General features: G+C 56.9%; 48 protein-coding genes, 1 rRNA gene and 1 other annotated feature (1 of these 50 cut by a window edge). Of the genes, 19 read left to right on the top strand and 30 right to left on the bottom strand.

What is annotated here, in order from left to right; genetic code table 11:
- Together MKZ79_RS13440 and gmhB are read right to left on the bottom strand one after the other, a co-directional pair.
- A 16S ribosomal RNA gene (locus tag MKZ79_RS13440) occupies positions 1-62 on the bottom strand; the annotation flags it as partial.
- Positions 63-468: 406 nt separating this feature from the next.
- Positions 469-1,029: a D-glycero-beta-D-manno-heptose 1,7-bisphosphate 7-phosphatase gene (gene gmhB / locus MKZ79_RS13435; protein ID WP_336142857.1), complete on the bottom strand. Its 561-nt coding sequence runs from the start codon at positions 1,027-1,029 to the stop codon at positions 469-471.
- Between the two features lie 174 nt (positions 1,030-1,203).
- On the opposite strand from gmhB, the gene metN reads away from it, so the two are divergent.
- The 6 genes from metN to proS all read left to right on the top strand — a co-directional run bounded on the left by metN (position 1,204) and on the right by proS (position 6,808).
- The gene (metN, locus tag MKZ79_RS13430) at positions 1,204-2,235 is read left to right on the top strand and encodes a methionine ABC transporter ATP-binding protein MetN (protein WP_336142855.1); all 1,032 of its coding nucleotides are present in this window, start codon (positions 1,204-1,206) and stop codon (positions 2,233-2,235) included.
- Positions 2,228-2,881: a methionine ABC transporter permease MetI gene (locus MKZ79_RS13425; RefSeq protein ID WP_336142854.1), complete on the top strand. Its 654-nt coding sequence runs from the start codon at positions 2,228-2,230 to the stop codon at positions 2,879-2,881. Before metN ends, MKZ79_RS13425 begins: the two co-directional genes overlap by 8 nt.
- 30 nt (positions 2,882-2,911) lie before the next feature.
- A complete protein-coding gene (locus MKZ79_RS13420; RefSeq protein ID WP_336142853.1) occupies positions 2,912-3,727 on the top strand; it encodes a MetQ/NlpA family lipoprotein in 816 nt (271 codons plus the stop codon).
- Between the two features lie 150 nt (positions 3,728-3,877).
- The gene (gene rcsF / locus MKZ79_RS13415; RefSeq protein ID WP_336142852.1) at positions 3,878-4,282 is read left to right on the top strand and encodes an Rcs stress response system protein RcsF; all 405 of its coding nucleotides are present in this window, start codon (positions 3,878-3,880) and stop codon (positions 4,280-4,282) included.
- Positions 4,279-4,983: a tRNA (N6-threonylcarbamoyladenosine(37)-N6)-methyltransferase TrmO gene (gene tsaA / locus MKZ79_RS13410; protein WP_336142851.1), complete on the top strand. Its 705-nt coding sequence runs from the start codon at positions 4,279-4,281 to the stop codon at positions 4,981-4,983. Before rcsF ends, tsaA begins: the two co-directional genes overlap by 4 nt.
- A gap of 106 nt (positions 4,984-5,089) precedes the next feature.
- On the top strand, positions 5,090-6,808 hold the full coding sequence (proS, locus tag MKZ79_RS13405) for a proline--tRNA ligase (protein WP_336142850.1): 1,719 nt from the start codon (positions 5,090-5,092) through the stop codon (positions 6,806-6,808).
- A 30-nt stretch (positions 6,809-6,838) separates the two neighbouring features.
- Here the strand turns inward: proS and MKZ79_RS13400 are convergent, their stop codons facing one another.
- From MKZ79_RS13400 to MKZ79_RS13390, 3 genes are read right to left on the bottom strand one after another with little or no spacing between them, the layout of a single operon-like run.
- On the bottom strand, positions 6,839-7,243 hold the full coding sequence (locus MKZ79_RS13400) for a copper resistance protein NlpE N-terminal domain-containing protein (RefSeq protein WP_336142849.1): 405 nt from the start codon (positions 7,241-7,243) through the stop codon (positions 6,839-6,841).
- Positions 7,244-7,265: 22 nt separating this feature from the next.
- Positions 7,266-7,688 carry an alternative ribosome rescue aminoacyl-tRNA hydrolase ArfB gene (arfB, locus tag MKZ79_RS13395; RefSeq protein WP_336142848.1) on the bottom strand — a complete coding sequence of 141 codons (423 nt, stop codon included), beginning with the start codon at positions 7,686-7,688 and terminating at the stop codon, positions 7,266-7,268.
- Positions 7,685-8,236, bottom strand: a complete 552-nt coding sequence (locus MKZ79_RS13390) for a YaeQ family protein (RefSeq protein WP_336142846.1) — start codon at positions 8,234-8,236, stop codon at positions 7,685-7,687. Before MKZ79_RS13390 ends, arfB begins: the two co-directional genes overlap by 4 nt.
- Before the next feature lie 128 nt (positions 8,237-8,364).
- Here MKZ79_RS13390 and MKZ79_RS13385 point away from each other — a divergent pair, with 128 nt between their 5' ends.
- The gene (locus tag MKZ79_RS13385) at positions 8,365-8,562 is read left to right on the top strand and encodes a YaeP family protein (RefSeq protein ID WP_336142877.1); all 198 of its coding nucleotides are present in this window, start codon (positions 8,365-8,367) and stop codon (positions 8,560-8,562) included.
- Positions 8,549-8,809 (top strand): Rho-binding antiterminator, encoded by a 261-nt coding sequence (rof, locus tag MKZ79_RS13380; RefSeq protein ID WP_336142844.1) that lies wholly within the window; start codon positions 8,549-8,551, stop codon positions 8,807-8,809. The genes MKZ79_RS13385 and rof overlap by 14 nt, the downstream gene beginning before the upstream one ends.
- 36 nt (positions 8,810-8,845) lie before the next feature.
- Here rof and MKZ79_RS13375 read toward each other — a convergent pair whose 3' ends face one another.
- From MKZ79_RS13375 to ribF, 10 genes are all read right to left on the bottom strand, one after another.
- Entirely contained in the window at positions 8,846-9,154 is a 309-nt protein-coding gene (locus tag MKZ79_RS13375; protein ID WP_336142842.1) for a c-type cytochrome, read from the bottom strand.
- Positions 9,151-10,452: a tRNA lysidine(34) synthetase TilS gene (gene tilS / locus MKZ79_RS13370; protein ID WP_336142840.1), complete on the bottom strand. Its 1,302-nt coding sequence runs from the start codon at positions 10,450-10,452 to the stop codon at positions 9,151-9,153. Before tilS ends, MKZ79_RS13375 begins: the two co-directional genes overlap by 4 nt.
- 49 nt (positions 10,453-10,501) lie before the next feature.
- On the bottom strand, positions 10,502-10,888 hold the full coding sequence (locus MKZ79_RS13365) for a VOC family protein (protein WP_336142839.1): 387 nt from the start codon (positions 10,886-10,888) through the stop codon (positions 10,502-10,504).
- A 103-nt stretch (positions 10,889-10,991) separates the two neighbouring features.
- The gene (locus MKZ79_RS13360) at positions 10,992-13,130 is read right to left on the bottom strand and encodes a lysine decarboxylase LdcC (RefSeq protein WP_336142837.1); all 2,139 of its coding nucleotides are present in this window, start codon (positions 13,128-13,130) and stop codon (positions 10,992-10,994) included.
- Positions 13,131-13,211: 81 nt separating this feature from the next.
- Complete coding sequence (locus MKZ79_RS13355; RefSeq protein ID WP_336142835.1) at positions 13,212-13,397, bottom strand: YegP family protein; 186 nt, start codon at positions 13,395-13,397, stop codon at positions 13,212-13,214.
- Between the two features lie 222 nt (positions 13,398-13,619).
- Positions 13,620-14,573, bottom strand: coding sequence for a 4-hydroxy-3-methylbut-2-enyl diphosphate reductase (gene ispH / locus MKZ79_RS13350; protein WP_336142834.1), 954 nt, complete (start codon positions 14,571-14,573; stop codon positions 13,620-13,622).
- Complete coding sequence (fkpB, locus tag MKZ79_RS13345; RefSeq protein WP_336142833.1) at positions 14,554-15,024, bottom strand: FKBP-type peptidyl-prolyl cis-trans isomerase; 471 nt, start codon at positions 15,022-15,024, stop codon at positions 14,554-14,556. Before fkpB ends, ispH begins: the two co-directional genes overlap by 20 nt.
- Positions 15,017-15,523, bottom strand: a complete 507-nt coding sequence (gene lspA / locus MKZ79_RS13340; RefSeq protein WP_336142832.1) for a signal peptidase II — start codon at positions 15,521-15,523, stop codon at positions 15,017-15,019. Before lspA ends, fkpB begins: the two co-directional genes overlap by 8 nt.
- Positions 15,523-18,339: an isoleucine--tRNA ligase gene (gene ileS / locus MKZ79_RS13335; RefSeq protein WP_336142830.1), complete on the bottom strand. Its 2,817-nt coding sequence runs from the start codon at positions 18,337-18,339 to the stop codon at positions 15,523-15,525. The genes lspA and ileS overlap by 1 nt, the downstream gene beginning before the upstream one ends.
- 30 nt (positions 18,340-18,369) lie before the next feature.
- The gene (gene ribF / locus MKZ79_RS13330; RefSeq protein WP_336142828.1) at positions 18,370-19,308 is read right to left on the bottom strand and encodes a bifunctional riboflavin kinase/FAD synthetase; all 939 of its coding nucleotides are present in this window, start codon (positions 19,306-19,308) and stop codon (positions 18,370-18,372) included.
- 306 nt (positions 19,309-19,614) lie between these two features.
- On the opposite strand from ribF, the gene rpsT reads away from it, so the two are divergent.
- On the top strand, positions 19,615-19,878 hold the full coding sequence (rpsT, locus tag MKZ79_RS13325) for a 30S ribosomal protein S20 (RefSeq protein WP_016190910.1): 264 nt from the start codon (positions 19,615-19,617) through the stop codon (positions 19,876-19,878).
- Between the two features lie 121 nt (positions 19,879-19,999).
- On the opposite strand, the gene nhaA is transcribed toward rpsT, so the two are convergent.
- Positions 20,000-21,160, bottom strand: coding sequence for a Na+/H+ antiporter NhaA (gene nhaA, locus MKZ79_RS13320; protein ID WP_336142825.1), 1,161 nt, complete (start codon positions 21,158-21,160; stop codon positions 20,000-20,002).
- A 210-nt stretch (positions 21,161-21,370) separates the two neighbouring features.
- Here nhaA and MKZ79_RS13315 point away from each other — a divergent pair, with 210 nt between their 5' ends.
- Positions 21,371-22,276, top strand: a complete 906-nt coding sequence (locus tag MKZ79_RS13315; protein ID WP_336142824.1) for an Rpn family recombination-promoting nuclease/putative transposase — start codon at positions 21,371-21,373, stop codon at positions 22,274-22,276.
- Positions 22,277-22,346: 70 nt separating this feature from the next.
- On the opposite strand, the gene dnaJ is transcribed toward MKZ79_RS13315, so the two are convergent.
- Positions 22,347-23,483, bottom strand: coding sequence for a molecular chaperone DnaJ (gene dnaJ, locus MKZ79_RS13310; protein WP_336142822.1), 1,137 nt, complete (start codon positions 23,481-23,483; stop codon positions 22,347-22,349).
- A gap of 105 nt (positions 23,484-23,588) precedes the next feature.
- Complete coding sequence (gene dnaK, locus MKZ79_RS13305; protein WP_336142820.1) at positions 23,589-25,502, bottom strand: molecular chaperone DnaK; 1,914 nt, start codon at positions 25,500-25,502, stop codon at positions 23,589-23,591.
- Between the two features lie 305 nt (positions 25,503-25,807).
- On the opposite strand from dnaK, the gene satP reads away from it, so the two are divergent.
- Positions 25,808-26,377, top strand: a complete 570-nt coding sequence (satP, locus tag MKZ79_RS13300; protein WP_336142818.1) for an acetate uptake transporter — start codon at positions 25,808-25,810, stop codon at positions 26,375-26,377.
- Between the two features lie 23 nt (positions 26,378-26,400).
- Here the strand turns inward: satP and MKZ79_RS13295 are convergent, their stop codons facing one another.
- The 3 genes from MKZ79_RS13295 to tal all read right to left on the bottom strand — a co-directional run bounded on the left by MKZ79_RS13295 (position 26,401) and on the right by tal (position 29,475).
- Positions 26,401-27,702, bottom strand: coding sequence for an MFS transporter (locus MKZ79_RS13295; RefSeq protein ID WP_336142816.1), 1,302 nt, complete (start codon positions 27,700-27,702; stop codon positions 26,401-26,403).
- A 105-nt stretch (positions 27,703-27,807) separates the two neighbouring features.
- Positions 27,808-28,395, bottom strand: a complete 588-nt coding sequence (gene mog, locus MKZ79_RS13290; protein WP_336142814.1) for a molybdopterin adenylyltransferase — start codon at positions 28,393-28,395, stop codon at positions 27,808-27,810.
- Positions 28,396-28,521: 126 nt separating this feature from the next.
- Positions 28,522-29,475 (bottom strand): transaldolase, encoded by a 954-nt coding sequence (gene tal / locus MKZ79_RS13285; protein WP_336142811.1) that lies wholly within the window; start codon positions 29,473-29,475, stop codon positions 28,522-28,524.
- A gap of 239 nt (positions 29,476-29,714) precedes the next feature.
- Here tal and yaaA point away from each other — a divergent pair, with 239 nt between their 5' ends.
- The 3 genes from yaaA (at position 29,715) to MKZ79_RS13270 (ending at position 33,274) form a co-directional block, all read left to right on the top strand.
- Complete coding sequence (gene yaaA, locus MKZ79_RS13280; protein ID WP_336142808.1) at positions 29,715-30,491, top strand: peroxide stress protein YaaA; 777 nt, start codon at positions 29,715-29,717, stop codon at positions 30,489-30,491.
- Positions 30,492-30,620: 129 nt separating this feature from the next.
- Complete coding sequence (locus MKZ79_RS13275) at positions 30,621-31,619, top strand: type III secretion system chaperone (protein WP_336142806.1); 999 nt, start codon at positions 30,621-30,623, stop codon at positions 31,617-31,619.
- On the top strand, positions 31,616-33,274 hold the full coding sequence (locus tag MKZ79_RS13270) for a hypothetical protein (RefSeq protein ID WP_336142805.1): 1,659 nt from the start codon (positions 31,616-31,618) through the stop codon (positions 33,272-33,274). The genes MKZ79_RS13275 and MKZ79_RS13270 overlap by 4 nt, the downstream gene beginning before the upstream one ends.
- Before the next feature lie 55 nt (positions 33,275-33,329).
- Here the strand turns inward: MKZ79_RS13270 and thrC are convergent, their stop codons facing one another.
- The 5 genes from thrC to MKZ79_RS13245 all read right to left on the bottom strand — a co-directional run bounded on the left by thrC (position 33,330) and on the right by MKZ79_RS13245 (position 39,051).
- A complete protein-coding gene (gene thrC, locus MKZ79_RS13265) occupies positions 33,330-34,616 on the bottom strand; it encodes a threonine synthase (protein WP_336142802.1) in 1,287 nt (428 codons plus the stop codon).
- 3 nt (positions 34,617-34,619) lie between these two features.
- Positions 34,620-35,549, bottom strand: coding sequence for a homoserine kinase (gene thrB, locus MKZ79_RS13260; protein WP_336142799.1), 930 nt, complete (start codon positions 35,547-35,549; stop codon positions 34,620-34,622).
- Positions 35,550-35,551: 2 nt separating this feature from the next.
- The gene (thrA, locus tag MKZ79_RS13255; protein WP_336142794.1) at positions 35,552-38,011 is read right to left on the bottom strand and encodes a bifunctional aspartate kinase/homoserine dehydrogenase I; all 2,460 of its coding nucleotides are present in this window, start codon (positions 38,009-38,011) and stop codon (positions 35,552-35,554) included.
- Positions 38,012-38,033: 22 nt separating this feature from the next.
- Positions 38,034-38,157, bottom strand: a sequence feature (Thr leader region).
- Positions 38,090-38,164 carry a thr operon leader peptide gene (gene thrL / locus MKZ79_RS13250; protein WP_336142876.1) on the bottom strand — a complete coding sequence of 25 codons (75 nt, stop codon included), beginning with the start codon at positions 38,162-38,164 and terminating at the stop codon, positions 38,090-38,092. It overlaps the preceding feature by 68 nt.
- 188 nt (positions 38,165-38,352) lie before the next feature.
- Positions 38,353-39,051 (bottom strand): tRNA/rRNA methyltransferase, encoded by a 699-nt coding sequence (locus MKZ79_RS13245; RefSeq protein WP_336142792.1) that lies wholly within the window; start codon positions 39,049-39,051, stop codon positions 38,353-38,355.
- A 608-nt stretch (positions 39,052-39,659) separates the two neighbouring features.
- On the opposite strand from MKZ79_RS13245, the gene arcA reads away from it, so the two are divergent.
- Positions 39,660-40,376: a two-component system response regulator ArcA gene (gene arcA / locus MKZ79_RS13240; protein WP_336142790.1), complete on the top strand. Its 717-nt coding sequence runs from the start codon at positions 39,660-39,662 to the stop codon at positions 40,374-40,376.
- A gap of 48 nt (positions 40,377-40,424) precedes the next feature.
- Here the strand turns inward: arcA and creA are convergent, their stop codons facing one another.
- A complete protein-coding gene (gene creA / locus MKZ79_RS13235; protein ID WP_336142788.1) occupies positions 40,425-40,898 on the bottom strand; it encodes a protein CreA in 474 nt (157 codons plus the stop codon).
- A 174-nt stretch (positions 40,899-41,072) separates the two neighbouring features.
- Here creA and robA point away from each other — a divergent pair, with 174 nt between their 5' ends.
- Positions 41,073-41,951: an MDR efflux pump AcrAB transcriptional activator RobA gene (robA, locus tag MKZ79_RS13230; protein WP_336142787.1), complete on the top strand. Its 879-nt coding sequence runs from the start codon at positions 41,073-41,075 to the stop codon at positions 41,949-41,951.
- 7 nt (positions 41,952-41,958) lie between these two features.
- Here the strand turns inward: robA and gpmB are convergent, their stop codons facing one another.
- Positions 41,959-42,606, bottom strand: a complete 648-nt coding sequence (gpmB, locus tag MKZ79_RS13225; protein ID WP_336142786.1) for a 2,3-diphosphoglycerate-dependent phosphoglycerate mutase GpmB — start codon at positions 42,604-42,606, stop codon at positions 41,959-41,961.
- 51 nt (positions 42,607-42,657) lie between these two features.
- On the opposite strand from gpmB, the gene yjjX reads away from it, so the two are divergent.
- A complete protein-coding gene (gene yjjX / locus MKZ79_RS13220) occupies positions 42,658-43,200 on the top strand; it encodes an inosine/xanthosine triphosphatase (RefSeq protein ID WP_336142785.1) in 543 nt (180 codons plus the stop codon).
- On the opposite strand, the gene trpR is transcribed toward yjjX, so the two are convergent.
- Both trpR and sltY read right to left on the bottom strand, forming a co-directional pair.
- Complete coding sequence (trpR, locus tag MKZ79_RS13215) at positions 43,186-43,515, bottom strand: trp operon repressor (RefSeq protein ID WP_336142784.1); 330 nt, start codon at positions 43,513-43,515, stop codon at positions 43,186-43,188. The genes yjjX and trpR overlap by 15 nt on opposite strands.
- Positions 43,516-43,568: 53 nt before the next feature.
- Complete coding sequence (gene sltY, locus MKZ79_RS13210; protein ID WP_336142875.1) at positions 43,569-45,491, bottom strand: murein transglycosylase; 1,923 nt, start codon at positions 45,489-45,491, stop codon at positions 43,569-43,571.
- 338 nt (positions 45,492-45,829) lie between these two features.
- On the opposite strand from sltY, the gene MKZ79_RS13205 reads away from it, so the two are divergent.
- Together MKZ79_RS13205 and MKZ79_RS13200 are read left to right on the top strand one after the other, a co-directional pair.
- Positions 45,830-48,493: an HAD-IC family P-type ATPase gene (locus tag MKZ79_RS13205; protein WP_336142782.1), complete on the top strand. Its 2,664-nt coding sequence runs from the start codon at positions 45,830-45,832 to the stop codon at positions 48,491-48,493.
- Between the two features lie 501 nt (positions 48,494-48,994).
- A protein-coding gene (locus MKZ79_RS13200) for a non-ribosomal peptide synthetase (protein ID WP_336142780.1) crosses the window boundary here: on the top strand, positions 48,995-51,369 show its 5' portion. The gene runs 1,558 nt beyond the window's last position; the window shows 2,375 of its 3,933 coding nt (coding positions 1-2,375); its start codon is at positions 48,995-48,997; its stop codon lies off the right edge, out of view.

Here is a 51,369-nt window from a genome sequence, read left to right as displayed (position 1 = left end):
ACTTGCATGTGTTAGGCCTGCCGCCAGCGTTCAATCTGAGCCATGATCAAACTCTTCAATTAAAAGCTTGATTTGCTACCACTCGTGTAGCGATGCTCAAGGAAAACGTCGTAATGAATTTATTACGTGTTCACTCTTAAGACTTGATATTTTTTTGCGTCCGGAGACGCTGATATCAATCCTGCGAGTGCCCACACAGATTGTCTGATAAATTGTTAAAGAGCGGTGCGGTAAGCGCCGTAGCGTCTTACTGCGAGGTGGCGTATCTTACGCTTTCCTCCTTCAGAGTCAACCTCTTTTTCAGAAGTTTTTCTCCGGCGGTTCAGCTTCCTGAACCTCTCAACCCGGCGGCCTGTAAGCCGTTGTTCCGTGTCGATGGAGGCGCATTATAGGGACGCGCCGCGGGAAGGCAAGCATAAAAACAAACTTTTTTATCGTTCGCTCTATTTTTGCTCGCAACGCTGCTTTTTAGCGCTTTTTGATACGGGAAGGCAGGTCAGCCAGGCTATCAATCACCCAATCTGCTGCATTTTCGCTCTCTTCAGTAACCGGCTTGCCGCTACGTACCAGCACCTTTATACCAACGCCTGCCGCTTTACCTGCCAGCATGTCATCAATCTTGTCGCCTACCATATAAGAAGCGGCCATATCGATGTTCAACTCCTTTTGCGCAGAGAGCAGCATGCCCGGTTGCGGCTTACGGCATTCGCACTGCTGTCGATACTCTTCCACCGCGCCTTCCGGATGATGCGGACAATAATAGATGCCATCCAGATCTACTTCGCGATCGGCCAGCGACCAGTCCATCCATTCTGTCAGCTGCATAAAGGTATCTTCGGTAAAGATACCGCGCGCAATGCCCGACTGGTTGGTAACCATAACCAGCGCAAAACCCATTTTCTTCAGTTCACGCATCGCTTCAATAGCGCCGTCGATAAACTGGAAGTTGTCGATCTCATGAACGTAGCCATGATCGACATTCATGGTGCCGTCACGGTCGAGAAATACTGCGGGGACTTTGTTCGTCACGTAGAAACTCCTGCTACTAATGTTAAGACAGAGTATCGCATGTTTACGGGGTGAGCGAGAATGCTCCTTAAGCGTGCATTGGATTGATTCAGACGTCTGGATGCCTTACCATCCACTCGCAGCTCGCTGCGATAATGCAGACGACTATTCGCCACGGCTAACTTAGATAATAAAATGATAAAACTTCAAAATATCAGCAAAGTGTTCCGACAGGGCACTCGCACTATCACCGCGCTGACCGATGTCAGCCTGGAAGTGCCTGCCGGACAAATTTACGGCGTCATCGGCTCGTCCGGCGCCGGGAAAAGTACGCTTATCCGCTGCGTAAATTTGCTTGAGCGCCCCACTTCCGGCACCGTTTTGGTCGATAACCAGGATCTAACCGCCTTTTCAGAAAGCCAGCTAACCCAGGCCCGTCGTCAAATCGGCATGATTTTTCAGCATTTTAATCTGTTGAATTCACGTACCGTCGCGGGCAACGTGGCGCTGCCGCTGGAGCTGGGCAAACTTTCCCGTAACGAAATCAACTCGCGGGTTAGCGAGCTGCTGGAGCTGGTAGGGCTTGCAGACAAGCACGACGCCTGGCCGGCCAATCTCTCCGGCGGCCAGAAGCAGCGCGTGGCTATTGCCCGCGCGCTGGCGACCAATCCAAAAGTGCTGCTGTGCGATGAAGCCACCAGCGCGCTGGATCCGGCGACAACCAGAGCGATTCTGGAGCTGTTAAAGGATATCAATCGTCGGCTGGGGATCACCATTCTGCTGATTACCCATGAGATGGACGTAGTGAAACGCATCTGCGATCGCGTAGCGGTAATCAGCAATGGGCAATTGATTGAGCAGGATACGGTGAGCGAGGTCTTCTCTCATCCCAAAACGCCGCTGGCGCAACAGTTTATTCAGTCCACGCTGCATCTGGATATACCGGAAGATTATGCGGCGCGTCTGTCGGCCACGGCGAAAGCGGACAGCGTACCTTTATTGCGTCTGGAATTTACCGGCAAATCCGTTGACGCGCCGCTGCTTTCGGAAGCGGCTCGTCGCTTTAACGTCAATAACAACATTATCAGCGCGCAGATGGATTACGCCGGCGGCGTGAAGTTCGGCATTATGCTGGCGGAGATGCACGGCGCGGCGGCCGACACGCAGACGGCGATCGCTTTTCTGCAGGAACACCACGTAAAGGTAGAGGTATTGGGTTATGTCTGAGGCGATGATTCTGCTGCTCTGCCGCGGCGTATGGGAAACGCTGGTGATGACCTTTGTTTCCGGTTTCTTTGGTTTCGTACTTGGGCTGCCGCTGGGCGTGCTGCTTTATGTTACGCGTCCGGGCCAGATTATTGAGCATCGCGGGCTCTATCGCTTCCTGTCGGCAATAGTAAATATTTTCCGCGCGATCCCTTTTATTATTCTGCTGGTATGGATGATTCCTTTTACCCGGATGATTGTCGGCACCTCAATTGGTTTGCAAGCGGCGATCGTGCCTCTGACTATCGGCGCCGCGCCCTTTATCGCGCGTATGGTGGAAAACACGCTGCTGGAGCTGCCGCACGGTCTGATCGAGGCTTCGCGCGCAATGGGCGCCACGCCATTGCAAATCGTCAAGAAAGTGCTGCTGCCGGAAGCGCTTCCCGGTTTGATTAACGCGGCAACCATTACGCTTATTACCCTGGTGGGCTACTCTGCTATGGGTGGCGCGGTTGGTGCAGGCGGTCTGGGGCAGATTGGCATTCAGTATGGCTATATTGGCTATAACGCCACGGTGATGAATACCGTGCTGGTGCTGTTGGTGGTTTTGGTTTATTTGATTCAGTTCTGTGGCGACCGCATCGTTCGTGCTGTCACCCACAAGTAAATAACGTTTCTTACAGATTAAGGAAAGGATATGTCTTTTAATTTTAAAACGATTGCCGCTGTGGGTGCGCTGATTGGTACGCTGGCGCTGGCAGGATGCGATCAGAAAGCGAAAGATCCAAATCATATTAAAGTCGGCGTTATCGTCGGTGCAGAGCAGCAGGTCGCTGAAGTAGCGAAAAAGGTCGCCAAAGACAAATATGGCCTCGACGTCGAGCTGGTGACCTTCAACGACTACGTATTGCCGAACGAAGCGTTGAGCAAAGGCGATATCGACGTTAACGCTTTCCAGCACAAACCTTATCTGGATCAGCAGATCAAAGACCGCAACTATAAGCTGGTGCCGGTTGGTAACACTTTTGTCTATCCTATCGCTGGCTATTCGAAAAAGATCAAGTCGCTGGATGAGCTGCAAAACGGCGCGCAGGTTGCTATCCCGAACGATCCAACCAACCTGGGTCGCTCGCTGCTGCTGCTGCAGAAAGTGGGTCTGATCAAGCTGAAAGAGGGCGTTGGGCTGCTGCCAACCGTTTTGGACGTGGTAGAGAACCCAAAAAATATCAAGTTGGTTGAGCTGGAAGCGCCGCAGCTGCCGCGCTCGCTGGACGATCAGCAGATTGCGCTGGCCGTGATCAACACCACCTACGCCAGCCAGATCAACCTGACGCCGGCCAAAGACGGCATCTTCGTTGAGGATAAAGATTCACCTTACGTCAATATCATTGTGTCCCGCGAAGATAATAAAGATGCGGAAAACGTGAAGAAATTCGTGCAGGCTTACCAGTCTGACGAAGTGGAACAGGCCGCCGACAAGATTTTCAACGGCGGCGCGGTGAAAGGCTGGTAATCTCTCCTCAGTACCGGCTGATACTGTCGGTATCGGGTCATTACCTTAACAAAGCGGGCTATAGCCCGCTTTGTTCATTTATGCGTGCTTGTTATTTGCCGCCGGGCTTGCTTCAATAACGCCTCTTTTGCCGACAATGAGGATGTTCCCATGCGTGTTGTACCGCTCTGTTTGTTAGCTCTTTCGCTGACAGGGTGTTCGTTGCTGCATAAGCCTTATAAGCCTGTAGAGCCTTTTAAGCAGCCAGCGCAAGCTGAGCCAGTCAGGAGCACACCCGCGCCGCGTCCCGCACCGGTAAAACTTTACAGCGACGCCAGCGATCTGGTCAGCAAGCCTTTCCGCGATCTGGGCGAAGTCTATGGCGAAGAGTGTCAGAGCGACAGACAAAGCTCGCCGCCCACTATCGCCACCGCCCGTAAAAAGATGCAGCTTCGCGCTTCCGCCATGAAAGCCAACGCGGTGCTGCTGCATAAATGCGAAATCGTCACAAATTCTCAGGGCTGCTATCGTCAGGCAGTTTGCCAGGGCTCTGCCCTGAAAGTCAGCGGCCAATGAGTGTTACCTTTCAGCCGATCGGCACCATCCATTCCCCGTGGAAGGAGAAGTTCGCCGTACCGCGCCAGCCCGGCCTGATTCAGGACGGCGGCGGCGAGCTGCGGCTGCTGCCGCCCTATAATCAGCCGGAAGCGGTGCGCGGGCTGGAAGCGTTCAGCCATTTATGGCTACTGTTTGTTTTTCATCAGACCATGGAAGGCGGCTGGCGGCCGACCGTTCGCCCTCCCCGGCTCGGCGGCAACGCGCGCATGGGCGTTTTCGCTACCCGCTCCACCTTCCGTCCTAATCCCATCGGCATGTCGCTGGTTGAGCTAAAAAATATCCGCACGGAAAAAGGCGAAGTCGTGCTGGAGCTGGGCAGCCTGGATCTGGTTGACGGCACGCCGGTGGTAGATATCAAACCCTATCTGCCTTTTGCCGAGTCGATTCCATCGGCACGAGCGGGCTTTGCCCAGCAAGCACCGGAAGCCTCTATGCCGGTCGCTTTCTCGCCGCAGGCCGTGCAGCAGATTGCCCAATACATTGATCGCTATCCGCATCTGGAACGCTTTATCACCGAAGTGCTGGCACAGGATCCGCGTCCAGCCTACCGCAAAGGCGAAGAGCCCGAGCGGGAGTACGCCGCCTGGCTGCTGGATTTCAACGTTCGCTGGCTTGTGAATGCCTCGGGCACGCTGGTGACCGCCGTAGAGCGTCGTTAATTTATCTTCTGTCTCTTTTGAGTCTCCGATCACGCTGGTACACTAGCCGCCAGCAATTTTTTAGCCTGGCTTAATGTCGCTTTCTGCTTAACTGGAACCGTAACTCATGCGTACTACTCAATATCTGCTCTCCACTCAGAAGGAGACGCCTGCCGACGCTGAAGTGATCAGCCATCAGCTGATGCTGCGCGCCGGGATGATCCGCAAGCTGGCTTCCGGCCTCTATACCTGGCTGCCGACCGGTCTGCGCGTTCTGAAAAAAGTCGAAAACATCGTGCGTGAAGAGATGAACAACGCCGGCGCTATCGAGATCTCTATGCCGGTGGTGCAGCCAGCCGATCTGTGGCAGGAGAGCGGACGCTGGGAGCAGTACGGGCCTGAGCTGCTGCGCCTGGTCGATCGTGGCGACCGTCCTTTCGTGCTTGGCCCAACGCACGAGGAAGTGATCACCGATCTCATCCGCAACGAGCTGAGCTCTTACAAGCAGCTGCCGCTGAATCTGTTCCAGATCCAGACTAAATTCCGCGATGAGGTGCGTCCTCGCTTTGGCGTGATGCGCTCGCGCGAGTTCATCATGAAAGACGCCTACTCGTTCCATACCACTCAGGAATCGCTGCAGGCGACTTACGACGACATGTACCGCGCCTACAGCCAGTGTTTCACGCGCATGGGGCTGGATTTCCGCGCGGTGCAGGCCGATACCGGCTCCATCGGCGGCAGCGCTTCGCATGAGTTCCAGGTACTGGCTGAAAGCGGCGAAGACGATATCGTCTTCTCTACGGAATCGGACTACGCGGCCAATATCGAGCTGGCCGAAGCCGTCGCGCCGGCCGGCAGCCGCGCGGACGCCACTCAGCCGATGGTGGAAATTGATACGCCGAACGCCAAAACCATCGCGGCGCTGGTTGAGCAGCACAAGCTGCCGATTGAGAAAACCGTGAAGACGCTGCTGGTGAAAGCCACTAAAGAGAGCGGTCATGGCCTGGTGGCGCTGATGGTGCGCGGCGATCATGAACTGAACGAAATCAAAGCGGAAAAGGTCGATATCGTCGCCACGCCGCTAACTTTCGCCAGCGAAGAGGATATCCGTGCGGCGCTGGGCGCTGGCCCGGGCTCGCTTGGCCCGGTCGGTCTGACGCTGCCAATCGTGGTCGATCGCACGGTGGCGATGATGAGTGACTTCTGCGCTGGCGCCAACAAAGACGGCAAGCATCTGACCGGCATCAACTGGCAGCGCGATCTGCCGCTGCCTCGCGTGGCCGATCTGCGTAACGTAGTGGAAGGCGACGCCAGCCCGGACGGTAAAGGCACGCTGCTGATTAAGCGCGGCATCGAAGTGGGCCATATTTTCCAGCTCGGCACCAAATATTCCGAAGCGATGAAAGCCTCCGTACAGGGCGAAGATGGTCGTAATCAGGTGCTGACTATGGGCTGCTACGGCATCGGCATTACCCGTATCGTGGCTGCCGCTATCGAGCAGAACCACGACGAGCGCGGCATTATCTGGCCAGCGGCGCTGGCGCCGTTCCAGGTCGCTATCCTGCCGATGAACATGCACAAATCTTTCCGCGTCAAGGAACTGGCTGAAGAGCTCTATAACCAGCTGCGGGCTAAAGGCGTCGACGTAATTCTGGACGATCGCAAAGAGCGTCCGGGCGTCATGTTTGCCGACATGGAACTGATTGGCGTACCGCACACCGTCGTGATCGGCGACCGCAATCTCGACAGCGAAGAGGTGGAGTACAAATCCCGCCGCGCAGGCGAGAAGCAGATGATCAAAACCAGCGAAATTCTGGATTTCCTGCTGGCTGAAATCAACGGCTGATAATCAGGCGGCGGGCCAGCTCCCGCCGCTTCAGCTTCCCGCCTCGATCGGCTGCAGCCGATAGTTCAGCGTTGTCGAAATCGCTTCGCCGCTGGCATCCGTCATCTCCAGCCCGCTGTCGCGCGGACGAAAATAGCGTTTCTCGCCCTTATCCGAAATCAGCACCAGCTTCTCCGCCGTGCGCGTCCAGTTTCCCTGCTGGCTTAAGCTAGCGCCGCCCGGCGTCAGATAGCGTTCCTGCAGGCTGTAGCGGCCGCCCTGCTGTAGCGCGAGCGTCACTTCTATACCTTCGCAATCGGCGCAGGGAATGACGCCCTGATATTGCTGCATTTTCTTTTCACGCGGCTGCACGGTGGCCGCCGCATCGTAATTTTGACAGCCCATCAGCGGGCCGAAAAACAGCGAAGCCATCAGTACGATCAGGATCTTTTTCATTTTCCCTCCTTCTGGCAGATAGTCAGTCAGATACGCGCCGCATTTTGCCGCGCAGCGATTTGGTAGCGGCTTTCCGCGCTTTCCCTTCCAGCCGCCGCTTTTTCGACGCCAGCGTGGGTCGCCCAAGCCGCCGGGCTTTCTCTACGACCGTCAGCTCCTGAATCAGGTTTTCCAGCCTTTTCAGCGCCGCTTCCCGGTTCATCTCCTGGCTGCGGTACTCCTGCGCCTTGATAATGACCACGCCTTCCGACGTAATCAGGTGATGGCTGGCCGACAGCAGGCGCTCTTTATAAAAGTCAGGCAGGCTGGAGGCGCGGATATCAAAGCGCAGATGGATCGCCGTCGAACTTTTATTGACGTTCTGACCGCCGTTGCCCTGCGCGCGAATAGCGGTTAATTCCAGCTCGCTGTCTGCAATAACGGCGTTACGCGACAGCACGATCATACCGGTTTACCTTTGACCACCCAGTCCACAAAGCGCAGTTCCAGATGATGCTGCTCGTTTGAGAGCCAGATGATGCCGTCCTGAATCGTTGCCTGCAGGGTCATCGAGCGCGAGGCCAGCTGTGTGAGCGCTTTCAGCTGTTCGTCATCCAGGAAACGCACCGTCAGGTTCTCCTGCTGTAGCTTAGTCTGGTTCTGCTGCCGCCAGATCTGCGCGGCGCGAGCGTTATAAGTATACAAGTATACTTGCGCTGCGCGACTGCACGCTTTTTTTAACCGTCGCTCGTCCGGCAAGCCCAGCTCAATCCAGACGTCAATGCCGTTGTGATCGTTCATCAGCCAGATTTCCGGCTCGTCTTCGGCGCTTAAGCCTCGGGTGAAGGTCAACCGCTCGTGCGCGTTGACCAGCCAGGCCAGTAGGCGCAGCATCAATCGCTCTTCCGTTTCAGAAGGATGTCGGGCCAGCGTCAGCACGCTGTCCAGAAAAACGTTTTTATCCATATCGGCCACGTTGACAGTGGCTTTATAGATGGTCGCTTTAAGTGCCATGGGATTCCTTATAATTGTCGCCGGGCATTGTAACCCGCGCCGCCAGCAAATCACGCTTCGCCTGGCTGATTTCCCGTGAAACCCTGTGTTATAGTCGCCGGGTCGCCAAAGAAACTCTTGAGGTGCATGTGCATTATTGTGAATTAGTTCGTCGTAAATACGCCGAGATCGGCAGCGGCGATCTGGGATACGTGCCGGACGCGATAGGTTGCGTTTTAAAAGCACTGAATGAGGTAGCCGCCAATCCTGAGCTACACTCTTCAATCAGGGAACAGGCAGCTTTTGCTGCTGCTAACTTACTGGTGAGCGATTATGTTGACGAATGATTACCGACCGATCAACTGCGATGATTACGACAATCTGGAACTTGCCTGCCAGAAGCAACTGACGCTGGCGCTGACGCTGAAAGACGGCGAACAGCTAAAGGCAAAGGCAACAGATATGCTGCTACGCAAAAAAGTAGAGTACCTGGTCGTCGATCTCTCAGGCGAGATCCGCGAGCTGCGTCTGGATCATATTGCCAGCTTCAGCCATCCGGAGCTGGGCACCGTCGTAGTCAGCGAGTCTGATTAACTTCCATCCGGGCGGAAGCGTTTCCGCCCTTCGTTATCAGGGTTGCAAACCCGCGTAGTAAGCCGCTAAATCCGCCATATCTTCCTCGCTCAGTCCTGCGACAAAAGCCTTCATGACTTCCGCCTGACCACCGCTGCGCTCGCCCTTTTTATAGGCCTGTAGCGCGTGCGCCAGATAGTCGGCGTTCTGCCCCGCCAGATTAGGATAAAGCGCCACGGAGGCTTTGCCCGCCGTGCCATGACAGCCCTGACAGCTGGCGGCTTTCTGCTGTCCTGCCTGAGCATCGGCCCCCAGCGCGGGTAAACTGGTCGCCAGCAGCAGCGCCAGCACGATTATTTTTTTCATTGCTCATCCTGTTGCCAGCAAATTCGCCAGCCGGGTTGTTTTTCAGGCTCGCCTTCACGGGTAACGAAGACGCCCACAGCGGCAATCAATTGGCTGCCATAAAACAGCAGCGGCGTGCGTTCACGCAGCCACGGCGGTATGCCAAGTTCCTGCCAGATTTTTTTCAGCGGCCGACTGCCCGCGCGTCCGACGATATGAACTCTTCCCTGCGCCTGAAAGCGCACGCTGACTGCTTCATCGGCCCGCGGCGCGCGCACCTCTACGCCTGTGTTGCCCCGAATCAGTTTGCCCATTTTTGCCGGCAGCATCAGTTCTTCCACGCCTTCAGGCCAGACGATAATCTGCTCGCGAACCGAATCGATACGCGCCAGCCAGTAAAGCCTGTCGCGAAACCGTCTTACCTCAAAGTCGCCCAGCCGCAGGCGCGGCTCCGCATCTTCGCGACTGCACGCCACTTCCTGCCAGATACGCGCCAGCGCGTCGCGTGAAGGCATCAACCCCTGATGCTGCGCTATCCAGCGACGCAGCAACGCCGCGCGACGGCTTTCGCTCATCGTCATCAGCGGCGCAATCGCCAGCGCGCCCTGTCCGTCAACAAGCGAAGCGAGCGACTCCGCCAGCAGTTCGTCCAGCAACTGCTCCTGTTCACCGCAAAGCGCCGCGCTGCGCGCCGCTGCTCGTGCAAAATGAGGCCAGCGCGCGTTCAGTTCAGGAAGGATAACCTGGCGAAGGAAGTTACGGTCGTAGCGCGTATCCTGGTTGCTGTCGTCCTCTGTCCAGCTCAGTTGATGCTCCGTAGCCCACAGCTCCAGCTGCGCGCGCGTTTGCGAGAGCAGAGGCCTTAAATGCAAATGCTCGCCAAACTTCGCCTCTGCTGGCATAGCGGCCAGGCCAGCCGGGCCGCTGCCTCTTTTCAGCGCCAGCAGCACCGTTTCGCACTGGTCGTCCAGATGCTGCGCGGTCAGCAGGACTTCACCAGGCTGAATAGCGCGGCGGAAGGCCCGATAGCGCGCCTCACGAGCCGCCGCTTCGATGCCTTTTTCCCGTCCATCGACCTGCACTTTGACGATCGTCAGCTCCACCTGCCACCGAGCGCATTGCTGCCGACACTGCTCCGCCCAGCTATCCGCCAGCGGATTGAGGCCGTGATGAATATGGATAGCGCGTAGCGAGAGATCCTGCTGGTGACGCAGGCAGACCAGCTGATGCAGCAGCACGCTGGAATCCAGCCCGCCGCTGTAGGCCACCAGCAGCTGCCGCTGCCCGGCAAGGCGTTCCTGAAGTTCGGACAGTGACATGCAAATCCCTGAAGCAAATAGGCCCGGCCAAAAGCGGCCAGGCGCTATTTTACGCCTGGTAAAGCTCCAGCGGCAAACCATCCGGATCTTTAAAGAAGGTATAACGCTTGTCGGTCAGCGGATCGACGCGGATCGCTTCGCAAACCACCCCTTTCTCTTCCAGCTGCCGTTTCGCCGCCTCGATATCCTCTACGCTAAACGCCAGATGGCGCAGGCCGCAGGCTTCTGGCCCGTTTGGCCGCGTGGGCGGCGAAGGAAAAGAGAAAAGTTCGATAGCGTAGTCGCCGTTCAATGCGAGATCGCCCTTCCACGAATCACGCGCCTCCCGGTAGACTTCGCCCATCAGGGTAAAGCCCAGCACGTCGCAGTAAAACGCTTTGCTGATTTCGTAATGGCTGGCGATGATGGCGATATGATGAATCTGCCTGATAAACATGCTTTCTCCTTAAAATGGCTTCCGGCTACCTTACGCAGACCGGAAGCGCGCGACAATGGCACAATTCTGGAAGCGGGCCTGCTAATGTCGTCAGCCGGCGTCGCTACGCCTTTAGCACGCGAACCAGATATTGCCCTTCGTCGGTCAGAGTGGCGCCGTGAATATCCGTTTCAAAGCCGGGATAGTGGCGGCCAATGGTGCAGAGCATCAGCAGGAAGTCGAGCACCGCGCGGCTCTCTTCGGTGATCATCTCGCCCGGCATCACTACCGGCACGCCTGGCGGATAAGGCAGGATCATATTGGCCGAGACTCGTCCCACCAGCTTACTGATATCGACCGTTTCCACATTGCCTTTCACCTGCTGCTGGAACATCTGGTGCGGCGTCAGCTTCATCTCTGGCAGCGTGTCGAAGGCCTGCAGCATCAGTCGGGGCAAATCGTGATCGCGGATCAGCGTATGGATGCCCTTCGCCAGCGTCTGGATGCGCATATTGCGGTAGAACTCCGGCGCCTGTGCATAGAGATCCGGCAGCATGTTTCTGACACGCAGATTGAGATCGTAAGCGCGCTTAAACTCGGTCAGGCCACGCAGCACGCTCATCGCTTTGGTTTTATCAATACCGATGCTGAACAGGAACAGCAGATTGTAAGGCCCGGTTTTCTCCACCACTACGCCGCGCTCGTCGAGGTATTTCGCCACCAGCGCCGCCGGAATGCCTTCGTCCGCCATTTCGCCCTGCTCGCTCATGCCCGGCGTCAGAATGGTGACTTTGATCGGATCGAGATACATATGGTCGGCATCGGCGTCGTTGAAACCGTGCCACTCTTCTTCGCCTGGCTGGATCGGCCAGCAGCGCGGTTCGTCCACGCCTTCGGGCTGCCAGATATCAAAAAACCAGCCTTCCGACTCTTCCCGCAGCCGTTGGACTTCACGACGGAAATGCAGCGCACGCTCCACGGAACGGTTGATCAGCCGCTTGCCTGGGTTGCCACGCAGCATCGCCGCCGCCGTTTCAATCGATGCCACGATGGGATAATTCGGCGAAGTGGTGGTGTGCATCATATAGGCTTCGTTAAAGGTCTGCTCATCGTACTCGCCTTTAATATGGATCAGCGAAGCCTGAGAAAAGGCGGCCAGCAGTTTGTGCGTGGACTGCGTTTCGTAGATCACCTTGCCCGGCGTGCGGTCGCCGCTCATCCCGCTTAACCCACGGTAAATAGGATGAAAATTGGTGTAGGGCACCCAGGCGGAGTCAAAGTGAATCGACGGCACGTCCAGCGTCTCTTTGATGTATTGCGTGTTATAGAGCAGCCCGTCATAGGTGGAATTGGTAATCACCGCATGCACCGGCCAGCTGGCGCGCTCGGTCTGCCCGACCTTTTGCGCAATGCTGTCGCGGGTAAATTCGCGTTTAGGGATGCCGCCCAGAATACCCAGCGCGTTGCGCGTCGGCTTCAGCCAGATCGGAATGATATCGCTCATCATCAGTAAGTGAGTGAGCGATTTATGGCAGTTGCGGTCAATCAGCACCGTGCTGCCCGATGGCGCGGCGTACATGCCGACGATTTTATTCGAGGTCGAGGTGCCGTTGGTCACCATGTAGCTTTGTTCCGCGCCGAAGGTTCGCGCGATATACTCTTCCGCTTCCAGATGCGGGCCGGTATGGTCGAGCAGCGAACCCAGCTCCGTCACCGAAATCGAGACGTCCGCTTTCAGCGCGTTGCCGCCGAAGAAATCGTAAAACAGGCTGCCGACCGGGCTTTTCTGAAACGCCGTTCCCGCCATATGGCCTGGCGTACAGAAGGTGTATTTCCCCTCTTTAACGTAGGTGAACAGCGCTTTGGTCAGCGGCGGCGTAATGGTATCGATATATTCATCGGTATACTGGCGAATACGCTGGCCAATCTCTTCCGACGCGCCCAGGCCATATTCGAAAAACCAGATCGCCATACGCATCTGATTCACGCTGACGTCCATCGTGGAGTGCGTATTGATAAAAGCGTACAGCGGCAGATATTCATTCAGCTGATTGATATCGCTGCAGAGATCGAACCCGTATTCGTCCCAGTCAAAGATCACGCCGCAGATGCGTGGATTATGTTCAATCAGCTTCAGCAGGTCGCCGGCGTCTTTAGGATAGATGGGTTGAAAGCCCTGAGCGGTTAGTGCGCCAGCCAGCTCGCGGATGGGTTCATCCTTATAGAACGCGTGGTGCGGTCCCATGATCGCGATAATATTCAATGCAGACTCCTTAGTATTACGGCAAGGAGTAAGCATAGCGAAGTTGAACGGCGGAGACAGAAAAATCGCCTCCGCCGCGCTTCAGCTTTTATCGCGGACATCCTCGGATGGCGCGTTAACGCGTACGGAGTTAATCCCGTTCAGCGCGCCCTGCTTGCTGGCGTACATTTCGCTAGTGGCGATAATTTCATGATTGTTGGCGACCAGCACAAAATACCAGGGCTGATCCGTCTGCTTGTGTGATTTGCGTATTTCGTAATGACCCATCTTTTCCTCCTGATTGTTTTTCTGTTCCTGTCCCTATAAAAGACGGCTTTGCCTGCGGGAGCAAGATAAAACATTAGAAAAGTTGATCTGTTTGGCTTTTTTTAACCAGCAGATTAAGAAAAAAGAGCGCTGCTACGCGCTGAAGATGGGCAATAAAAAACCCGAAGCGAAAACGGAACTAATGTTTTCCTTCGGGTTTCAGTATCTCATTGTGGCGTGGCGCTAATCGACCTGCTTTACTTCCACACGCAGCTCTTTCGGCACTTCGAACACGATATTCTCTTCGCGGCCGATCAGCTCGATAGCGGCTTCGCCGCCCAGCTCGCGCAGCCGCTGGATCACCTGCTGCACCAGAATATCCGGCGCGGAAGCGCCCGCCGTCACGCCAACGCAGCTAACGCCCTTAATCCACTCTTCCTGAATATCGTCCGCCGAATCGATCAGCCGCGCCAGCTTGCCCGCGCGCTGCGCCAGTTCAGCCAGACGATTGGAGTTGGAGGAGTTGCGCGAGCCGACCACCAGCACCACATCCGCGTCTTTCGCCAGCGTACGCACCGCTTCCTGACGATTGGTGGTGGCATAGCAAATATCGTCTTTACGCGGCCCGATGATTTTAGGAAAGCGGTCGCGCAGCGCGTCGATAATATCGGAAGTATCATCGACGGAAAGCGTGGTCTGCGTCATAAAGCAGAGGTTTTCTTCGTTTTTCACCTGCAGCTTATAGACGTCCGCCGGCGACTCCACCAGATACATGCCGCCAGCCGTATTGCTGTACTGCCCCATTGTGCCTTCAACTTCCGGATGGCCAGCATGGCCAATCAGAATCGCTTCGGTTCCTTTGCGGCTGGCACGGGCGACTTCCATATGCACTTTGGTCACCAGCGGACAGGTGGCATCAAACAGCATGGTCAGGTTGCGCGCTTTGGCTTCTGCCCGCACCGCCTGAGAAACGCCATGCGCGGAGAAAATCAGAATCGAGTCGTCCGGCACTTCGCTAATCTCTTCGATAAAGATAGCGCCACGCTCCCGCAGGCTGTTGACGACATAGCGGTTATGCACCACTTCATGACGCACGTAGATAGGCGCGCCATACATCTCCAGCGCGCGCTCTACGATGCTGATGGCGCGATCGACGCCGGCGCAGAAGCCGCGAGGATTAGCCAGCAGGATTTGCATTGGTCGCCTCCAGTACCGGATTGATTTCCAGTACTTCTACATCAAAGTGAATAGTTTGCCCGGCCAGCGGATGGTTGAAATCCACGGTAATGGAATCGCCGGAAATTTCGCGGATCACGCCCGGCATTTCGTTGCCGTCCATGCCGCTGAACAGCATGATGGCCCCGATTTCCGGCTCGCCCGACTCGCGGAAATCGCGGCGGGAGAAGTACTGGATAAGATCCGGACTGGCCTGGCCGAACGCCGCATCCGGCCCCAGCGAGAAGGCTTTCTTGTCGCCAGGCGCAAGGCCCAGCAGCTGCTCCTCCAGCTCGGCGGAGAGGCTGCCGTCGCCCAGGCTGAATAGCGCGGGCTTGCCGTTTTCGCGCGTGGATTCCGCCGTAGAGCCGTCGGCAAGTTTTAAGGTGAAATGCACCAGCACTGCGCTGTCGCGCTGTACAGAATCAGTCATGCTCTGCCCTTTTCGCTTTGCTGGCGGGCGTCAGAAACCCTTCCAGCACAATCAGCGCGGCACCGATACAGATGCCGCAGTCTGCGATGTTAAACGTGGCGAAATGCCAGTCGCCCACGTAGAAGTCGATGAAATCGACCACAAAGCCGTGGTAAGCGCGATCGAACAGATTGCCCAGCGCGCCGCCGATAATCAACGCGTAGGCGATGTTATTGAGCTTTTTGCTGGCCTCGGTGCGATACATCATCACCAGCAGCGCGATGGCGATAGCCACCGCGATGGCGGCGAAGAACCAGCGCTGCCAGCCGCCTTTGTCCGCCAGGAAGCTGAACGCCGCGCCGTAGTTGTGCGCATAGAAAAAGTTAAAGAACGGCATCACCGGCATCGACTCGTGCAGCATCAGCGTGTCCATAATCCACTGCTTGCTGCCAAAGTCGATGGCGATTACCACCAGCACCAGCCATAGCCAGCGCAGCCCGGTTGAGAGAATCGGCTTCATCAGGCGAACTTACGCTGTTCGCCAGCGCCGCTGACGTTAGTGACGCAGCGGCCGCAGATTTCCGGATGCTCCGCGCTTTGCCCGATATCGGTCGCGTAATGCCAGCAGCGCGGGCACTTCTCGCCTTCCGCTTTGTGCAGCGCAATCTTCAGACCTTTCACCAGCTCGCTCTGCTGCGCTTCTTCGGTCGCCAGCGCATAGTCCGCTACCTGCGCGCCGGAAGTCAGCAGCACAAAGCGCAGCTCGTCGCCCAGGCTGGTAAGCTTTTGCGCCAGCGCCGCATCGGCGTACAGCGTGACGGTTGCTTCCAGCGAGCCGCCCAAACGCTTATCGGCGCGCGCCTGCTCGATGGTTTTGTTGACTTCGCCGCGCACCTTCAGCAGCTCGGCCCAGAAAGCGTCGTTCATCGGCTCGCTTTCCGCCAGATCGAACAGCCCGTCGAACCACTCTTCGGTGAAGACGTATTTTGCACGCTCGCCCGGCAGCTCATTCCAGATCTCATCCGCGGTAAAGGACATGATCGGCGCCATCCAGCGCACCAGCGCTTCAGCGATATAGTAAAGCGCGGTCTGGCAGCTGCGGCGCGCCACGCCGTCGGCCTTGGCGGTGTACTGACGATCTTTGATGATATCCAGATAGAAAGAGCCCATCTCGATCGAACAGAACTGCATCAGACGCTGCACCACTTCGTGGAAGTCGTAGCTGTCGTAGGAAGCGATAATATCGTCCTGCGCCGCTTTAGCACGGCCTACCGCCCAGCGATCCAGCACCACCATTTCTTCCGGGCTGACCATATCCGTTTCCGGGTTAAAGCCGTTCAGGTTAGCCAGCAGGAAGCGCGCGGTGTTGCGGATACGACGATAGGCGTCCGCAGAACGCTTCAGGATCTCGTCCGATACCGCCATTTCGCCGGAATAGTCGGTAGACGCCACCCACAGGCGCAGAATGTCGCCGCCCAGCTTGTTCATGACGTCCTGCGGCGACACGGTGTTACCGATCGACTTGGACATTTTGCGGCCCTGACCGTCCACGGTGAAGCCGTGCGTCAGTACCTGACGATAAGGCGCTTTGCCTTTCATCGCCGTAGAAATCATCAGCGAGGACATAAACCAGCCGCGATGCTGATCGGAGCCTTCCAGATACATATCTGGCGTGTGGCCTTCAAATTCCGGACGCGCGTCCACCACCGAATAGCTGGTGGAGCCTGAATCGAACCAGACATCCAGCGTATCCGGCACCTTGACGTAGTTTTCCGCGTCGTCGCCCATCAGATCGAACGCGTCGAGATCCCACCAGGCCTGAATGCCGTCCTGCTCGACGCGCTGCGCCACTTTCTCCATCAGCACCAGCGTATCCGGATGCAGCTGTTCAGTTTCTTTATGCACAAACAGCGCCATCGGTACGCCCCAGGTACGCTGACGCGAGATGCACCAGTCGGGACGGTTGGCGACCATAGACTCGATACGCGCTTGGCCCCAGTCCGGGATCCACTGCCCGCCTTTAATCTCTTTCAGCGACTGCTCGCGCAGGCCTTTCTGATCCATGCTGATAAACCACTGCGGCGTGGCGCGGAAGATGATCGGCGTTTTATGGCGCCAGCAGTGCGGATAGCTGTGCAGCAGTTTCTCAACATGCAGCAGCGCGCCCTTTTCACGCAGCAGTTCAACGATCATATCGTTGGCTTTAAAGACGTTTACGCCGTCCAGCGTCGGATAAGTACCCGGCAGGTAGCGACCGTCCGGGCCGACCGGGTTAGCCGCTTCGATGCCGTATTTCTGGCCGATAACGTAGTCGTCCGGGCCGTGACCCGGTGCGGTATGTACGGCGCCGGTACCCGCTTCCAGCGTCACGTGCTCGCCCAGAACCACAGGCGAAGTGATATCGAGGAAAGGATGCTGGAAAGGCTGCAGCTCCAGCGTCGCGCCTTTAGCTTCGCCCAGCACCTGCCATTCGCTGATACCAGCGCGCTTCATTACGCTTTCCACCAGATCTTTCGCCAGAATCAGCGCACGGCCTTCAATCTGTACCAGCTGGTAATCGAAATCAGGGTGCAGAGAGATAGCGCGGTTGGCCGGCATCGTCCACGGCGTGGTGGTCCAGATCACCAGCGAGATTGGGCCCTCAACCTTATCGGCGCCGAATTTAGCGCGCACGTCGTCGGCATCGATGGCATTGAACATCACATCGATAGACGGCGAGGTTTTGTCGTAATACTCGACCTCCGCTTCCGCCAGCGCGGAGCGGCAGTCCAGACACCAGTGCACCGGCTTGGCGCCTTTGTGCAAATGGCCGTTGCCGATGATTTTGCCGAGCGCGCGAATGATATTGGCTTCGGTCTGGAAGTTCATCGTCAGGTAAGGATGATCCCAGTCACCGAGCACGCCCAGACGGATAAAGTCTTTTTTCTGGCCTTCAACCTGCTCGGCGGCGTAGTTACGGCACGCTTCGCGAAATTCCGCCGCCGTGACTTTTTCGCCCGGCTTGCCGATCATCTGCTCGACTTTATGCTCGATTGGCAGACCGTGACAGTCCCAGCCCGGCACATAAGGCGCATCGAAACCCGCCAGGCCTTTGGACTTAACGATAATGTCTTTCAGAATCTTATTAACTGAGTGACCAATATGAATGCTGCCGTTCGCATAAGGAGGGCCGTCATGCAGGATAAAGGTTTTTTTCCCTTTTTTGGCTTCGCGGATGATGCCGTACAGATTGTCATCATACCAGCGCTGCAGCATTCCCGGTTCGCGTTTGGCCAGATCGCCACGCATCGGGAACCCCGTTTCCGGCAAATTCAGGGTAGATTTATAGTCACTCATCAGATTCTCGATTCCGTATTTCGCTTCTGTTTAAACCGGTGCGCTCAGTCCGAAAAAGTTTCGGGCGGCCACCACGTCTCTGGCAATTTGCTCTTTGAGCGCGTCAAGCGAGGCAAAACGCTGCTCGTTTCGTATTTTTTCACACAGCACCACTTCTATATGGCGCCCATACAGGTCAATTGCAATGTCCAGCAGATGGACTTCCAGCTGCTGGCGTATGCCCGCCACCGTGGGGCGAGTGCCGATATTAGCGACGCCGGGCAAAGGTTTGTCACCGAGGCCATGCACCTCGACGGCGTAGACGCCTTTCACCGGCGAAACGTAGCGCCTTAACGGCAGATTAGCCGTGGGAAAGCCGATGGTGCGGCCCAGCGCGTCGCCGTGCACCACGCGACCGGATAGGCTGAAGGGATGTCCCAGAAGCGCGTTCGCCAGCGGTAAATCGTCCGCCGCCAGCGCCTGGCGCACCGCCGTACTGCTGATGCGCCTGCCGTCGTCGCAAAAGGTTTGGGTGCTGATAACGTCAAAACCGTAGTCATGGCCCGCTTTCTGTAATAACAGGAAATCCCCTTCGCGACCAGCGCCAAAGCGGAAATCGTCGCCGACCGCCAGAAAGCGCACGTCGAGTTTGTCGACCAGCAGATCGGCGACGAAGCTGTGCGCGGACTGCGCGGCAAAACGCCGGTCGAAGCGCAGGCAGAGTACGGCATCCACGCCCGCTTTCTGCAGATAGCGCAGCTTCTCGCGCAGCCGCGTCAGCCGTGCGGGCGCCTTATCGGCGGCAAACAGCTCCAGCGGCTGCGGTTCAAACAGCATGACCACTACCGGCAGCTTGCGCTTGCGCCCCTCTTCACGCAGTCGGGCCAGCAGCGCCTGATGGCCGCGATGCACGCCATCGAAATTACCAATGGTCAGTACGCAGCCGCGATGCTGCTCCCGGAGGTTATGTATGCCGCGGATAAACTTCATGGCTGGCTCAGGTTCGTGGAAATCGGCGGATTATACCAACTACCACCAGGAAGGTTAACCCGCGAATGTGCCTTTACCGCTTTAATGCCGGCTTTTTCTGTCGCCGCTGACAGGCGATACCATTTTTATTGTGAATAAGCTGTATTCATCGCCGTGAAGCTGGTAGAATCTTGCGCCATCGAAACGTAACCAGGTGTCGTTGTTTCAGCGGCGCTTATTTGCACAAATCCATTGACAACCACGGGCTAAAGAGGCATATTCCTCGGCCTTTGAATTGTCCTCATAGAACTATTTGGGAGTTGGACCTTGGCTAATATCAAATCAGCTAAGAAACGCGCCGTAACGTCTGAGAAGCGTCGTAAGCACAACGCTAGCCGTCGTTCAATGATGCGTACTTTTATCAAGAAAGTATACGCGGCTATCGCTACTGGCGATAAAGCAGCTGCGCAGAATGCATTTAATGAAATGCAGCCAATCGTGGATCGTCAGGCAGCTAAAGGCCTGATCCACAAAAACAAAGCGGCACGTCATAAAGCAAACCTGACTGCTCAGATCAACAAACTGGCTTAATCGCCCGTCTGTTTATCAGCTTTGATAAAAAAACCTGCTCAGGCAGGTTTTTTTATGCCCGCTATCCGGCCCGGTTTACTGGCCAGAGGCGCGGCGACAGGCAACCTGCCGCCGCCGACCGTTAGCGTAATTTAATACGCAGCAGCGTATAGCCCACCACTGCAGAAACAATCGAACCGGTCAGAATACCCAGCTTCGCCAGCGTCACCATCTCTTCGTGCTTCGCGTCGAAAGCCAGCGAGGCGATAAAAATCGACATGGTAAAGCCGATACCGCACAGCACGCCAATAGCTGAAATATCCCGCATACGGGTGCTTTCCGGCAGCGCGGCGATGCGCAGCTTTACGGCCAGCCAGCAGATTAGGGTGATGCCTAACGGTTTACCGATAAACAGCCCCAGAATGATGCCCAGCGGCACGGCGGAAAAAAGTCCGTCGAGCGAAACGCCGCTCAGCGAGACGCCTGCGTTGGCAAAAGCGAACAAAGGCAGGATTAGCCAGCTCACCCAGGGCGACAGGCCGTGCGCCAGATGAATAGCCGGAGAGTGGCCGTTCTGCTTCTCAAGAGGCACAAAGAAGCCGACGATCACGCCCGCCAGCGTAGCGTGCACGCCGGACTTCAGTACGGCAACCCAGAGCACCAGGCCAACCAGCATATAAATGGAGATATTGCGTACGCCCAGCCGGTTCAGCAGCGCCAGCACCACAATCGCGCCTGCCGCCACGCCAAGCGAGGCCAGCGAGAGATCCTGCGTATAAAAGAAGGCGATAATCAGAATGGCGCCCAGATCGTCTATTACCGCCAGCGCCATCAGAAACATTTTCAGTGCCGGCGGCACGCGACTGCCGAGCAGCGCCAGAATCCCTAAGGCAAAAGCGATATCCGTCGCGGTCGGAATCGCCCAGCCGTGAATGGCCAGAGAGTCGTTATGGTTCAGCAAAGCGTAAATGGCGCCGGGCGCGATCATCCCGCCGACGGCCGCTATCAGCGGAAACATAGCGCGTTCGCGCGTGGCCAGCGAGCCCGACACCAGTTCGTGCTTAACCTCCAGCCCAATCATTAAAAAGAACAGCGCCATCAGCGCGTCATTGATCCACAGCAGCAGATCTTTGCTGATATCCAGCGCGCCGAAACGAAATTCGACCGGCGTGGCCAGAAGAGACTGGTAGGTTTGTTGAGTAGTGGCGTTGTTAGCCAGGAACATGGCGATCGCAGCGGCGACGATCAGAACCATGCCGCCTGTTGCTTCATTATTTAGTAGTCGCTTAAGCGCTGATTTCATCGGAGTCTTTCCTGATACAGAGATGATTGTGCGGCCTGACAGCATACGCGCTTACGGCGGCGAGAAAAACGCTTAAGGGCCGTTTATCGGGCAAAAAGCCGTCGCCGGACAATTCTTTACGAGACGCGCCGCATAGCGGCAATGTCGATCCTGCCCGTCGGCAATTCTGTGGCAGAGTAGCGAAATAATTTCTCGCTTCAGGAAAGGACGATGAAAGCGATTTCTCCTGTACCTCACGATGGACTGTTTAAAACCTTTTTGACCGATCCCGATACCGCGCGGGATTTCCTGACTTTTCATCTACCCGCGCCGCTGCTGCAAATTTGCGATCTCTCTACGCTCCGGCTTGAATCGGGCAGCTTTATTGAGGAAAATTTACGCACCTATTTCGCCGATGTGCTTTATTCGCTGCGTACGAACAGGGGTACCGGCTATATCTATACGCTGATTGAACACCAGAGCAGCGCGGACAAACATATGGCATTTCGCCTGATGCGCTATGCTGTCGCAGCCATGCAGCAGCATCTTGAAGCTGGACATGAGACACTGCCGCTGGTTATCCCAATGTTATTTTGTCACGGACGCGCCAGCCCGTGGCCCTATACCACCGACTGGACGGCATTGTTCACCGATCCTGAGCTTGCACGGCAGCTTTACACCAGCAGTTTTCCCCTGGTCGATACGGGCACGCTGAACGATAGCGACATTATGCAACACCGGAAAATGGCGATGCTGGAACTGCTGCTGAAGCACGCTCAAACCCGTGACCTGGTGGAAATGAGTGAAAAACTGGTAGCCTTATTGCTTGAGGGTTACACTACGGGCGAGCAGTTAGTAACCCTGATGAACTGGATGGTGCAAACCGGCTCAACGATTCATCCGGAGCAGCTTCTGCAGAAGCTTGCCAGCCGCTCATCGCCACAGGAGGATGTGTTAATGACTATTGCCGAATATCTGGAACAAAAAGGTCTGGAGAAAGGACGCATACAAGGCGAACGCGAAGCTACGCTGAAAATCGCTCACGCCATGCTGCAAAACGGCATCGAGCAGGATACGGTGATAAAAATGACCGGCCTCTCAGACCATGAACTTGCCGGGCTACAGCAGGCCAACTGACCCGATCGCGGTCGCTCTTCGCCTTTAATGCAAAAAGGCAGCTTCTCAGCTGCCTTTTTAGTGACTCGCGCTAGCGGGTCAGATCGTCGAAAAACTTCTTCACGCCGTCGAAAAAGCTTTTCGAACGTGGGCTGTTCTTCTCGCCGCCGGCGCCGCCGAAGCTCTCCTCCAGCTCGCGCAGCAGGCTTTTCTGCTTCTCGTTCAGGCTGACCGGCGTTTCCACCACTACGCGACACAGCAGGTCGCCCTGAGCGCCACCGCGTACGGACTTCACGCCTTTACCGCGCATACGGAACAGCTTGCCGGTCTGCGTCTCCGCAGGCACCTTCAGCTTGACGCGGCCGTCCAGCGTTGGCACTTCAATCTCGCCGCCCAGCGCCGCCATCGCAAAGTTAATTGGCACTTCGCAATAGAGGTTGTTCTCTTCACGTTCGAAGATAGGGTGTTTGCGCACCTGCACCTGAACGTACAGATCGCCCGACGACGCGCCGTGCTCGCCCGCTTCTCCTTCGCCGGAAAGACGAATGCGATCGCCGGTATCCACGCCAGCCGGGATTTTCACCGACAGCGTTTTAGAGCGCTCTACGCGGCCATGTCCGTGACAGGCGTTGCAGGGATCTTTAATGATGGAACCGCGACCGTGACAGGTCGGACACGCCTGCTGCACGGTGAAAAAGCCCTGACGCATCTGAACCTGGCCCTGACCATGACAGGTCGGACAGGTTTGCGGCTGCGTTCCCGCCTTCGCGCCGCTGCCGTGGCAGACGTCGCACTCTTCCAGCGTAGGGATGCGGATCTCTTTGGACACGCCGCGGACGGCTTCTTCAAGCGTCAGCTCCATGTTGTAGCGCAAATCGGCGCCGCGTGCGGCACGCTGCTGACGGCGTCCTCCGCCGAAGATATCGCCGAACACGTCGCCAAAGATATCGCTGAAGTCTGCGCCGCCGCCGCCAAAACCGCCGCCGCCGCCCATGCCGCCCTGTTCGAAGGCCGCGTGACCATACTGATCGTAAGCCGCGCGTTTCTGCGCGTCGGTCAGAATTTCATAGGCTTCCTTGACCTCTTTAAATTTGGCTTCTGATTCTTTATCGCCCGGATTACGATCGGGGTGATGCTTCATCGCCAGGCGTTTATAAGCCTTTTTGATTTCGCGCTCGTCCGCCGATCGCGAAACGCCCAAAATCTCGTAGTAGTCTTGCTTCGCCATTATGGTGATCCTGCCCTCAACATGCGTGAACGGGCGTGGAGAAAACTCCGACGCCCGTAGGTTTCACTGGGGGCCTTTCGGCCCACCGTGCCCGCTCAAGGGCGATTATTTTTTGTCTTTAACTTCTTCGAACTCGGCGTCGACCACGTCGTCGTCTTTCTTCGCGGAAGCGTCGGCCGCGTCAGCTGCGCCGCCAGCGGCCTGCTGCTGCTGAGCGAACTCCATCAGCTTGCTGGAAACTTCCATCAGCGCCTGCATCTTCGCTTCGATTTCCGCTTTGTCCTCGCCTTTCAGCGCGGTGTTCAAATCGGTCAGAGCCGCTTCGATCGGCGCTTTGTCGTCCGCAGGCAGCTTGTCGCCCGCTTCGTCCAGCTGCTTACGCGTGCTGTGCGACAGATGGTCAGCCTGGTTACGGATCTGCACCAGCTCTTCGAACTTACGGTCGGCTTCGGCGTTAGCTTCCGCATCGCGCACCATTTTTTCGATTTCATCGTCGTTCAAGCCGGAAGAAGCCTTGATGGTGATTTTCTGCTCTTTACCGCTGTTTTTGTCTTTAGCGGAAACGTGCAGAATACCATCGGCGTCAATATCGAAAGTAACTTCGATCTGCGGCATACCGCGCGGTGCCGGCTGAATGCCGTCCAGGTTGAACTGGCCCAGCGATTTGTTATCCGCCGCGCGTTTACGCTCACCCTGCACCACGTGAATGGTTACCGCGGACTGGTTATCTTCCGCCGTAGAGAACACCTGGCTGTGCTTGGTTGGAATAGTGGTGTTCTTCGCAATCAGCGAAGTCATCACGCCGCCCATGGTTTCGATACCCAGCGACAGTGGAGTCACGTCCAGCAGCAGAACGTCTTTCACGTCACCCGCCAGCACGCCGCCCTGTACCGCTGCGCCTACCGCTACCGCTTCATCCGGGTTCACGTCTTTACGCGGCTCTTTGCCAAAGAACTCGGCTACTTTCGCCTGCACCATTGGCATACGAGTCTGACCGCCGACCAGGATCACGTCGTTGATGTCGGACACGGACAGGCCAGCATCCTGCAGAGCAACTTTCAGCGGCTCGATAGAACGGCTTACCAGATCTTCTACCAGCGATTCCAGCTTCGCACGGGTCACCTTGATGTTCAGGTGTTTAGGGCCAGTAGCGTCAGCAGTGATATACGGCAGATTCACGTCGGTCTGCTGCGCGGAAGAAAGTTCGATTTTCGCTTTCTCTGCGGCTTCTTTCAGACGCTGCATCGCCAGCGGATCGTTGTGCAGATCGATGCCCTGATCTTTCTTAAACTCCGCGACCAGATAGTTGATCATACGGCTGTCGAAGTCTTCGCCGCCCAGGTGAGTATCACCGTTGGTAGCCAGTACTTCGAAGGTTTTTTCGCCGTCGACTTCGTCGATTTCGATAATAGAGATATCGAAAGTACCGCCGCCCAGGTCATAAACCGCGATAGTGCGGTTGCCCTGGCCTTTATCCATACCGTAAGCCAGCGCCGCTGCGGTAGGTTCGTTGATAATACGTTTTACGTCCAGACCCGCGATGCGGCCAGCGTCTTTGGTCGCCTGACGCTGCGCGTCGTTAAAGTAGGCCGGTACGGTGATAACCGCTTCGGTTACCGGCTCGCCCAGGTAATCTTCCGCCGTCTTTTTCATTTTTTTCAGCACTTCGGCAGAAACCTGCGGCGGCGCCATCTTCTGGCCTTTCACGTCCAGCCATGCGTCGCCATTGTCGGCGCCGATGATCTGGTAAGGCATAATTTTGATGTCGCGCTGCACTTCTTCGTCCTGGAAGCGACGGCCAATCAGGCGCTTGATCGCAAACAGGGTATTCTGTGGGTTGGTAACCGCCTGGCGTTTAGCAGGCTGACCAACCAGGGTTTCACCATCCTGGGTATAAGCGATGATGGATGGCGTGGTGCGATCGCCTTCCGCATTCTCCAGTACACGCGCTTTGCCGCCATCCATAATGGCGACACAAGAGTTGGTTGTACCTAAGTCAATACCGATAATCTTGCCCATCTAAACGTCTCCCACTTAAATTCATTTCAAATCAGGTTATGCACACTTAATGCGGGCGGTTTTTGCCGTTTCAACTCCCGGCGCCGCGCTTTTTTTTCGCTACACAGCCTTGGATGCCAAATAAGATGGGGCCTGCGCGCCCGTCATCAAGGGGCGAGTTGAAAAAAATTTCGTTTTTATCCTTCTTCAGATCAATGTGCGCCTTTCGTGCGCTCATTATGATGCCGCGCGCTTTACCGCAAAGCGGCGGTTCGCCGCCCTGCTCGCGCAACACTATTTTAATTTTTCGTTATCGCAGAGGACTTATGCATAACAATAAACTGGCAAATCCGGGCCCGCTGGGCCTGATGGGGTTTGGGATGACCACCATACTGCTGAACCTGCACAACGCAGGCTTTTTCCCGCTGACCTCGGTAGTGATCAGCATGGGCATTTTTTTCGGCGGTCTGGCGCAAATTCTGGCGGGCATGTTGGAATATAAAAAAGGGAACACCTTCGGACTAACCGCTTTTACCGCCTATGGCTGTTTCTGGCTGAGCCTGGTCGGCATCCTGCTGCTGCCGAAGCTGGGGCTTGCAGCGCCGACCGATGCGGTGCTGCTGGGCGTCTGGCTGGCGTTGTGGGGCATTTTTACGCTATTTATGTTCTTCGGCACGCTGAAGGCCAACCGTGCGCTACAGTTCGTCTTCGCCAGCCTGACGCTGCTGTTCGCGTTGCTGGCGATCGGTAATATCACGGGCAGCGCGGCCGTGCTGACCGTTGCCGGCTTCGAAGGCATCCTATGCGGCGCCAGCGCTATCTATCTGGCGATGGCGGAAGTGATTAACGAGCAGCTGGGCCGTCAGGCGCTGCCGACGGGCGTGATCAAAGCCTGAGCATCAAGCCCCGCAACCGGGGCTTAGCGCGCGCTGACCTGCGTTAACAGCGGTCGTTTGCCGCCGCACAGCCAGCCGCCGAGTACGCATCCCATCAAAGCCAGGCTCAACACGTAACACAGCGGCGCCATTGGCGTCAGCTTCATCATAAAAGTCACCGAAATCGGCGTCAGGCCGCCGAAGATAGCGTAGGCGACGTTGTAGGAAAAAGAGATACCGGTGAAACGCACCTCTGCCGGAAAAGCTTTGACCATAATACAGGGCGTGACGCCGACTACGCCCACGCAAAGGCCCGCCAGCGCGTAGCTGGCATACAGATACTGGGGCGCGGCCGCAGCGGCGTAAAAAAAGCAGGTACAGCCAACCGCCAGCAACAGGCTTCCCGCAACCAGCGTTCTGCCCACGCCAAAACGATCCGCTGCTGTTCCCGCCATAACGCAGCCAATTAACAGCATCACCGTTGCCAGACTATTCGCCTGCAGGGTTTGCGCCGCCGGCAATCCATAAGTTTTTTGCAGCAGCGCGGGCGCCATCAGGATCACCACCACAATACAGGCGGAAAGCAGCCAGGTAAGCAACATGGCAACCGCCACGCTCCGACGATGCGCCGTGACGATAGTTTTCAGCGGCAGTTCCTGCGCCAGCGCCTTGCGTGCCTGCATTTCTCTAAAGACCGGCGTTTCATGCAGCCAGCGACGCAGCCAGAGCGCAATCAGACCAAAGACGCCGCCGAGGAAGAAGGGAATACGCCAGCCAAACTGCGCGATGCTCTGCGCTGAAAGCGTGGTAGTGATTAAAGTGGCGACCAGCGAGCCTAACAAAATACCTGCCGTCAGTCCGGCGGTCAGCGTGCCGCAGGCGAAGCCGATACGCTTTTCCGGCACGTGTTCAGCCACGAAAACCCATGCTCCCGGCACTTCGCCGCCAATAGCAGCGCCCTGTAGAATGCGCAGCAGCAGCAGCAGAATCGGCGCCGCTACGCCAAGCGAGGCGTAAGTTGGCAGCAGTCCCATCGCCAGTGTCGGCAGCGCCATCAGCAAAATACTCAGGCTGAACATTTTCTTACGCCCTTTGCTGTCGCCGAAGTGCGCCATGATAATGCCGCCGAGCGGGCGCGCGAGGTAGCCTGCCGCAAAGATAGCGAAGGTCTGCGCCTGGCGTAGCCAGTCAGGAATATCCGCCGGAAAGAAAAGTTCGCCGATTACCGCGGCGAAAAAAACAAAAATAATAAAATCATAGAACTCCAGCGCGCCGCCCAGCGCGGCCAGAGAAAGCGTTTTATAATCCTGCCGGTTTAACCGGCGAGCGTGGTTGTTATGCATCATCGTCGCGCAGCCAGAGGTTAATGAAAGTGTAAAGTCAGCCTGACTATACCGTTCATTTTCCGCTACACCAGCGGCGCTGAGTTTTATGCCTGAATTGGGCGATCTTTAGCTGTTTGTTTCGCGTCTGGCGCTTTTCGGGCGAAATGCTGCTACTACCTTCTCATGGGTTTCCACCCAGGGGCCATCCAGTAGTTGAATGCAGTAAGGCACGCTGGCGAAAATGCCGTGCACCTGGGTTTTGCCTTCGCTGTCTTTCAGGCCTTCCAGCGTCTCTTTAATCGATTTCGGCTGTCCCGGCAGATTAATGATCAATGACTGTTTGCGGATTACGCCGACCTGGCGCGAAAGAATAGCGGTCGGCACAAAGTTGAGGCTGATTTGCCGCATCTGCTCGCCAAAGCCCGGCATTTCACGATCGGCGACGGCCAGCGTCGCATCCGGCGTGACGTCACGACGCGCCGGGCCGGTTCCGCCCGTGGTCAGCACCAGATGACAGAACATTTCGTCCACCAGCTCGCAGATCGCATGTTCAATCATCGGCTGCTCGTCGGGCACCAGTCGTTTTTCCACGGTAAAAGGGGTTGCCAGCGCTTGAGAGAGCCAGGCTTCCAGCGCCGGCAATCCCTCGTCCTGATAAATGCCGTTGGCGGCGCGATCGGAAACGGAGATCAGTCCTATGCGTAAAGTATTCATTGTGTCGTCACTGTGATGCCGGCCGCCGTGAGTGCGGACGCGGTTTTAAAAGGGGAATGGAGGAAGGATAAACATTGCCGCGCTTGATGTACAGAACGCGGCCGGCGAACCGGCCGCGCGAGGAAGTTACAGCAGTTCAGCCAGCATTTTATCCAGCTTGGCCTGATCCAGCGCGAAGTTGCGGATGCCCTGCGCCAGCTTGTCGACCGCCATCGGGTCCTGGTTGTGCTCCCACAGGAACTCGGCTTCGGTCATTTTGGCCGGACGCGCTTTGACTTCGCCGGTGTAAGAGAGCTTACGCTCCAGCGTGCCTTCGCTTTCCGCCAGCTCTTTCAGCAGCGCCGGAGAAATGGTCAGACGGTCGCAGCCGGCCAGCTCGATGATCTCGCCAACGTTACGGAAGCTGGCGCCCATCACCACGGTTTCGTAACCGTGCTGCTTGTAGTACTGGTAAATTTCGGAAACGGAAATCACGCCCGGATCTTCATGCGCCGCGTACTCTTTTTTGTCGGTATTGGCTTTGTACCAGTCCAGAATACGGCCAACGAACGGCGAAATCAGGTAAACGCCCGCTTCGGCGCAGGCGCGAGCCTGGGCGAAGGAGAACAGCAGCGTCAGGTTACAGTTGATGCCTTCTTTTTCCAGCTGCTCGGCGGCGCGAATGCCCTGCCAGGTAGAGGCCAGCTTGATCAGGATGCGATCGTTGCTGATGCCGGCGTCGTTATAGAGTTTGATCAGCGCGCGCGCTTTATTGATGCTGCCTTCGGTATCGTAAGAGAGACGCGCATCCACTTCTGTAGAGATACGGCCAGGCACCAGCTTCAGGATCTCCAGACCGATCTTCACGTTCAGCATATCGGCCGCGTACTGGATCTGCTCTTCTTTCTTGCTGCTCTGCTCGCGCGCCCACGTCACAGCTTCGTCGATCAGCTTGCGGTATTCCGGGATGCCGGCGGCATTGAGGATCAGCGAAGGGTTGGTGGTGGCGTCTTGCGGCTGGTACAGCTTCATCGCTGCGATGTCGCCGGTATCGGCAACAACGGTGGTGAGCTGGCGCAGGGAAGTCAGTTTATCCGTCATGATTGTCATTCTCTCAGAAGAGTTATCGGGTTCTTGAAACTGTCTGTCACGGATAATATCACGCGAGACCGCCCATGCAAGGTAAGCTTGCGGCAAGGCCACTGAGTGCTAAATCGTGCCGATTTTTAGCAATTTCGTCCCGCTCAATAGCAGCGATTTGTCGAATCGATACGCTTTTTTGCTACACTGCCCGCGCTTCTTTTTTGCCTTCCGACGGCTCTTTACACAAGGACTCTGCGATGTTGATGGTGATCTCCCCGGCCAAAACGCTGGATTTTACAAGCCCGCTGGCGACCACCAGCTTTACGCAACCTGCGCTGCTGGATGATGCCCAAAAGCTGATAGCGGTAGCGCGCGATTTAACACCGGCGCAAATTGCTTCGCTGATGGACATTAGCGACAAGCTGGCCGATTTAAACGCCGGCCGTTTCCAGAACTGGCAAACGCCTTTTACGCCGGACAACGCACGCCAGGCGATGCTGGCTTTTAAGGGCGACGTCTATACCGGGCTGGCGGCGGAAACGCTAAAGGAAGAGGATTTCGCTTTTGCCCAGCGCCATCTGCGTATGCTTTCCGGCCTTTACGGCCTGCTGCGCCCGCTGGATTTGATGCAGCCCTACCGGCTTGAGATGGGCACGAAGCTATCGAATCCCGCCGGAAAAGATCTCTACGCCTTCTGGGGCGATAAGTTGACCGAAGCGCTGAATGCGGCACTGGCCGAACAGGATGATGACGTGCTGATCAATCTCGCTTCCGACGAATACTTTAAAGCGGTAAAGCCTGCAAAATTGCAGGGCCGCGTCGTCAAGCCGGTATTCCTGGACGAGAAAAACGGCAAATTTAAAATCATCAGCTTCTATGCCAAAAAAGCCCGCGGTTTGATGAGCCGTTACATTATTGAAAACCGCCTGACGCAGCCGGAACAGCTGAAAGCTTTCACGGTCGACGGCTACTTTTTCGCTGCCGATGAAAGCAGCGAACGCGAACTGGTGTTTAAACGTCGCGAAATCGCTTAATGCTCTCAGGCGGCCTTTTTCAGACCGCCTGCCCTCTTCTGCCATAGCATTTTGTTATACCTTCCCCGATGACAGAACCATGACAGCTTCCGCACCACCAAGGCTTAAATACTTAGCCGCGAGGTGGATATGGATCGGCAAGCGCTTCTCAAAAACGTGGCGGAACGGGCCTGGCAGGCCTCGCATCCGTCAGTGGAACCTTCTGCAGTTTCTTCCCTGCAAAATCCGCTGCCGGCCGTCTCGCACGCCTGGCTAAAGGCGGCGGCCGCGCAGTTTGGCGTGGATGAACAGACGCAGCGGCAGTTTGCCCAAACGGGCTTATTACAGCTCGATGCGCTGCATGTGGTGATGATCTGCCAGAGTGAGGCGCCCGTGCCGCTATGGCTGGCCGTCGGCTATTTGCGCACGCCAGCGGAGATTTATCCTGAAAGCTGGCAGCAGGTGCTGCTGCGCGCCAACGGCGTCGCTATGGCGATGAACGGCATCAGCCTCTCGCTGGACGAATCGGGCGCAACGCTGCTGAGCAGACGTCTGGCAGTCGATACGGTTGATGATGCCGTAGCGCTGGCTGAAATACTCAACGATCTCGACGCGCTGGCCGCCAGCCTGATCGATCTGCTGTTTTCTCTGGGCCAGCAAGATGCGGCGCAGGAAGAGAATGTAATACCCGCGCTGCCGGGCTGGATAACGGGCTGGCAGCGGCAAACGGCAATGGCAGTCGACGCGCTGGCGGAACAGGCGCTGGCCTCAGAATGGCACTATCCGCTGGTGCGGCAGGCGATTGAGTCGCTGCGGCTGCCCGCGACGCAATACGATCTGAACGGCTGCTTCTGTTCGCTGCGCTTTCCCGAGCGTGATATTGCTCTTACTGCCGACGGCGACCAGCGTCATCTTTTTCTCTCTACGCCGCTGGCATTGAGCAAAGAGTCGGCCCGCCAGATTCTGCTCGCTAACGGCGACTTAAAGACGCTGACCAACTGCTCGCTGGGTCTATACGATGAGCAGGTCAGTTTGCTCTCGCGCTGGGACACTCTGGCGCTGGACGGCAATGATTTGGCGGAATGGCTGGCGACCCTGATGACGCTGACGATGGCTTTCAGCGATGATAACCAGAGAGGCAACTTATGAACGATTCCATCCAGCGCGCGCCCGTTCTTCAGCCAATGACCGTACAAAATAGCCGGGGCGATATTGAAAGCGGCCCGATGCCCGACGCGAATCCGGGGCGCGCGGCCAGGGCCAGCCGCAACGCAGGACAGTTTTTATCCGACCTCGCCGGCGGCGCGAAGCAAGGGATGAAAACAGCTTCCGGCGGCCTGCAAAGCGCCGGCAACCTTGCCTGGGACGGCCTGAAAACCGGCGGCAGCTATACCGCCGATAAAATGACGGTGGTTGGCAAAGCGGGCTGGCAGGGCACGAAATATGTCGGCAATAAGAGCTGGCAAGGCGCTAAAGTGGCGGGCAAAGCGGGCTGGGAAGAAACCAAACACTCCGCCGTCACCCTGGGCAAGTTCGCCTCCGCGCCGCTGCAAAACAAAGCCTGGGGCGCGCTGGGCGGCCACGCGCTGCAGCAGATGGTCACCTGCGGACTGCCGACGCTGATGCGCGAAGAAGCTTTTATCGAAGCCTACAATATGATGCTGCCCCATCTGGCAGAGAAACATCCTGCCGCCGCCGTAGGCCTGCAGGTGGCGGTTTCGCTGGCCAATATCGCCGCCCACAGCCGCATCAGGGAACCCAGACTCGCCCGCGATCCGCAGAACAATGCCGTCGCCGTGCGCGGCCAGTTCGGACTGAGCCCGGATCAGGCCGCCGTAATGCAGCGCGATAAGCCGCAGCAGTGGCAAAGCATGGTGGATAAACATCAGCGGGATTCGCAACGCGTAACCGGCCAGCAGGTAGCGGCGGAGCTAATGAATATCGGCATGTCGGTCGCTGGCGCGCTGACCGGCAACTCAGGCCTGACGGCTCGGGTTCTCAGCACCCAGCTGCGCAACGTGCTTTACGCCGTGACTCGCGAGTCTCTGCAGGCTACCGGCAGCATGGTGGCGTCGCGCGACGGCAAGCCCAGCCACGGCGTCAGCGATGACCATATGCGCACCAACGGCGCCTGGTACACGCTGAACACGCTGGCGATGGGGATGCTGCAGGACGGCCTGATTCAAAAAGCGCTGCCGCAGGGCTATAGCGTTTCCGGGCCGGAAATCCGCGATGCGGCGGGACAGCGGCTGAGCGGCAAAGAGCTGCACCAGATGGGCGCGCTGGTTTCCGCTATTCGTGCCGCCTGCAACACCGTCATTGAAACCGGCGACGCGTTTCTCGGCAAGCACTATGACGCCAAACGCGCAGGCGACTCGCAAAAATTCTCGCCTTCCCTGCCGATGAAGGATTATGGCCGTTTGCTGGACCACTCCATCGCCCGCCTGAGCTGGAACAATATCGCTAACGCCAGCACGCTGGCGGCGCAACAGGTACTGAATGCGGCGACCAAAGGCAATATTTCGCCGCTGCTCTCCAGCCTGTTTAACAATGGCGGCACTGCGGCCGCTTTCGGCCTGACTTATAAAATGGTGAACCAGATCTATCAGGCGCACAGCAAAGTACGAGGCGCCGTAGCCGCTGCGGAAAACGGGCCAGCGAATATCACCGCAGCCGGGCAACCCAATCCGGCAGCGGACGTGCGGGGACAGCAAACCCTTAGCGCGCCGCCGCAAAGCCAGCAGCCTTCCGGTTCATCAGCAGCAGGAAATTCAGGCCAGCAGCCAGCCAGCGGAACGGTTTGAGGGCAATCAGCAAAGCGCTATGAAAACGGCCCTTAAAGAATAAGGGCCGGAAGCGTTATTTATAGAGCAGGAAGTCGCGCAGTTCGGCGAAGTCGGCAGCCATCTTGTGCGACAGCAGCGGCAGCTCCGCCCGATCCGCCAGCTCTTTCGGCAGCGGCAGCGGCTGGCCCAATATCTCCTCCACGCTCTCTTTGAACTTGGCCGGATGCGCCGTGCCCAGGAACAGCCCGAACTCGCCTTCCTGCAGCTGATCGCGCAGCAGACGGTAAGCGATGGCGGCGTGCGGCTCGGAGATATAGCCCAGGTCGGCCAGCTCGCGCATAGTGGCGCGGGTAGTCTCGTCATCCACCGCGCCGTAGCCCAGATCGGTCAGGCGCCAGGTTTTGCGGCGGAACAGCTCTTCCACGCGCGGCCAGTTATTCGGCTGGCTGACGTCCATCGCGTTGGACAGCGTCGAGACGGTTGCGGCAGGCAGCCACTCGCCGGCCTTCAGGAAGCGCGGCACGGTGTCGTTGGCGTTGGTGGCGGCGATAAAGCGCTTCACTGGCAGGCCCAGCGATTTCGCCAGCAGGCCCGCAGTCAGATCGCCGAAATTGCCGCTGGGCACGGAAACCACCAGCTGATTACGCTTCTCCTGCGGCAGCTGCGCTACAGCCTCGAAGTAGTAGCAAATCTGCGCCAGCAGACGGCTGATATTAATCGAGTTCGCCGAGTTCAGGCCGATCGCTTTCTTCAACGGCTCGTCGTCGAACGCCTGTTTGACCAGCGACTGACAGGTGTCGAAATCGCCATCGATAGCGATGGTCTGAATGTTGCCGCCCAGCGTACAGAAGAGTTTTTCCTGCAGCGGGCTGATTTTGCCTTGTGGATAGAGGATCACCACGCGCACGTTATCCATGCCGTAAAAGGCGTGGGCCACAGCCGCGCCGGTATCGCCGGAGGTGGCGGTCAGAATGGTGATCTTTTCATCCGCGCCGCTGACGTAAGAGAGCATCTGCGCCATAAAACGGCCGCCGAAGTCTTTAAACGCCAGCGTTGGGCCATGAAACAGCTCCAGCGCGGAAATATTGTCAGTCACCTTCGCTACCGGCGCCGGGAACGCAAAAGCGTTTTTCACGCGCTCGTGCAGATGGTGCGCGTCGATTTCATCGCCGATAAAAGCGGAAAGAATTTTGCTGCTGCGGCTGACGAAATCCATCTCCAGCATGGCGTCGATATCGGTCAGTTCAAACTCCGGCAGCTCCAGCGGAAAAAAGAGTCCCTGCTGTTTGCCCAGGCCCTGCTTAACCGCCTGTGAAAAGCTGACCTGTTCGTTGTGATCTTTCAGATTATAAAGTTTCATGCGTTATCCCAGTTTACGTGCGCCAGCCGTGTCTAAGCGGCAAATATGGACGAAGCCTTCTTCGTTTTGCAGGTAGTGCTGGCGGAGCCAGTCCGCCATGCGCTGCGCCGTGTCGGCCTGATTGCAGACGGCGAACAGCGTCGGGCCGGAGCCGGAAATGCCGCAGGCCAGCGCGCCGATATCCTGGGCGGCCTGGCGGGCATTGGCGAAGCCCGGTAATAGTTTCGTGCGGTAAGGTTCCGCCACCACGTCGCGCATCAGCTTCGCCGCCAGTTCCGGCTGCTGAGTATGGCAGGCGTGAATAAAGCCGCCCAGATAGCGACCATGTCTGATGATATCTTCCTTGCGATACTGCGCGGGCAGGATCGCTCTCGCTTCGGCGGTAGACACCTTGATGCCCGGATAAGCCATTACCCACAGCCAGTCGTCAAAATTTGGCACCGGCTGGCTGATAATGCCGTTCTCCTCCAGCATCAGCTGCAGGCCGCCGAGAAAACAGGGCGCGACGTTATCGAAGTGAACGCTGCCGGACACGCGGCCTTCCAGCTCGCCCATCAGCGTCAGCAGTTCGTTGTCGTTTAACGGCCTGTCGCAATACTCATTCATCGCCATCAGGCCGGCGACCACCGAGCAGGCGCTCGATCCCAGGCCAGAGCCGATCGGCATATTTTTTTCCAGCGTTATCGCGACCGGTACGCGTTCGCCAATCGCCTCGCAAAAGCGATCCCAGCACTGCCAGACGATATTTTCCTGCGGGTTCGCCGGCAGCTTGCTGACAAAACGCCCTTCATTGCGCAGGCTGAATTCGCTGGCCGCTTCCACCGTTACGCAGTCGCCCAGCAGCGTGCCGTCAACCGGCGATACCGCCGCGCCCAGCACATCAAAACCCACGCTAACGTTGCCGATTGAGGCGGGCGCATAGATCTTAACCATGTTTAAACTCCCAACTTCCATGACAAAGTGCGTAACAGATCGGCGAACACGCCTGCGGCGGTCACATCGTTGCCGGCGCCGTAGCCGCGCAGCACCAGCGGAATCGGCTGATAGTAGCGGCTGTAAAACGCCAGGGCGTTCTCGCCGTTTTTCACTTTATACAGCGGATCGTTGCCGTCAACGGCATCAATCTTCACGCGGCAGCGGCCGCCCTCTTCGATTGCGCCGACAAAGCGCAAGACTTTGCCCTCTTCGGCCGCCTGAGCGACGCGGGCGGCAAAGTGCTCGTCCAGCTCAGGCAGACGCTGCATAAAGGTTTCCACATCCAGCGCGTTAAAGGCTTCCGGCAGCACCGCTTCGATTTCTATATCGCTCAGCTCCAGCTGGTAGCCCGCTTCACGCGCCAGGATCAGCAGTTTGCGCGCCACATCCATGCCGGAAAGATCGTCGCGCGGATCCGGTTCGGTAAAGCCCAGCTCGCGCGCTGTGCGGGTCGCTTCCGACAGCGAAACGCCTTCATCCAGCTTGCCGAAAATAAACGACAGCGAGCCGGAAAGAATGCCGGAAAAACGCAGCAGCTCGTCGCCCGCGTTCAGCAGATTCTGCAGATTTTCAATAACCGGCAGGCCAGCGCCGACGTTGGTATCGTACAGGAACTTGCGACGCGATTTCGCCGCCGCCGCGCGCATCTGCTGGTAATAGTGCCAGGAAGAGGTATTGGCCTTTTTATTCGGCGTCACCACATGGAAGCCATCCGCCAGAAAATCGGCATACTGGTCGGCCACGGCCTGGCTGGAGGTACAGTCGACAATCACCGGGTTAAGCAGATGATACTCTTTCACCAGCCGGTTCAGGCGCGCCAGGTTGAAAGGTTCTTTCGCTTCCTGCAGCGCGGCCTGCCAGTTGTCCAGCGGAATGCCGTGAACGTTGGTCAACAGCGCTCTGGAGTTGGCGATACCGCAGACGCGCAGATCGATATGTTTTTTCTTCAGCCAGGCCTGCTGGCGGGAAAGCTGATCGATCAGCGCCGCTCCGACGCCGCCGACGCCAATGACGAAAACTTCGATAACCTGATCGGTGGCGAACAGCATCTGATGCACCACACGCACGCCGGTAGTGGCGTCATCATTGTGCACCACTACTGAAATAGAGCGCTCGGAAGAGCCCTGGGCGATAGCGACAATATTGATATTGGCTCGCGCCAGCGCCGAGAAAAACTTCGCGGAAATGCCGCGCAGCGTGCGCATACCGTCGCCGACAACCGAGATCACCGCCAGGTTCTCCATCACGTCCAGCGGCTCCAGCAAACCATCCTTCAGCTCCAGGAAAAACGCCTCTTCCAGCACGCGCCGCGCGCGCAGCTGATCGCTCTGCGGCACGCAGAAGCTGATACTGTATTCGGAAGAAGATTGCGTAATCAACACTACAGAGATGCCGCTGCGGGACATGGCTGCAAACACTCGCGCCGCCATGCCGACCATGCCTTTCATGCCTGGCCCGGAGACGTTGAACATCGCCATATTGTTCAGGTTGGTGATGCCTTTGACCGGATTGTCCTCGTCGGTGCTGTCACCGCCGATCAGCGTGCCGGGCGCCTGGGGATTGGCGGTGTTTTTGATAAGACACGGAATCTGAAACTGGGCGATTGGCGTAATGGTGCGCGGATGCAGCACCTTGGCGCCAAAGTAGGAAAGCTCCATCGCCTCCTGATAGGACATGGTTTTCAGCAGGCGCGCATCAGGCACCTGGCGCGGGTCGCAGGTATAAACGCCGTCAACGTCGGTCCATATCTCACAGCAGTCGGCGCGCAGACAGGCGGCCAGCACGGCAGCGGAATAGTCGGAGCCGTTGCGGCCCAGCACCACCAGCTCGCCCTTGTCGTTTCCGGCGGTAAAGCCCGCCATCAGGATCATATTTTCCGCCGGGATCTGGCCTGCAGCGATACGGCGAGTGGATTCAGGAATATCTACGGTGGACTCAAGATAGTGGCCGACGGCCAGCAGCTTCTCAACAGGATCGATTACGCTGACGCCGTAGCCGCGAGCCTGCAGCAGCCCTTCCATAATGGCGATCGACAGTTTCTCGCCCCGGCAAATAATGGCGGCGTTAACGCTGTCCGGACACTGCCCGAGCAGGCTGATACCGTGCAGCACCTGCTTTAGCTGGGCGAATTCGGCATCGACTACGGCTTTCAGGCGAGCATGGTCGAAATTCAGCTCCGCCGCCGCCAGGCCTTTCAGCAGCGCGTCGAAAATCGCTTCGGCGTCCAGCAGGTTGGCCTGGGCATCCTGCCCGCTGATGGTTTTTTCAATCATCGCCACCAGATGGTTGGTGATTTTCGCTGGCGCGGACAATACGGTAGCGACCTGTCCCTGCTTAGCATTGCTCTCCAGAATATCCGCCACGCGCAAAAACCTTTCCGCGTTGGCGACTGAGGTTCCACCGAATTTCAGCACTCGCATAATCATCTCCTGAATTTTTGCCGAAAAAAAAGCCCGCACTGTTTAAGGTGCGGGCTTTTTTTATTTTTCCTGTATGCGTCAGCCCGCACCGTTACCTGTGGTAATGGTGATGGTGGTAATAATGATTGTTGTCATCAGGCTGTGAGTACGCATTTTAGATTTTACTGTCTGTCTTGAATTTGTCCGCTTCCAGAAGTAAAGCAAACCTCCAACTAAGTCAATTTTTTTATCCGCAGGCAGAAAAACGCTGACAAAACACCCGCCAGGGTTTTGCGCTGAAAACAGATCTTAATGAGGGCGAAACCGCGATACCATCAGCATGTTTCACTGTCTGCAGAAAATTACTCAGGCTTTTTATCTATAAGTTTTTTTTCTATGTCGTGCAGCAGGCGATGCAGCATAGCGGTATCGCGCTGTTGCAGCAGGCCCAGTCGCTGATCCAGCCAGTCGACCAGCTTATGGTCATCGCCGACCGCCAGATGCTCGATCAGCAGATCGACCCGCTGCCGCAACGCGTGAAGCTGCCGTCCGTCGGCAGCATCGGCCTGCGCGGCAGAAACCTGACGCAGAGCCGAAAGCTGATAACAGTAAACCATTACCGCCTGGCCCAGGTTGAGCGAGGGATAGTCCGCCGCCATCGGGATCCCGGTCAGCAGATCGGCCAGCTCCAGTTCATCGTTGGTCAGGCCGGTATCCTCGCGGCCAAATATCAGCGCCGCGCTGCCGATCCACTGCTGCTTTTCCGCCAGCTGGCTTTCCACCTGCTGCGGCGTCGCGTAGTAGCGAAATTTCGCCCGGCTGCGCGCGGTGGTGGCGACACTGAAATCAATATCCGCCAGCGCGGCGGCCAGCGATGGCCAGTGCGTGGCTTTCTCCAGGATATCGTTGGCGCCATGAGCGACACGCCGCGCTGCGGGATCCTGATGCGCCTGGCTATTGACGATGCGCAATTCATCAAACCCCATGGTTTTCATCGCGCGGGCTGCCGCCCCGACATTCTCGGGGCGCGCAGGTGAAACAAGTATCAGAGAAAAACGCATGCCGGCCTTCTTAAGTTCATTTTGGACATATTTTAACAATAACTAAGAGATAGGGTGGACGTGAAAGGTTCACCATGCTTTTAACAAATCAACAACATAATTACAGCCGGTCTGACCAGCTATAATCGAAAGTCAGCAGACTTTTATGCAAATTTTACTGATAAAAACATTTATCTACAGATAAACTCATTTACTTCAGTGAATTAAGAAATGTTAAAAATTAGCTATACTCTTTTATCACAAAGCGTGAATTTTTTTCGTCTGAAAGCGTACTTTGTGCGCTAAACCTCCCTTCTGTGAGGCATTTTTCAACCGCACCTCAACGTGCTACAATTGGTTTGATATAAGTCAATTAAGCTTTATTTATTGGCTGTTGGCCGTGGCTTGTGCTGTTATGTTGCTGTTAATGAGGTTAGGATATACGCCATTTTTGACCTTGCCGAGACAGGGACTATGCCCTTTTTACCTGGGATGTTCCGGTCCATGAATGGCTTGTGAACATATTCCGTACAGCCCGCGCAAAGCGTTAGTTAACGCTTGCGTATTACCTGAACAGGGTAACCGCTGTATGCCCATATCGTTTTTTGGCAATTTTAGGTAGCGAACACATGCAGACCCCGCACATACTTATCGTTGAAGACGAATTAGTTACTCGTAATACTCTCAAAAGTATTTTTGAGGCCGAAGGCTACATGGTTTATGAAGCTACGGACGGTGCAGAAATGCATCAGGTTTTGACCGAGAACGACGTCAACCTGGTCATCATGGACATTAACCTTCCCGGCAAAAACGGCCTGTTGCTGGCACGCGAGTTACGCGAACAGGCCAATGTAGCGCTCATGTTCCTGACCGGCAGGGACAACGAGGTCGATAAAATCCTCGGTCTGGAAATCGGCGCCGACGACTATATCACCAAGCCTTTCAATCCGCGCGAGCTGACTATCCGTGCCCGCAACCTGCTGTCGCGTACCATGAACCTGGCGCCGCACAGCGAAGAGCGTAAGCTGGTTGAGAGCTATCGCTTCAACGGCTGGGAGCTGGATATCAACAGCCGTTCCCTGATCAGCCCGCAGGGCGAGCAGTACAAGCTGCCGCGCAGCGAGTTCCGCGCCATGCTGCACTTCTGCGAAAATCCGGGCAAGATTCAAACCCGCGCCGATCTGCTGAAGAAAATGACCGGCCGCGAGCTGAAGCCGCATGACCGTACCGTTGACGTCACTATCCGCCGTATTCGTAAGCATTTCGAGTCTACGCCGGATACGCCGGAAATCATCGCCACCATTCACGGCGAAGGTTACCGTTTCTGCGGCGACCTGCAGGAATAACCGGTGTCGCGCTAAAGGGCCGTTTCACACGGCCCTGGTCTTGTTCTCTTAGCGGCTCCACGGCATGATGGGCACGGCGCTCAGCGCGTTTTTGGGCGACCCCTCTACGACTTTGTCGGAATAGCTGAGATAGATAAGCGCGTTACGTTTGCGGTCGTAAAAACGTACCACCTGCAGCTTTTTAAAGACCAGTGATGTGCGTTTACGAAAAACCACTTCACCTTCCGCTTTTCCCTGGGCGATCTTCTCGCTGAGCGTTATCGGCCCAACCTGCTGGCAGGAGATGGCGGCGTCTGAAGTATCTTCCGCCAGGCCTAAACCGCCTTTGATTCCGCCCGTTTTCGCACGGCTGAGGTAGCAGGTCACGTTCTGAACGTCGGGATCGTCAAACGCTTCCACCACGATTTTATGATCGGGTCCGAACACTTTAAACGTGGTATCGACAGAACCGACCACTTCAGCGCGTGCGATAAAAGGCGCGAAAATCACAGCAGTGACTATTAACAATTTTCTCATTGTCATAACGTTACCATTGCATAGAAAATAGATGACATTGTAAGTTAACCCGTTTAGCTTATTTGCGCTGGCGGATCTGGCGCGCGACGGTATAGCATACCGCACTGAGAACCCCCTGTGCGCCATCAGTAATTTTTGGAACTGCGATTGCGCCAATTTTAACCAGGATGAGGACGATTTATGGATCAAGCCGGTATCATTCGCGATTTGCTCGTCTGGCTTGAAAGCCATCTTGACCAGCCGCTCTCTTTGGATCACGTTGCCGCCAGAGCCGGTTATTCAAAATGGCATTTGCAGAGAATGTTCAAGGAAGTCACCGGTAACGCTATTGGCGCCTATATCCGTGCGCGTCGGCTCTCTAAAGCGGCGGTCGCGCTTCGCCTGACCAGCCGCCCTATTCTGGATATCGCCCTGCAGTACCGCTTTGACTCGCAGCAGACTTTTACCCGCGCGTTTAAAAAACAGTTCAACCAGACGCCGGCCTGGTATCGCCGCGCCTCTGACTGGCACTCTTTTGGCCTGCGTCCGCCGATTCGTCTGGACGACTTTCAGCTGCCTGAAGCTACCTGGGTCACCCTGCCGGAAACGGTGCTGGTGGGACAAACGCAAAGCTATACCTGCACGCTGGAGCAAATCTCCAGCTATCGCGATGAGATGCGCCTGCATTTCTGGCGGCAGTTCCTGACGGAAACGGATACGATCCCGCCCGTGCTGTACGGTCTGCATCAGTCACGCCCCAGCCTGGAAAAAGATGACGAGCAGGAGATCCTCTACACGACCGCCGTGCCGTCCGATAAGCTTTTTCAACCGGTACCGGCCACGCAAACCGTGCTGCTGGAAGGCGGAGAATATGTGCAGTTCACCTATGAAGGGCCAAGAACCAGCCTGCAGGAGTTTATCCTGCTGGTTTACGGCACCTGTATGCCGACGCTGCAGCTAACGCGTCGGCATGGTCAGGATATCGAGCGTTTTTACACGCACGGCGGAAAAAGGCTGCCGGAGCCGCCAAAAGATATTCGCTGCGAATACCTGATTCCTATCCGCCGCCAGCCCGCTTAACCGGCCGCTAGCGCTGCAGCTCATCCAGCGCCGGTTCGTCCAGATGCGAGACGTCACCGGCCGTTTCCACGACCCAGCCGGAGGCCAGCCAGGCGCTCTGCTGATAATCGACACGGGAAATGGAGCAGTTACGCAGCCGTAGCCGGCGCTCGGCATGAGCAGGCAGGCCCAGCAGCGTGCTGACCAGCACGCCCAGCGCCATGCCGTGACTGACCAACAGCGGACGGCTACCGGCCGGCAGCTGCAGACAGGCATTCAGCGCCTCGTGCATACGAATCGCCATTTCCGTCATCGACTCGCCGTTCGGGATACGACCATTTTCCGTGCCGTTGACCAGCGTGGCGCGCCAGCTTTCTTCTTCCGGCGTCAGCGAATCCAGTGGCCGCTGCTCCAGCACGCCCATATTGAGCTCGCGCAGGCGAGGATCCAACGTAACGTCGCAGCCGCAGGCGTCCGCGATGATCTCTGCGGTGCGTTTGGTGCGGCCCAAATCGCTGGCGATAACATGGGTGATGCCCAGATGTTTCATCCGCTCTCCCACCTGACGTGCCTGCTGCTCTCCTTTAGCTGTCAGCGCGCTGTCCGACTGTCCCTGAATGCGTCTCGCTGCATTCCAAAGCGTTTCTCCGTGGCGAACAAGATAGACCTGTAACATTGCTGTTTTCCGTTATACTGCGGCAAATTTGCGTAAGGGGTTCAAACAATTATGTACCATGTTGTCGCTGCAACCATTAATCCGGCAAAAATTAAGGCAATTTCTCAGGCTTTCAGCGATATTTTCGGTGAAGGATCCTGCCATACGGAAGGCGTCGAGGTCGACAGCGGCGTTGCTCTGCAGCCCCTTACCGATGCGGAAACGAGAACTGGCGCACGTCAGCGCGTACAGAATGCGCGTCGTCTTCGCCCCGATGCGGATTTCTGGGTGGCGATCGAGGCGGGTATTGAAGGGGAAAGCGCTTTTGCCTGGATGGTGATTGAAAACCAGCAGCAGCGCGGTGAGTCTCGCTCCGCCAGCTTTACGCTGCCGCCGGTGGTGGTAAAAGGCATTGCTGAGGGACGCGAACTGGGCGAGGTGATGGCGAGCCTGACCGGCATTGAAAACATCAAGCATAAAGGCGGCGCTATCGGCGCCTTTACCGCCGGACAGCTGAGCCGCACCAGCGTCTATCACCAGGCGCTGATCCTGGCGCTTTGCCCTTTTCACAACGCCGTTTATCAGCAAAATCCCGACGAATCAGATCTTATCTGAGCGGTTCAGCAGCTGCGCCTCCAGCCAGTCTTTCAGCGCTGGCGGCGCGCTTTTCAGGCTGTTGGAACCTCGGGTAATAGTGGCGATGCCCACGCCCAGATCGTTTTTCAGCTCGCGCTGGCTCATCTCGCCGCGCATCAGCTCTTCAATAATACGCAGGCGCGTGCCCAGCGCCTCGCGCTCGTCCGGCGTCATCATCAGCTGCAGCAGCGGCAGGTGTAGCCCGCTGTCAAAGGCGTGCTGCAGCAGCGCCACAAAGCGCTGCCACTCTTCGTTGTGGGGTTCCATGGTTACAGGAACGGAAGATTCGGTCATAGGTGGCCCATACTCATTAACTAGTACAGCAGCATAGCACAGGCCGTGCGGGATCAATAGCGTCGCTGCCACTCGCTGTCGGTAAGGATATTGTCCGATTTATCCATAAAGTGACGATAGTAAGCGTCATAAGCCAGCACGTTTTTCACATAATTGCGCGTTTCCGAAAAAGGAATGGTTTCGATAAAGGCGACCGCGTCCAGCCGTCCGGCACTGTTCCCCAGCCAGGTTTTAACCCGCGACGGCCCGGCGTTGTAAGCGGCCGATGAGAAAATGCGATTCTGACCAAACTGCTGATAAACCGATTCAAGATATTGCGTACCGATCTGAATATTGGTTTCCGGATCCAGCAGCTGACTGCTGTTGCTGTAGCCAGGCAGGCTGTAAACCTTCACCGTATGCTGCGCGGTCGCGGGCATCACCTGCATCAGACCGGATGCGCCGACCGGTGAACGGGCTTTCGGATTCCAGGCGCTCTCCTGACGGGCGATCGCCATCGCGTAGCTGACAGGGATCGCTTTCCCCTGGCTGTAGCGTTTAAACTGCTCCTGGTAAGCCAGCGGGAAGCGCTCTCTCAGGCTGTTCCACAGCTTGCCCGAAATGGTCGCCTGCACGCTGAGTACCCACCAGTTCTGCTCATAAGCGTAGCGCGCCAGCTGCTGCTGCTGGCTGCGGCTTTTGCTGCCGACCAGATAGCTCCATTCGGTTCTAGCCAGGTTATCCATGTTCCAGTACATCAGCTCGCGCACGCGGGCGATTTCCGGCCCCTGCGTCAGGCCGCGTTCTACTGCCGGCGCCTCGTCAACCTGTAAAGGGTAGGCGACGCCAAGCCGCTGCGCAGCGACCATCGGATAGAAGCCGCGCTCCTGCATCAGGCCGCGCAGAATTTTATCCGCTTCTTCTTTCCGGCCTTTCTCCAACAGCAGATCCGCCTGCCAGTATTGCCACTCATCTTTCTGTTTGCTTTCAACAGGCAGCCGCGCAATCCAGGTATTTAGCCCGCGCCGATCGTTATTGCCCAAAGACATTCTGACGCGACGCTCAATCAGCGAATCAGAATCGCTGCGCATCACCACGTCATCGCGCCAGCGGGCCTGCTCTGATGTCACGTCGCTGCCCATCAGCCGCCAGGCGACCGCTTCTTTCAGCGCCTGCTCCTCCTGCTCGTTCATCTTCTGCAGCCGCACCAGCGACGGGATCACCGCTCGGGCATTTTCGGCATCTTCACGCGCCACGCGCGCGAAAGCGATAGAGGTCGCCTGACGGGTAAAATCGGTCGGGCCGGCCACGCGGGCAAACGCCTCGACGTTCTGCGGATTGTTCTGTAAATCCATTATCGCGTTAGCGATGGTCTGATAATCATCGGGCAGCTGCTTCGCCAGGAAAGTCACCAGACTGCTGTTGCCGGCCACCATCGCCAGACGGATCCGCTCCAGCGTGGTAATCGGCGTCTGCTCGCCTGCCGCCTGCCAGACGCTGAACAGCTTATCGCAGGTAGCAGGCAGTGAAGTGCCGCGCAGCCAGATGGTTTTGGCGCCTTTCCAGGCCACCTGCTGTTCGCCGGTCGCCCATTTGGCGTAGTACCAGTTACAGCGCGCAGCGACTGGTTTTGGCTCGGTTGGACTGAACACCAGCAGCCCGCGCCAGTCTTCACGTCGCGCCAGCTCGTTGATAAAACGTGAGGAAAGCGTGCGTACTGGCGGCAACGTAGGATATTTTTGAATAAAGTCGTTGATGACGAAGCCGCTCTGCTGATCGAGGTTTTGCGCCAGCTGACGATACTCAAGGTAAGGATAAAGCGGGTAATCGCGCAGCGTGGGCATCAGCTGCGCCACCTGATCCATCTGTTTATTGTCCCAGGCCTGCTTGATCTCCAGATAGCGGGCACGCTGCGCATCCAGCGAATCGGCCTGCGCCGTGCCCGCAACCAGCGCCATGCAGGCGCCCGCTATCCAAAACTGCCACTTGTCCGCCATGACTTTTCCCACGTTAACGCCTCTCTTTGTCCTGTTCTTACCATTCCGGCTCTTAACATGCTAACCAGGCTTGGCCGCTCCCGCTATGTCGCATCGGCAAATTTACGCAACCTGACCTCTTTAAACAGCGGGTCAATCAGACGCCGTTTGGCGCTTTTTGCCGGTTAAAGGTTAATTGCGATCAACAATCGTTCTGCTTTTTTACTTCAGCATAGCTTGCCCTGCGCGCATCAACCAGATCCGCCTCTTCTCTTTATCTGGCGGAAAACAGCCAGTTACGATGATTTTATGCGCTTCGCAGAGCGTTTCCGTGATCAACATTCCCGCAAGGATTACCCGTGACGCAAAAATTAAAACCGGCGCCTGCCTGGTCTCGCTATGATGCCGCTGGCGTAATAAGAAGAATGCACAGCCATGAATCCGGCTTGAGTGCAGAAGAGGCGCAAAAGCGTCTGGTCGGCATCGGCCCTAACAAGCTGCCGACAGGCGATAGCCCGCATCCGGCAATACGCTTACTGGCTCACTGCACCGACGCCCTGACCTGCATTCTGCTGGTCGCCGCGTTTTTAACGGCCGTAACGGGACGCTGGCTGGATACCGGCGCTATACTCGCCGCGATCGCGCTTAACGTGTTGGTCGGCTGGCTGCAGCAGAGCGATGAGGAAAAGGCGTTAAAAAGCCTTGAGAAGATGCTGCCCGATCGGGCGCTGGTCAAACGCGACGGCAATGTTTTGCAGATTAATGCCAGCGAGCTGGTGCCTGGCGATATTGTCATGCTGAAAACGGGCGATAAAGTGCCTGCCGATCTACGTCTGATCGACGCGCTTAATCTGCGCGTGGATGAAACTGCGCTGACTGGCGAAACGGCCATCGTCAGCAGACAGGCTACCATAGCCCAGGGCGAGGAGCCGGCGAGCCGTCGTGAAACAATGCTTTTTTCCGGCTCAATCATCGTCTCGGGCAGCGCGACCGGTGTCGTGATCGCTACCGGAGAAAAAACGGAGCTGGGTAAAATCCAGCAAACGCTGACGGCCATTAAACCCCGACAAATCCCGCTGTTAAGGCAGCTTGAGAGATTCGGCAACGGCTTTTTGCTGCTGGTGATAACGCTAATCGCTTTCCTGTTTATCTTTTCACTGCTGCGGCACGGCCTGCCAATAGCCGAGCTGACGCCGAAACTAGCGGGTCTGGCTCTCTCCGCCGTGCCGGAAGGCTTACCGGCAATTATCGCCCTGACGCTTATGCTGGGCGCACGCACGATGGCGAGGAAAAAAATCGTTGTGCGCAGACTGCCTGGCGCGGAAACCCTGGGCGCGATGACCGTCATCTGCAGCGATAAAACCGGCGTGCTCACCACAAATGAAATGACGGTAAAAGCGCTGATACTGCACAACGAAACGATCCGCGTCGAGGGTAACGGCCATCGGCCGGAAGGCCGTTTTCTGCAGGAAAAAGTCTATCAGGTGGTGGAGCCCGCCGCGCATCCCCTTCTCAGCCGCCTGCTGCAAAATATGGATCTCTGCAACGACAGCGAGCTGTTGAAAAACGAGCAGGGAGAATGGCGCGTTGTCGGCGAGCCGATATCAGGCGCGCTCAAGGTAGCGGCGGCCAAAGCGCGTTTGCCCGAAGCGGAAACGCAGCTGCTGGAAAAGCTGCCGTTCGATCCCGCCAGAAAGTATCAGGCTACTCACCATCAGATTAACGGCATCGGTTATCTTCTGGCGACCGGCGACCCGGAAGCGCTTTTGCGGTTATGCGATTTTCAGCAAACCGAGCAGGGTCTTGCGCCGCTGGATAGTGGCTACTGGCAGCAGCAGATAGCGCAGTATGCCGGTGAAGGACTGCATCTGGTCGCCAGCGCCTGTCGCCTGGCCAATAAAGATCAGGCCGCTCTCGGCCACGAAGAGCTACAAAACGGCCTGATATTCTGCGGTATGGCGGCCATCATGGATCCACCGCGGCCTGAGGCAGCAGAAGCGATAGCCCTCTGCCATCGTGCCGGGATCCGGGTGAAAATGATGGCTGACGATCGTCCGGAAACGGCGCTGTCTATTGGCCGGATGCTGGGCATCGGCGACAGCCGCAACGTGCTGAGCGGCGCCCGGCTTGAGCGTATGACCGATGCCGAACTGGCGCAGGCTGCCAGCCGTTACGATATTTTCGTCGATCTGGAGCCACAGCATAAGCTGGGCCTGATCGCCGCGCTGCAGAGCGAGGGCGAAGTAGTCGGCATCACGGGCAACGGCGTTTACCACGCGCCGGCGCTGAAGCAGGCCGATGTCGGGATAGCCACAGGCGCCAACAGTGCCGCGATAGCGCAGGAAGTCGCCGATCTGACGGCGACTGACAGCAGCTTCGCCACTATCGCCAGCGCAATTCAGGAAGGGCGGCGCGTTCGCGACAGGCTGAAAAAAGCCGTGCGGTTCGTGCTGCCGGTTTGCCTTGCGCAAACGCTGCTGTTTATCGTCGCCATGCTGGCGGGAAAAATGATGCCGCTGACGCCGCTGCAGATTTTATGGATCAATATCACGGCATCGATCGCGCTGGCTCTTAGTCTGGCTTTCGAAAAGGGCGACTCGTCCGGATCGCGGGAAGCGGAGAGCAGGCTGTTCTGGCGCATCGGCTTTGTCGGCGTCCTGATTATGCTGAGCGCTTTCGTGATGGAGATCTGGCTGCAGTCGCGCGGCTACGAGCCGGCCTTTATTCGTACCATGCTGCTGCAAACCCTGGTAACGGCGCAGTGCGCTTATTTGTTGAACTGCCGTGAGCCGGAGCGTTTCTCGCTGAACAGTAATCTGCTGAAAAGCCGCGGCGTCTGGCTGGCTGGCTGCCTTATGGCGCTGCTCCAGCTGGCGCTAATCACCTGGCCTGCCATGAATGCACTTTTCGACACCGTGCCGCTGCCGCTGGACTTCTGGCTGATTACCCTGGCCGTCGGCGCGCTGCTGTTTGCGGCGTTTGAACTGACAAAGTCGCTTATGCACCGCTGGGTTAAAGGCTAAGCGGATATTCAGGGCGCGCAGATAGTGTAGCCAGCGCGCCCGAATAACGCTTTTCACAGGCAATTGGCCATCTCCTGGCGGCGATGCTCCCGACAAATTTAATAAAACGCTGGCAACGCCTGCAGGAATAATGACTTAATAATCGCCGATAATTATATTACCATCTCATCCCCATTTTATTTCCCTTCTCTGACATTATTTGCATCAATAATTATACGAGCATCCCAAAAATAAATAACCCGACGATTAACTCTATATTTTCAGTTGCTGTTTAATGTACAGCCGTCTCTAAAACAGACTGGCATCTCTGTAATACAATACACGCCTGCTTATCAAAAAACATCTCCTGCGGATGCCTGTCAATTAGCAACATATTTAGCGTGGTTAATTCAGCCGGAACAATTAGCCTATATTTTTATGTCATCTTTCTGAAAGATTAATATACTATTCACTCTTATTCAGACCCTGAATTTCCAGTTATCCCTCATCGGAGGTATTTGCGTGGCTATTTTCCCCCTGACTACCGTACAGCAGGCCGTCTGGCTCGACCAGCTTCTGACCCCGGAAGCGCCTTGTTATAACGTGGGCGCGCTGTGGCGCCTTGATACAACCCTCAATTTTGCATTATTACATAAAGCTATCCGGCAAATTATGCCGCAGCATGACGCATTAAATCTTGTACTGAGAGAGAATGAGCAGGGTGTTAATCAGACGACCGTCCATAAAAAAGAACCTATTCTCGAATTCCATGATTTAAGTAAGGCCTCTCTCTCCATCGACGAAGCGAAAGCCTTTATTAACCGACAGTTTATTCGCCCTTTTAATCTGTATGGTGAACTGCTTTGGCGAAGTATTATCGTTAAGGTTAATGAATCAACTTCTTTCTGGCTTATCAACGCCCATCACATTATTGCCGACGGCACCTCCGTTTCGCTGTTAAGCAAAATGATTATGTCCCGTTATAAAGCGCTGCTGGCGCAGGAAAGTTTGCCGGTCGCGACCGCACCTGGCTATAGCGAATTTATTGCTTATGACCACGGCTATTTACGTTCGGATCGCTACCACCACGATCGGGAATACTGGATTAATCGCTTTGCCGAAGCGCCCGCTTCGCTGCTCGAACGTCGTCAGGGCTTTCAGGATGTGCAGCCGAGCTTTCAGGCCGTACGACGTATTTCAGCGGCTCGCTATAGTCAGCTCGAAGCGTTTGCCGCGCGGCACGGCGGTTCCGCCATGCATTTTTTCAATGCGCTTATCGCCTGCTGGTTCGCGCGCCAGTGGCAGACCGATTCCGTGATGCTGGGCGTGCCGGTGCATAACCGCAGCGGCGCGCGCTACAAGCAAACTCTCGGTATGTTTTCCTCTATGCTGCCGATCAGGCTCGCTGTCGACAGCGGAGAGCCTTTTGCGCCTTTAATTAAACAGGTTGCCGCCGAGCTGCGTCGCGGCTATCGCCATCAGCGTTTCCCCATCGCCGAACTGAATCGTCATTTGCGTCTGAGCCAGCAAGGCCGCCGCCAGCTCTTCGACATGAGCTTTTCGCTGGAAACCTTTCCGACCGACATAGAACTTAACGGCATGCCGCTAAAGGTCGAGGCGATGCATCATCAACATGAGCAGATGCCGCTGGCCATCTATCTGCGCCATTACCATCCCGGCGACGATCCGCTGCTGGAGTGTAACGTCAATCTGGCGTGGTTTAGCGAAGAGGAGGCGCAACGTATTGCGGATCGCCTGCTGCAAATGATGGAGGCTATTCTGGACAGCCCGCAGGATCTGCCGATGGCGCATTTGCCGCTGCTGCTGCCCGACGAGCGGCGCAAAATTTTTCATGACTGGAACCTCACTGACGAAGCCTGGTCCTTTCCCGAGGGCATCCATCGCTATTTTGAGCAGCGGGCCGCTGAACGGCCTGACGCCATCGCCCTTTGCGGCTGCGCGCAGGAAACCAGCTATCAGTCGCTGAACCGGCAGGCCAACCAGCTCGCCTGGCAACTGCGGCGTCAGGGTATTAAAGCGGACGACCGCGTGGCGCTTTGCGTGGAGCGCGGCAAAGAGATGGTGGTGGCGCTACTGGCAATACTGAAAGCGGGCGGCGCCTATGTCCCGCTCGATCCGGATTACCCCCGCGATCGCCTGGCGCATATGCTGGACGACTGTGGCGCCGTGGCGCTGCTGGTGGACAACGCGGGCGAAACGGCGCTTAAAGATCTGGGGTCGCTTCCTCGCCTGCATCTGCTGGCGGATAAAAAGCGCTGGCGGGAAGCGCCGACGGGCAACCTTTCTGCAGCCTGCGACGATCCGCAGCGCTCGCTGGCCTACGTCATCTACACCTCGGGATCGACCGGCAAGCCGAAAGGCGTGATGAACGAGCACCTGGCCGTGATGAACCGACTGCGATGGATGCAGCAGGCTTACCAGCTGCGGCCGGAAGAGACAGTGCTGCAAAAAACGCCGTTCAGCTTCGACGTTTCGGTGTGGGAGTTTTTCTGGCCGCTGATGATCGGCGCGCGGCTGGCGCTGGCGAAGCCCGGCGGTCACCGTGAGCCGGATTATCTCAGCGAATTTATACAGCGGCATCGGGTCACCACGCTGCACTTTGTGCCTTCCATGCTGCAGCTTTTTTTACGCCACGGCGAAAGCGCGCAGTGCGGCAGCCTGCAACGCGTCATTTGCAGCGGCGAGGCGCTGCCGCTGGCGACCGTGCAGCGCTGTCACCAGCTGTTGCCGCAGGCCGCGCTGCACAACCTGTACGGCCCGACGGAAGCGGCAGTGGATGTCTCCTGCTGGCACTGCCAGCCTGATGATCCACGCCCGCTGGTGCCTATCGGCAAACCCATCGCCAATACGCGCCTTTATATCCTCGACGCGCAGCT

Source organism: Erwinia sp. CGal63 (genome assembly GCF_037026505.1).
Taxonomy (GTDB): domain Bacteria; phylum Pseudomonadota; class Gammaproteobacteria; order Enterobacterales; family Enterobacteriaceae; genus Erwinia.
The sequence above is the reverse complement of the archived record's forward strand: the minus strand, read 5'-3'. Positions and strand labels throughout refer to the sequence as shown.

Bases quoted from the DNA above. Each gene is read 5' to 3' on its own strand.
- metN (WP_336142855.1), top strand. From the start codon at position 1,204: ATGATAAAACTTCAAAATATCAGCAAAGTGTTCCGACAGGGCACTCGC.
- MKZ79_RS13425 (WP_336142854.1), top strand. From the start codon at position 2,228: ATGTCTGAGGCGATGATTCTGCTGCTCTGCCGCGGCGTATGGGAAACG.
- MKZ79_RS13420 (WP_336142853.1), top strand. From the start codon at position 2,912: ATGTCTTTTAATTTTAAAACGATTGCCGCTGTGGGTGCGCTGATTGGT.
- rcsF (WP_336142852.1), top strand. From the start codon at position 3,878: ATGCGTGTTGTACCGCTCTGTTTGTTAGCTCTTTCGCTGACAGGGTGT.
- tsaA (WP_336142851.1), top strand. From the start codon at position 4,279: ATGAGTGTTACCTTTCAGCCGATCGGCACCATCCATTCCCCGTGGAAG.
- proS (WP_336142850.1), top strand. From the start codon at position 5,090: ATGCGTACTACTCAATATCTGCTCTCCACTCAGAAGGAGACGCCTGCC.
- MKZ79_RS13400 (WP_336142849.1), bottom strand. From the start codon at position 7,243: ATGAAAAAGATCCTGATCGTACTGATGGCTTCGCTGTTTTTCGGCCCG.
- arfB (WP_336142848.1), bottom strand. From the start codon at position 7,688: ATGATCGTGCTGTCGCGTAACGCCGTTATTGCAGACAGCGAGCTGGAA.
- MKZ79_RS13390 (WP_336142846.1), bottom strand. From the start codon at position 8,236: ATGGCACTTAAAGCGACCATCTATAAAGCCACTGTCAACGTGGCCGAT.
- rof (WP_336142844.1), top strand. From the start codon at position 8,549: ATGTTGACGAATGATTACCGACCGATCAACTGCGATGATTACGACAAT.
- MKZ79_RS13375 (WP_336142842.1), bottom strand. From the start codon at position 9,154: ATGAAAAAAATAATCGTGCTGGCGCTGCTGCTGGCGACCAGTTTACCC.
- tilS (WP_336142840.1), bottom strand. From the start codon at position 10,452: ATGTCACTGTCCGAACTTCAGGAACGCCTTGCCGGGCAGCGGCAGCTG.
- MKZ79_RS13365 (WP_336142839.1), bottom strand. From the start codon at position 10,888: ATGTTTATCAGGCAGATTCATCATATCGCCATCATCGCCAGCCATTAC.
- MKZ79_RS13355 (WP_336142835.1), bottom strand. From the start codon at position 13,397: ATGGGTCATTACGAAATACGCAAATCACACAAGCAGACGGATCAGCCC.
- ispH (WP_336142834.1), bottom strand. From the start codon at position 14,573: ATGCAAATCCTGCTGGCTAATCCTCGCGGCTTCTGCGCCGGCGTCGAT.
- fkpB (WP_336142833.1), bottom strand. From the start codon at position 15,024: ATGACTGATTCTGTACAGCGCGACAGCGCAGTGCTGGTGCATTTCACC.
- lspA (WP_336142832.1), bottom strand. From the start codon at position 15,523: ATGAAGCCGATTCTCTCAACCGGGCTGCGCTGGCTATGGCTGGTGCTG.
- ileS (WP_336142830.1), bottom strand. From the start codon at position 18,339: ATGAGTGACTATAAATCTACCCTGAATTTGCCGGAAACGGGGTTCCCG.
- ribF (WP_336142828.1), bottom strand. From the start codon at position 19,308: ATGAAGTTTATCCGCGGCATACATAACCTCCGGGAGCAGCATCGCGGC.
- nhaA (WP_336142825.1), bottom strand. From the start codon at position 21,160: ATGAAATCAGCGCTTAAGCGACTACTAAATAATGAAGCAACAGGCGGC.
- MKZ79_RS13315 (WP_336142824.1), top strand. From the start codon at position 21,371: ATGAAAGCGATTTCTCCTGTACCTCACGATGGACTGTTTAAAACCTTT.
- dnaJ (WP_336142822.1), bottom strand. From the start codon at position 23,483: ATGGCGAAGCAAGACTACTACGAGATTTTGGGCGTTTCGCGATCGGCG.
- dnaK (WP_336142820.1), bottom strand. From the start codon at position 25,502: ATGGGCAAGATTATCGGTATTGACTTAGGTACAACCAACTCTTGTGTC.
- satP (WP_336142818.1), top strand. From the start codon at position 25,808: ATGCATAACAATAAACTGGCAAATCCGGGCCCGCTGGGCCTGATGGGG.
- MKZ79_RS13295 (WP_336142816.1), bottom strand. From the start codon at position 27,702: ATGATGCATAACAACCACGCTCGCCGGTTAAACCGGCAGGATTATAAA.
- mog (WP_336142814.1), bottom strand. From the start codon at position 28,395: ATGAATACTTTACGCATAGGACTGATCTCCGTTTCCGATCGCGCCGCC.
- tal (WP_336142811.1), bottom strand. From the start codon at position 29,475: ATGACGGATAAACTGACTTCCCTGCGCCAGCTCACCACCGTTGTTGCC.
- yaaA (WP_336142808.1), top strand. From the start codon at position 29,715: ATGTTGATGGTGATCTCCCCGGCCAAAACGCTGGATTTTACAAGCCCG.
- MKZ79_RS13275 (WP_336142806.1), top strand. From the start codon at position 30,621: ATGGATCGGCAAGCGCTTCTCAAAAACGTGGCGGAACGGGCCTGGCAG.
- MKZ79_RS13270 (WP_336142805.1), top strand. From the start codon at position 31,616: ATGAACGATTCCATCCAGCGCGCGCCCGTTCTTCAGCCAATGACCGTA.
- thrC (WP_336142802.1), bottom strand. From the start codon at position 34,616: ATGAAACTTTATAATCTGAAAGATCACAACGAACAGGTCAGCTTTTCA.
- thrB (WP_336142799.1), bottom strand. From the start codon at position 35,549: ATGGTTAAGATCTATGCGCCCGCCTCAATCGGCAACGTTAGCGTGGGT.
- thrA (WP_336142794.1), bottom strand. From the start codon at position 38,011: ATGCGAGTGCTGAAATTCGGTGGAACCTCAGTCGCCAACGCGGAAAGG.
- MKZ79_RS13245 (WP_336142792.1), bottom strand. From the start codon at position 39,051: ATGCGTTTTTCTCTGATACTTGTTTCACCTGCGCGCCCCGAGAATGTC.
- arcA (WP_336142790.1), top strand. From the start codon at position 39,660: ATGCAGACCCCGCACATACTTATCGTTGAAGACGAATTAGTTACTCGT.
- creA (WP_336142788.1), bottom strand. From the start codon at position 40,898: ATGACAATGAGAAAATTGTTAATAGTCACTGCTGTGATTTTCGCGCCT.
- robA (WP_336142787.1), top strand. From the start codon at position 41,073: ATGGATCAAGCCGGTATCATTCGCGATTTGCTCGTCTGGCTTGAAAGC.
- gpmB (WP_336142786.1), bottom strand. From the start codon at position 42,606: ATGTTACAGGTCTATCTTGTTCGCCACGGAGAAACGCTTTGGAATGCA.
- yjjX (WP_336142785.1), top strand. From the start codon at position 42,658: ATGTACCATGTTGTCGCTGCAACCATTAATCCGGCAAAAATTAAGGCA.
- trpR (WP_336142784.1), bottom strand. From the start codon at position 43,515: ATGACCGAATCTTCCGTTCCTGTAACCATGGAACCCCACAACGAAGAG.
- sltY (WP_336142875.1), bottom strand. From the start codon at position 45,491: ATGGCGGACAAGTGGCAGTTTTGGATAGCGGGCGCCTGCATGGCGCTG.